Annotated in this window: 51 protein-coding genes and 3 tRNA genes (1 of these 54 cut by a window edge); 29 read left to right on the top strand and 25 right to left on the bottom strand. The window is 69.9% G+C overall.

Features of this window, described 5'->3' with window-relative positions:
- A protein-coding gene (serC, locus tag ACEXHE_RS11130; RefSeq protein ID WP_091697369.1) for a phosphoserine transaminase crosses the window boundary here: on the top strand, positions 1–101 show its final stretch. The gene continues 1027 nt to the left of window position 1, outside the view; 101 of the gene's 1128 nt are visible here — the last part of the coding sequence; its start codon lies beyond the left edge, outside the window; it ends in the stop codon at positions 99–101.
- Between the two features lie 88 nt (positions 102–189).
- Here the strand turns inward: serC and ACEXHE_RS11125 are convergent, their stop codons facing one another.
- Positions 190–825, bottom strand: a complete 636-nt coding sequence (locus ACEXHE_RS11125) for a DUF3027 domain-containing protein (RefSeq protein WP_374785845.1) — start codon at positions 823–825, stop codon at positions 190–192.
- Positions 815–1198 carry a cold-shock protein gene (locus ACEXHE_RS11120; RefSeq protein ID WP_091697371.1) on the bottom strand — a complete coding sequence of 128 codons (384 nt, stop codon included), beginning with the start codon at positions 1196–1198 and terminating at the stop codon, positions 815–817. Before ACEXHE_RS11120 ends, ACEXHE_RS11125 begins: the two co-directional genes overlap by 11 nt.
- Before the next feature lie 265 nt (positions 1199–1463).
- On the opposite strand from ACEXHE_RS11120, the gene ACEXHE_RS11115 reads away from it, so the two are divergent.
- The 7 genes from ACEXHE_RS11115 (at position 1464) to ACEXHE_RS11085 (ending at position 9859) form a co-directional block, all read left to right on the top strand.
- Positions 1464–1790: a hypothetical protein gene (locus tag ACEXHE_RS11115; protein WP_091697374.1), complete on the top strand. Its 327-nt coding sequence runs from the start codon at positions 1464–1466 to the stop codon at positions 1788–1790.
- 22 nt (positions 1791–1812) lie between these two features.
- A complete protein-coding gene (locus ACEXHE_RS11110) occupies positions 1813–4209 on the top strand; it encodes a helicase-associated domain-containing protein (RefSeq protein WP_374785844.1) in 2397 nt (798 codons plus the stop codon).
- Between the two features lie 43 nt (positions 4210–4252).
- On the top strand, positions 4253–5887 hold the full coding sequence (locus tag ACEXHE_RS11105) for a DNA repair helicase XPB (RefSeq protein ID WP_374785843.1): 1635 nt from the start codon (positions 4253–4255) through the stop codon (positions 5885–5887).
- Positions 5888–5950: 63 nt separating this feature from the next.
- Positions 5951–6658, top strand: a complete 708-nt coding sequence (locus ACEXHE_RS11100) for a response regulator transcription factor (RefSeq protein ID WP_091697382.1) — start codon at positions 5951–5953, stop codon at positions 6656–6658.
- A 140-nt stretch (positions 6659–6798) separates the two neighbouring features.
- Positions 6799–8478 (top strand): sensor histidine kinase, encoded by a 1680-nt coding sequence (locus ACEXHE_RS11095; RefSeq protein ID WP_374785909.1) that lies wholly within the window; start codon positions 6799–6801, stop codon positions 8476–8478.
- 81 nt (positions 8479–8559) lie between these two features.
- Complete coding sequence (locus tag ACEXHE_RS11090) at positions 8560–8850, top strand: WXG100 family type VII secretion target (protein ID WP_091697385.1); 291 nt, start codon at positions 8560–8562, stop codon at positions 8848–8850.
- A gap of 100 nt (positions 8851–8950) precedes the next feature.
- A complete protein-coding gene (locus tag ACEXHE_RS11085) occupies positions 8951–9859 on the top strand; it encodes a DUF4031 domain-containing protein (protein WP_285179734.1) in 909 nt (302 codons plus the stop codon).
- 139 nt (positions 9860–9998) lie between these two features.
- Here the strand turns inward: ACEXHE_RS11085 and groL are convergent, their stop codons facing one another.
- The 4 genes from groL to ACEXHE_RS11065 form a co-directional block, all read right to left on the bottom strand.
- On the bottom strand, positions 9999–11633 hold the full coding sequence (groL, locus tag ACEXHE_RS11080) for a chaperonin GroEL (protein ID WP_374785842.1): 1635 nt from the start codon (positions 11631–11633) through the stop codon (positions 9999–10001).
- A gap of 240 nt (positions 11634–11873) precedes the next feature.
- Entirely contained in the window at positions 11874–12803 is a 930-nt protein-coding gene (locus tag ACEXHE_RS11075) for an SDR family NAD(P)-dependent oxidoreductase (RefSeq protein WP_374785841.1), read from the bottom strand.
- Positions 12804–12807: 4 nt separating this feature from the next.
- Positions 12808–13368, bottom strand: coding sequence for a LytR C-terminal domain-containing protein (locus ACEXHE_RS11070; RefSeq protein ID WP_260061328.1), 561 nt, complete (start codon positions 13366–13368; stop codon positions 12808–12810).
- A gap of 80 nt (positions 13369–13448) precedes the next feature.
- A complete protein-coding gene (locus ACEXHE_RS11065; RefSeq protein WP_091697397.1) occupies positions 13449–13751 on the bottom strand; it encodes a DUF3263 domain-containing protein in 303 nt (100 codons plus the stop codon).
- A gap of 145 nt (positions 13752–13896) precedes the next feature.
- Here ACEXHE_RS11065 and ACEXHE_RS11060 point away from each other — a divergent pair, with 145 nt between their 5' ends.
- Together ACEXHE_RS11060 and ACEXHE_RS11055 are read left to right on the top strand one after the other, a co-directional pair.
- The gene (locus ACEXHE_RS11060; RefSeq protein ID WP_374785840.1) at positions 13897–14655 is read left to right on the top strand and encodes a class I SAM-dependent methyltransferase; all 759 of its coding nucleotides are present in this window, start codon (positions 13897–13899) and stop codon (positions 14653–14655) included.
- Positions 14656–14658: 3 nt separating this feature from the next.
- Positions 14659–15342 (top strand): uracil-DNA glycosylase, encoded by a 684-nt coding sequence (locus tag ACEXHE_RS11055; RefSeq protein WP_374785839.1) that lies wholly within the window; start codon positions 14659–14661, stop codon positions 15340–15342.
- Positions 15343–15373: 31 nt separating this feature from the next.
- Here the strand turns inward: ACEXHE_RS11055 and ACEXHE_RS11050 are convergent, their stop codons facing one another.
- Positions 15374–17137 (bottom strand): threonine/serine exporter family protein, encoded by a 1764-nt coding sequence (locus ACEXHE_RS11050; protein ID WP_374785838.1) that lies wholly within the window; start codon positions 17135–17137, stop codon positions 15374–15376.
- 106 nt (positions 17138–17243) lie between these two features.
- Positions 17244–17320: transfer RNA gene (locus ACEXHE_RS11045), tRNA-Val, on the bottom strand.
- A gap of 92 nt (positions 17321–17412) precedes the next feature.
- Here ACEXHE_RS11045 and ACEXHE_RS11040 point away from each other — a divergent pair.
- The gene (locus ACEXHE_RS11040; protein ID WP_091697409.1) at positions 17413–18120 is read left to right on the top strand and encodes an AzlC family ABC transporter permease; all 708 of its coding nucleotides are present in this window, start codon (positions 17413–17415) and stop codon (positions 18118–18120) included.
- Entirely contained in the window at positions 18117–18428 is a 312-nt protein-coding gene (locus ACEXHE_RS11035) for an AzlD domain-containing protein (RefSeq protein WP_091697412.1), read from the top strand. Before ACEXHE_RS11040 ends, ACEXHE_RS11035 begins: the two co-directional genes overlap by 4 nt.
- A gap of 103 nt (positions 18429–18531) precedes the next feature.
- On the opposite strand, the gene ACEXHE_RS11030 is transcribed toward ACEXHE_RS11035, so the two are convergent.
- Positions 18532–19479 carry a zinc-binding dehydrogenase gene (locus ACEXHE_RS11030; RefSeq protein WP_374785837.1) on the bottom strand — a complete coding sequence of 316 codons (948 nt, stop codon included), beginning with the start codon at positions 19477–19479 and terminating at the stop codon, positions 18532–18534.
- A gap of 235 nt (positions 19480–19714) precedes the next feature.
- On the bottom strand, positions 19715–21694 hold the full coding sequence (locus ACEXHE_RS11025; protein ID WP_374785836.1) for a S8 family serine peptidase: 1980 nt from the start codon (positions 21692–21694) through the stop codon (positions 19715–19717).
- A 227-nt stretch (positions 21695–21921) separates the two neighbouring features.
- On the opposite strand from ACEXHE_RS11025, the gene ACEXHE_RS11020 reads away from it, so the two are divergent.
- A complete protein-coding gene (locus tag ACEXHE_RS11020; RefSeq protein ID WP_374785835.1) occupies positions 21922–22626 on the top strand; it encodes a DsbA family protein in 705 nt (234 codons plus the stop codon).
- A 15-nt stretch (positions 22627–22641) separates the two neighbouring features.
- On the opposite strand, the gene ACEXHE_RS11015 is transcribed toward ACEXHE_RS11020, so the two are convergent.
- The 3 genes from ACEXHE_RS11015 to ACEXHE_RS11005 form a co-directional block, all read right to left on the bottom strand.
- The gene (locus ACEXHE_RS11015) at positions 22642–24000 is read right to left on the bottom strand and encodes an NtaA/DmoA family FMN-dependent monooxygenase (protein WP_374785834.1); all 1359 of its coding nucleotides are present in this window, start codon (positions 23998–24000) and stop codon (positions 22642–22644) included.
- Positions 24001–24041: 41 nt separating this feature from the next.
- A tRNA-Thr gene (locus ACEXHE_RS11010) sits at positions 24042–24118 on the bottom strand.
- Positions 24119–24251: 133 nt separating this feature from the next.
- The gene (locus ACEXHE_RS11005) at positions 24252–25148 is read right to left on the bottom strand and encodes a thioredoxin domain-containing protein (RefSeq protein WP_091697422.1); all 897 of its coding nucleotides are present in this window, start codon (positions 25146–25148) and stop codon (positions 24252–24254) included.
- A gap of 222 nt (positions 25149–25370) precedes the next feature.
- Here ACEXHE_RS11005 and ACEXHE_RS11000 point away from each other — a divergent pair, with 222 nt between their 5' ends.
- The 4 genes from ACEXHE_RS11000 to ACEXHE_RS10985 are packed head-to-tail and all read left to right on the top strand — an operon-like array spanning position 25371 to position 29663.
- Positions 25371–26900 carry a trehalose-6-phosphate synthase gene (locus ACEXHE_RS11000; protein WP_374785833.1) on the top strand — a complete coding sequence of 510 codons (1530 nt, stop codon included), beginning with the start codon at positions 25371–25373 and terminating at the stop codon, positions 26898–26900.
- A complete protein-coding gene (otsB, locus tag ACEXHE_RS10995; RefSeq protein ID WP_374785832.1) occupies positions 26897–27700 on the top strand; it encodes a trehalose-phosphatase in 804 nt (267 codons plus the stop codon). Before ACEXHE_RS11000 ends, otsB begins: the two co-directional genes overlap by 4 nt.
- Complete coding sequence (locus ACEXHE_RS10990) at positions 27688–28368, top strand: ATP-binding cassette domain-containing protein (protein WP_374785831.1); 681 nt, start codon at positions 27688–27690, stop codon at positions 28366–28368. Before otsB ends, ACEXHE_RS10990 begins: the two co-directional genes overlap by 13 nt.
- The gene (locus ACEXHE_RS10985; RefSeq protein ID WP_374785830.1) at positions 28365–29663 is read left to right on the top strand and encodes a DUF4032 domain-containing protein; all 1299 of its coding nucleotides are present in this window, start codon (positions 28365–28367) and stop codon (positions 29661–29663) included. The genes ACEXHE_RS10990 and ACEXHE_RS10985 overlap by 4 nt, the downstream gene beginning before the upstream one ends.
- A gap of 291 nt (positions 29664–29954) precedes the next feature.
- Here ACEXHE_RS10985 and ACEXHE_RS10980 read toward each other — a convergent pair whose 3' ends face one another.
- From ACEXHE_RS10980 to ACEXHE_RS10970, 3 genes are all read right to left on the bottom strand, one after another.
- A complete protein-coding gene (locus ACEXHE_RS10980) occupies positions 29955–31013 on the bottom strand; it encodes a sugar ABC transporter permease (RefSeq protein ID WP_374785829.1) in 1059 nt (352 codons plus the stop codon).
- A complete protein-coding gene (locus ACEXHE_RS10975; RefSeq protein WP_374785828.1) occupies positions 31010–32659 on the bottom strand; it encodes an ABC transporter permease subunit in 1650 nt (549 codons plus the stop codon). Before ACEXHE_RS10975 ends, ACEXHE_RS10980 begins: the two co-directional genes overlap by 4 nt.
- A 112-nt stretch (positions 32660–32771) precedes the next feature.
- Positions 32772–34094, bottom strand: a complete 1323-nt coding sequence (locus tag ACEXHE_RS10970) for a maltose ABC transporter substrate-binding protein (RefSeq protein WP_356968519.1) — start codon at positions 34092–34094, stop codon at positions 32772–32774.
- Between the two features lie 343 nt (positions 34095–34437).
- Between ACEXHE_RS10970 and ACEXHE_RS10965 the strand changes: the two genes are divergently transcribed.
- Positions 34438–35457 (top strand): LacI family DNA-binding transcriptional regulator, encoded by a 1020-nt coding sequence (locus ACEXHE_RS10965; RefSeq protein WP_374785827.1) that lies wholly within the window; start codon positions 34438–34440, stop codon positions 35455–35457.
- Positions 35458–35571: 114 nt separating this feature from the next.
- On the top strand, positions 35572–36648 hold the full coding sequence (locus tag ACEXHE_RS10960) for an ABC transporter ATP-binding protein (protein WP_091697444.1): 1077 nt from the start codon (positions 35572–35574) through the stop codon (positions 36646–36648).
- Positions 36649–36776: 128 nt separating this feature from the next.
- On the opposite strand, the gene treZ is transcribed toward ACEXHE_RS10960, so the two are convergent.
- From treZ to ACEXHE_RS10930, 6 genes are read right to left on the bottom strand one after another with little or no spacing between them, the layout of a single operon-like run.
- A complete protein-coding gene (gene treZ, locus ACEXHE_RS10955; protein ID WP_374785908.1) occupies positions 36777–38732 on the bottom strand; it encodes a malto-oligosyltrehalose trehalohydrolase in 1956 nt (651 codons plus the stop codon).
- A 5-nt stretch (positions 38733–38737) separates the two neighbouring features.
- Entirely contained in the window at positions 38738–41392 is a 2655-nt protein-coding gene (locus tag ACEXHE_RS10950; RefSeq protein ID WP_374785826.1) for a malto-oligosyltrehalose synthase, read from the bottom strand.
- Positions 41393–41440: 48 nt separating this feature from the next.
- Complete coding sequence (locus tag ACEXHE_RS10945) at positions 41441–41887, bottom strand: hypothetical protein (protein ID WP_260061284.1); 447 nt, start codon at positions 41885–41887, stop codon at positions 41441–41443.
- A 31-nt stretch (positions 41888–41918) separates the two neighbouring features.
- Positions 41919–42395 carry a hypothetical protein gene (locus ACEXHE_RS10940; RefSeq protein ID WP_374785825.1) on the bottom strand — a complete coding sequence of 159 codons (477 nt, stop codon included), beginning with the start codon at positions 42393–42395 and terminating at the stop codon, positions 41919–41921.
- A gap of 39 nt (positions 42396–42434) precedes the next feature.
- A complete protein-coding gene (locus ACEXHE_RS10935; protein ID WP_374785824.1) occupies positions 42435–43484 on the bottom strand; it encodes an aldo/keto reductase in 1050 nt (349 codons plus the stop codon).
- A 41-nt stretch (positions 43485–43525) separates the two neighbouring features.
- Complete coding sequence (locus ACEXHE_RS10930; RefSeq protein ID WP_374785823.1) at positions 43526–44848, bottom strand: endonuclease/exonuclease/phosphatase family protein; 1323 nt, start codon at positions 44846–44848, stop codon at positions 43526–43528.
- Positions 44849–44995: 147 nt separating this feature from the next.
- Here ACEXHE_RS10930 and ACEXHE_RS10925 point away from each other — a divergent pair, with 147 nt between their 5' ends.
- The 9 genes from ACEXHE_RS10925 (at position 44996) to ACEXHE_RS10885 (ending at position 53053) form a co-directional block, all read left to right on the top strand.
- Positions 44996–45889, top strand: a complete 894-nt coding sequence (locus tag ACEXHE_RS10925; protein ID WP_374785822.1) for a fumarylacetoacetate hydrolase family protein — start codon at positions 44996–44998, stop codon at positions 45887–45889.
- Positions 45890–45938: 49 nt separating this feature from the next.
- The gene (gene rraA / locus ACEXHE_RS10920) at positions 45939–46430 is read left to right on the top strand and encodes a ribonuclease E activity regulator RraA (RefSeq protein ID WP_277245161.1); all 492 of its coding nucleotides are present in this window, start codon (positions 45939–45941) and stop codon (positions 46428–46430) included.
- Entirely contained in the window at positions 46427–47251 is an 825-nt protein-coding gene (locus ACEXHE_RS10915) for an NADPH-dependent F420 reductase (RefSeq protein WP_374785821.1), read from the top strand. The genes rraA and ACEXHE_RS10915 overlap by 4 nt, the downstream gene beginning before the upstream one ends.
- A 45-nt stretch (positions 47252–47296) precedes the next feature.
- Complete coding sequence (locus tag ACEXHE_RS10910) at positions 47297–48823, top strand: DUF5129 domain-containing protein (protein WP_374785820.1); 1527 nt, start codon at positions 47297–47299, stop codon at positions 48821–48823.
- A gap of 73 nt (positions 48824–48896) precedes the next feature.
- Positions 48897–49409 (top strand): carboxymuconolactone decarboxylase family protein, encoded by a 513-nt coding sequence (locus ACEXHE_RS10905; protein ID WP_277245163.1) that lies wholly within the window; start codon positions 48897–48899, stop codon positions 49407–49409.
- Positions 49406–50623, top strand: coding sequence for a pirin family protein (locus ACEXHE_RS10900; protein ID WP_374785819.1), 1218 nt, complete (start codon positions 49406–49408; stop codon positions 50621–50623). The genes ACEXHE_RS10905 and ACEXHE_RS10900 overlap by 4 nt, the downstream gene beginning before the upstream one ends.
- Before the next feature lie 52 nt (positions 50624–50675).
- Positions 50676–51035 (top strand): GNAT family N-acetyltransferase, encoded by a 360-nt coding sequence (locus ACEXHE_RS10895; protein WP_356968546.1) that lies wholly within the window; start codon positions 50676–50678, stop codon positions 51033–51035.
- A gap of 47 nt (positions 51036–51082) precedes the next feature.
- Positions 51083–52099, top strand: coding sequence for a DUF2804 domain-containing protein (locus ACEXHE_RS10890; protein ID WP_374785818.1), 1017 nt, complete (start codon positions 51083–51085; stop codon positions 52097–52099).
- A 72-nt stretch (positions 52100–52171) separates the two neighbouring features.
- On the top strand, positions 52172–53053 hold the full coding sequence (locus ACEXHE_RS10885) for a crotonase/enoyl-CoA hydratase family protein (RefSeq protein WP_374785817.1): 882 nt from the start codon (positions 52172–52174) through the stop codon (positions 53051–53053).
- Positions 53054–53101: 48 nt separating this feature from the next.
- Here ACEXHE_RS10885 and ACEXHE_RS10880 read toward each other — a convergent pair.
- Positions 53102–53178, bottom strand: a tRNA-Pro gene (locus ACEXHE_RS10880).
- 112 nt (positions 53179–53290) lie between these two features.
- Positions 53291–54670, bottom strand: a complete 1380-nt coding sequence (locus ACEXHE_RS10875) for an FAD-binding oxidoreductase (protein ID WP_374785816.1) — start codon at positions 54668–54670, stop codon at positions 53291–53293.
- A gap of 120 nt (positions 54671–54790) precedes the next feature.
- Between ACEXHE_RS10875 and ACEXHE_RS10870 the strand changes: the two genes are divergently transcribed.
- Entirely contained in the window at positions 54791–55471 is a 681-nt protein-coding gene (locus tag ACEXHE_RS10870; RefSeq protein WP_277246443.1) for a hypothetical protein, read from the top strand.
- A gap of 23 nt (positions 55472–55494) precedes the next feature.
- Here ACEXHE_RS10870 and ACEXHE_RS10865 read toward each other — a convergent pair.
- A partial coding sequence (locus ACEXHE_RS10865; protein WP_374785815.1) for a hypothetical protein occupies positions 55495–56074 on the bottom strand: 580 nt, incomplete at its 5' end.

Genomic DNA, 56074 nt, shown 5'->3' with positions numbered 1-56074 from the left:
GCCGCAACCAGCTGCGCATCGCCACCTTCGCTGCGATCGATCCGAACGACGTCTCGGCTCTGCTGGCCTGCATCGACCATGTGGTGGAGCGCCTGGTCTGACCCAGCACCGCTGGATCACCACGGCATGGCACGACGACGGCCTGTCACCTCTGCGGGTGACAGGCCGTCATTCGTCGGTCAGGTCAGGTCAGTCCTGTGAGGCAGATGAGCTCTGGTCGCTGGGCTCCTGTGCCGTCGGCCCCTGAGAGTCATCATCCTCGGCTGCGGCCTCGTCCTCGGCGGGCGTACCCGGCTCCTCAGACTGGTCCTCCGGTTCCTCTGCGGCCTGCAGCTGCCGCAGCGCCTTCTCCGGATCCTCCCCGGCGGCGATCGCGTCCAGACGGGCCTTCTCCTCGGCGCTGACCCGGTCGGACCAGGGCACCCAGTCCGGGGCCACGATCGCTTCCGCACCGGGCAGCAGACCGATCTCACACACGGTGATCTGACGGCTGCGAGGAGCCCGGGCCAGGGTGGCGAACCATTCCCAGCCGCGGTATCCGGCCAGCTCGGCCGCGAAGCGATGGGTGACCAGACGGTCGTCGTCCGCCGTGGTCCCACGGTGCTCGCCGATCTGTCCGTCCTCGGCCAGCTCGGCCAGCGCCTCGCGCGCCGCCTCGGTGGCCTCAGCCAAGAGGGCATCGAGCTTGGGCGCTCGACGCCGAGGGGCCTTCACCTGCGTCACCTCGGACTGCGCGGCATCAACCGGGCTCGTCTCAGCCTCCGGAGCGGCCTCACTCTGCTCCGGATCGGTGTTCAGGGGGGTGTCGGTCGGCTCAGGCGTCAAGGTCGTCAGCAACCTTCCGCAGCGCCAAGGCGATCTTCTCCGCCTGGGCGCGCGGCGGGTACTTGCCCTTGCGCAGACCGTTGGAAGCCGAGTCGAGCCACTTGATCAGGTCCTCCATGACCACGGCCATGTCCTCAGGCTTGCGCCGGGTGGCGCGCACCACGGAGGGGCCGGAGTCGATGATCCGCGCGCTCAGCGCCTGCAGCCCTCGGCGCCCTTCAGCCACGCCGAACTCCATGCGCGTCCCGGCGCGCACCTCGGTGACACCGCTGGGCAGTGCGGAGGAGGGCAGGTGCACCTCCTGACCGTCATCGGTGTGCAGGAAACCGAACCCCTTCTTGGAGTCGTAGAACTTCACTTTGCCGGTGGGCATATTCTCTTCAGTCCTTCTGTCTGTCTCTTCGGTGGTCCCTGCCGCGGGGGTCCTGCTCCTGGCATGGCGTCTCGTCATGAGCGCCCATGCGGCGGACCGTCGGGATCTGCGGGGCGGTCCTGGTCCAGGACGGTCCGTCCTGGCCGGTCCTGCCCGCGCGGTGCCGGACGGCAGGGAAAGTCTCAGCCGTCTCAGGATAGCCGTTCGCCTCCGTCACAGTGCTGTTCCCGGCCGGCTTTCGCTACCGGCGCGTAGACTGCTGAGCATGTCCACGAGTCCCACCGTCTCCGCAGCCGACTCGAACGGACCCGGCTCGGCTGCTCTGAGCACGCCCGCATCCGATCGCTCTCCGCTCCAGCAGACGCAGCGTTCCGCCCAGGAGCAGTCGCCCGCCCTGCGCGCTCTGCTGTACTCCGGTGTGGCCATCACAGTGCTGTCCGGGCTGGGCCTGGCCCTGCTGCTGGTCTCCTACTTCATCTCCCTGGAGCCGTGGCCGGTGTTCTACTGGCTGGGCCTCTTCGGCCTGCCCCTGGGCTTCGCCCTGATGCTCGGCTACGTGGTGGCCGCGGCCATCGCCCGACGCCGCTCCTGAGGTCCGGTCCGGACGACCGCCCATGTCCGTCCCCTCACTGACCGGGCTGTTCACCTCCTGGCTGGAGGATGCCAGGCCGGGCCGCCCAGGTCGCCTCGCCGCCCTGCTGCGCAGTCGACCTGACCTGTGCGTTCCTCCCCCGTCCGATCTCGGGTCCTTGGCCGCTCGTGCCCTGGCCCGCACCTCCCTGGTGCGAGCACTGGACAGCGTGGACCTGCCCCACCTGCAGGTGCTGGAGTGCCTGGCCGCGGTGGGACCGTCCACCACCGAGGAGATCGCGGCCTTCCTGGGCGTTCCGGACCACCCGGAGATTCCCGACGACGTCCTGCAGCATCTGCAGGATCTCGCCTTGGTCGTTCCATCCGGCCCCCAGGGGGCCTGGAGTGCTCCCGTGCAGGTGACGGCCGCCGTCGGGAATCTGGGCCTGCATCTGGGCCGTCCGGCGGCCGGGCTGGGCGCGGACCCGGCCGGACTGCCCACCGCCCGGGACGAGCTGATCCAGCGGATCCAGGACCACGAGCTGGTCCAGCGGGATCCGGGCCTGCTGGCCGCTGTCCTGGACGCAGTGCAGACCCTCCAGACCCAGCCGGTGGCGCGCGTGTCCGATCCTCCCGGTCCGGTCCTGCAGGTGCTGTTGGACACCGGACTGGTGGTGCGCGCCGGAGCCGCCCCGGACGGCACGGAGCTGGCAGAGCACCCGCTGGAGGCGGCTCTGGCCTGGCGCCGGGGCACCGCCGGTGTGACGCTGAGCCTCTCCGCCCCGGATGCTCCCGGGCAGACCGTGCTGGGACCGATCGCCCGCAATGCGGCCCTGGCGGCGGTCACCGACCTGCTGCGGGAGTGCCTCGCCGTCCTCGCCGCGCTCGAGGACGGACTGCCGACCCTCCGGTCCGGCGGCGTGGGTGTGCGTGAGGTGCGCCGGCTGTCGGTGCGCACAGGGACGGAGCCGGTGCACACCGCCTGGCTGGTGGAGCTGCTGGTGGCGGCCGGACTGGTGGAGCTGGATCCGGACACCTCGGAGTGGCAGCACAGCTCGGCCGTACCCCACTGGCGGCGTGCATCGCGTGCTCGGCAGTGGGAGGTGCTGGTGTCCGGGTGGCTCTCCTGCGCGCGGGCCCCACTGTGGGGTCCACCGGTGAGCACGGCCCCCAGTACGGCTGCCGAGACGGGACGCCTGCTGGCACCGGACCGTACCCGCCCGGACGCGCCCCAGCTGCGGGCCACCGTCCTGGGCACTGCCACACTCGCCTCCGAACAGCAGCCGGGCATCGGGCTGGATGCCGCCGTGCCGCACCGGCTGCGCTGGCAGCACCCCCGTCAGCATCACCGGACAGCCGCCTTCGTCCCGGCCCTGCTGCGTGAGGCGGGGCTGCTGGGCCTGACCGGGGCCGGTGCGCTGACCGAGCTCGGCGCACTGGTGGCTCAGGGAGATCTGCCTGCCGCTCGGGAGCGGGTCGAGGAGCTGCTGCCGGCCCCCGTCACCCGGTTCCGACTCCAGGGCGATCTCACGGCAGTGGCGCCGGGCTACCTGGATCCCCGACTGGCCGAGCCGCTGACGTTGATGGCCGCGCCGGAAGGGGACGGCCCTGCCGAGCAGTTCCGCTTCTCCGATGAGTCGCTGCACCGGGCCCTGGATGCCGGGTGGACCGCCGAGCAGATCCTGCAGTTCCTCACCGAGCACTCCGAGGACCGTGTGCCGCAGTCGGTGGAGTACCTGGTCCGGGACGTCGCCCGTCGGCACGGGGCGCTGGTCACCGGTGCGGCCGCCGCCTGGCTGCGCGCGGAGGATCCGGACCTGCTCGATGCCGTGCTGGCCGATCCCTCCCTCGTCCAGGCACGGCTCGAACGACTCGCCCCCACCGTCCTGGTGGCCGGGGTGGGTCCACGCGAGCTGCAGCGCCTCCTGGCGACTGCTGGCCATCGTGCCGCCCTGGCCGCCGTGCGCCCGGCCGTCCCTGCGGCCTCCGCCGCGTCCCGTCCCGACGACGGCCAGGAGCCTTCCGCAGACCGCTCACCGGAGCGGGAGAGCCTGGCCTCGACCATGGCACACTCGCCCTTTCCGGCACCCCTCGCCTCAACTCGACGCGTGCCGTCTGACCAGGAGATCGACGAGGTGCTCGAACGGCTGCGTCGAGCACCGGTGCCCATGGATGCGGGGACCGGCCCTGAGCAGGCGGTGGCGGTCCTGCGCCAGGCGGCCCGCACCCGGCAGCCGGTGCGTCTGCACCTGGTCACCGCCCAGGGGGAACGCCGCGAACGACTCGTCGTGCCGTTGGCGGTGGCCGGCGGACGGCTGCGGTGTCAGGACCTGCCGGACGGCAGCTCGGCTCCGGTCGGCAGGGAGAGCGTGCTGCCGCTGCACCGCGTGGTCGGGGCGGAGCCGGTGACGAGCACCATCCCCACCGGGCTCGCTGACTAGACTCCAGCAGGTCCCCGCCCACCACCTGAAGGAGCAGCCAACCATGTCTGACGGGCCGCTGATCGTGCAGTCCGACCGCACCGTGCTGCTGGAGGTGGACCACCCGCAGTCCTCCGAGGCACGTCATGCCCTGGCCTCCTTCGCCGAGCTCGAGAGGGCTCCCGAGCACATCCACACCTATCGGATCACCGACCTGGGCCTCTGGAACGCCCGGGCCGCCGGGGTGGACGCCGAGCAGGTCCTGGATGTGCTGCTGACCCACTCGCGCTACCCGGTGCCGCACACCCTGCTGGTGGACATCGCCGACATCATGAGCCGGTACGGGCGCCTGCGCCTGGAGAACGACCCGGTGCACGGCCTGGTCATGCGCACCGACGACCACCCGGTGATGGAGGAGGTCCTGCATGCCCGGACGATCCGCGAGATCTTCGGTCCTCGTCTGGACGGAGAGACCGTGGTGGTCCCCGGTTCGGAGCGGGGCCGGCTCAAGCAGGCGCTGCTGAAGCTGGGCTGGCCCGCCGAGGACCTGGCCGGCTATGTGGACGGCACCCCGCATCCGATCGCGCTCACCGAGGACGACTGGCAGCTGCGCCCCTATCAGCAGATGGCGGTGGAGAACTTCTGGGCCGGCGGCTCCGGCGTCGTCGTGCTGCCCTGTGGTGCCGGCAAGACCCTGGTGGGCGCCGCCGCGATGGCCACCTCCAGCACCACCACACTGATCCTGGTGACCAACACCGTCTCGGCGCGGCAGTGGAAGGACGAGCTGCTGCGCCGCACCTCACTGACAGAGGCCGAGATCGGTGAGTACTCCGGCACGGTGAAGGAGGTCCGCCCCGTCACCATCGCCACCTACCAGGTCCTCACCTCGCGGCGGGGCGGCATCTACCCGCACCTGGAGCTGGTCAACGAGCATGACTGGGGCCTGATCGTCTATGACGAGGTGCATCTGCTGCCGGCCCCGATCTTCCGAATGACCGCTGATCTGCAGGCCCGGAGGAGGCTGGGCTTGACCGCGACCCTGGTCCGGGAGGATGGCCGGGAGTCCGAGGTGTTCTCCCTGATCGGACCCAAACGCTATGACGCCCCGTGGCGGGAGATCGAGGCCCAGGGGTACATCGCTCCGGCGGAGTGCGTGGAGGTCCGCGTGGAGCTGCCGCGCGACGACCGGGTCGCCTATGCCATGGCCGAGGACTCGGACCGCTACCGGTACAGCGCCGGCTCGGATGTGAAGCTTCCGGTGATCCGGCGGATCGTGGACCGCCACCCGGGTGAACAGGTCCTGGTGATCGGTCAGTACCTGGACCAGCTCGAGGAGATCGGCGAGCTGCTGGGGGCGCCGGTCCTGACCGGGAAGACCCCCGTGCGCCAGCGGCAGCGGCTGTTCGACGAGTTCCGCGCCGGGGACCTGCCGGTGCTGGTGGTGTCCAAGGTGGCCAACTTCTCCATCGACCTGCCCGAGGCCTCGGTGGCCATCCAGGTCTCCGGGTCCTTCGGCTCCCGCCAGGAGGAGGCCCAGCGGCTGGGCCGGCTGCTGCGGCCCAAGCAGGACGGTCGGACCGCGCACTTCTACACGGTGGTGGCTCGGGAGACGGTGGATCAGGAGTACGCGCAGAAGCGGCAGCGATTCCTGGCCGAGCAGGGCTACGCCTACTCCATCCTGGACGCCGAGGACCTCTGATCCTCCTCTTCTCATACAGCGGACGTTCAGCAAACATCCAGTGATCTGCGGGATGATGGCGCCATGAAGTCCAACAACCCTGAAGCCAAGCTGCTGGTGGTGGACGACGAGCCGAACATCCGCGAGCTGCTCTCGACCTCGCTGAGGTTCGCCGGATTCGACGTGGTCGCCGCCGCCAACGGCAGAGATGCCCTGGCCGCCGTGGAGGCAGACCAGCCCGACCTCGCCGTGATGGACGTGATGCTGCCGGACATGGACGGCTTCACCGTCACTCGGCGCCTGCGTGCCGCCGGACGGCACTTCCCGGTGCTGTTCCTCACCGCCCGTGATGACACCGAGGACAAGGTCACCGGACTGACCGTGGGCGGGGACGACTACGTGACCAAGCCCTTCTCGCTGGACGAGGTGGTCGCCCGCATCCGTGCGGTGCTGCGCCGGACCGCCCCCGCCGAGGACGACGGCGCCGTGCTGCGCGTGGACGATCTGGAGCTGGACGACGACGCCCATGAGGTGCGCCGCGCCGGCGAAGTGATCGACCTCTCCCCCACCGAGTTCAAGCTGTTGCGCTACCTGATGATGAATCCCAACCGGGTGCTCTCCAAGTCCCAGATCCTGGACCACGTCTGGGAGTACGACTTCAACGGCGACGCCTCGATCGTGGAGTCCTACATCTCCTATCTGCGCCGGAAGATCGACAAGCCTGAGCTGCCCAACATGATCCAGACCAAGCGCGGCGTGGGCTATCTGCTGCGGTCGGCCGACAAGCGCTGAGGGTGCCGCCTGGCTCGACCCGCCGACCGGGTGCGGTGGCACGGCATACTGGACGGGTGAGACAGGGTCGCGGCTTCCATCCCTTCGCCGAATTGGCGCGCCTGTGGAAGACCTCCTCCCTGCGGACCCAGCTCGTGGTGATGACCTCCGGGCTGATGCTGCTCACCGTCATCGTCACGGCCGCCCTGACGGCCTCCCTGTTCCGTCAGGAGCTGGTCCGGCAGATCGACGAGGACCTCTTCGCCAACCGCAACGACGTCTCGTACTACCTGCTGGACTCTCTGGACAACAGCACGCCCTACTTCTCCCCTCCCTCCATCCTGCGCTTCTACGGTGAGCTGCAGGACAACGAGGGCCAGACCGTGGCCAACACCTCCGGACCCAGCGGCGACGCCCCTGACCTGCCTGGCCTGGCCGCCGATCAGGTGGCCGCGCGCGGCAACGTGGCGTTCGAGGTGCCCGGCACGGCGGAGGACTCCCGCGGGTGGCGCGTGCAGATGTACCGGCTCGAGTCCGGGGACGGTTCCCTGGCCATCGCCCTGCCTCTGGAACCGGTCCATTCCTCCGTCGATCGGGTGACATCGCTGGTGGCCACCATCGGCCTGCTGGCCACACTGGGCGCCTCGGTGATCTCCTACGCGGTGGCCACACGCGCCTTCCGCCCACTGCTGCGGGTGGAGCGAACGGCCGCGCAGATCGCCGCCGGAGACCTCTCTCGGCGCGTGGAGAACGGACCGCCGGACACCGAGGTCGGCAGGCTCTCCCGGTCCCTGAACGCCATGCTGGCCCACATCGAGTCCGCGTTCAGGTCCAAGGAGCAGTCCGAGGAGCGGATGCGCCGGTTCATCCAGGACGCCTCGCACGAGCTGCGCACACCGCTGGTGACGATTCGGGGGTTCTCCGAGCTCTACCGCCACGGCGGCATCACCGAGCCCGAGGACGTCGGCACCGCCATGGGGCGGATCGAGTCCGAGGCCAAGCGCATGGGCCAGCTGGTGGAGGACCTGCTGACCCTGGCCCGGCTGGACGAGCAGCGGCCGCTGGAGCATGAGCGTGTGGACCTGCTCATGCTGGCCCATGACACGGTGATGGACGCCCGGGTCAACGCCCAGGACCGCGTCGTCACCCTGGTGGGCCTCGACGGCGGCAAGCCCACCTCGGCGCCCACACTGGGCGATGAGGGACGGCTGCGTCAGGTCCTGGCCAATCTGGTCACCAACGCCCTGCGGTACACCCCAGACGGCACCCCGCTGGAGATCGCGGTCGGCACGGTGGATGTGCTGGAGGGATCCGTGGACCACAGCGGTGAGCATCGAGGCCGGGCCCGCGACTCGGTGATCGAGGTGCGCGACCACGGGCCGGGCATCTCCGAGGAGGACGCGGTCCGGGTCTTCGAACGGTTCTACCGCGCAGACTCCTCCCGGCAGCGCGAGACCGGCGGCACCGGTCTGGGGCTGGCGATCGTGGCGGCCATCGTGGCCCAGCATGACGGCACGGTCCGGCTCCGGGAGACACCCGGCGGCGGTGCCACCCTCTCCGTCCGACTCCCCTGGGACGCCACAGCGGTCTCCCCGTCCGACGAGGACGCAGACGACGATGCTCCCGAGCAGTCCAGCGCCACGGACGTGGCCGAGTCCTCCCCGGTCCAGGCTTCGGAACCAGGGGGATCCACACGATCGGACAGCGTGAGCGGCGCCGCCTCCACGGCCTCTGCCCCGCGCCGGCGGAAGACTCCGCCCCGTCCTGCACAGGCACCCCGAGTCCGCTCTGCATCCACACTGAGGCGGTTCCGCGGACCCCAGCGCCGTCCACGCTCCTAGCGTCAGGGGTGCCGGATCCACCGGCGGCAGCGGACATCAGACATCGTCTCGCTGGTCTCACCCACAGCACAGGAGCATCAGATGGCACTCGTCCAGATCGACACCGAAGACCTGATGGTCAAGAGCCAGGCCGTGGAGGCCTCCATCGGCCGCCTGCAGTCCGAGGTCAACGCCATGGAGGGCAACCTTCGCCAGCTGCAGGACACCTGGCGCGGCCAGGCCGCATCCAACTTCCAGGCCGTGCTGACCGAGTGGCGAGGAACTCAGGCCCGAGTGGAGGAGTCCCTGGTGTCCATCCGCGGCGCCATGACCCACGCCGCCCAGCAGTACCTGGACGCGGAGACCGCCAACGCCGCCATGTTCCGCGGCTGAACTCTCTCCGCAGGGGTGTGCGGCCCCGGCTCCAGGACGGCCTGGGCCGGGCCGCGCACCCTGCACCGTGACGGTCGCGGGCTCGCCCTAGGCTGAGTCCATGACCATCCTGATCGACCCCGCCCGGTGGCCGGCCCATGGGACGGTGTTCTCCCACCTCGTCTCGGATGCCTCCCTGGAGGAGCTGCATGTCTTCGCCCAGGAGGCCGGGATCTCACCGCGGGCGTTCGACCGGGATCACTACGACGTGCCGCTGCACCGCTACGCGGACCTGGTGGCCCGGGGCGCCGTGGAGGTGTCCGGCGCTGAACTGGTGCGTCGGTTGGTCGCCTCCGGACTGCGCATCCCGGCCGCTCGACGCCCGGGCAAGCTCGACAAGGTGCTCAGGCGGCGCTTCGACCGCCTGCTGCCCGGGCACCATGACCTGAACCGTGGCCCGGTGTTCCAGGACCTGATGGACCGCTGGTCCGAACCGCACCGTCACTACCATGATCCCCACCACCTGTTGGCCGTGCTGAACGCGATCGACCTGCTCGAGCGTCAGGGGGAGGATCCCGGCCGCTGGCCACGGGCCCAGCGTCTGGCGGCCTGGTTCCATGACGCCGTGTACCTCGGCGACCCAGACCGCCCGGCGGGTCAGGACGAGGAGGACTCGGCCGTGCTGGCCGAGACCGTGCTGGACCGGATGGGTCTGCCCACGGCAGAGATCGAGGAGACCGCACGCCTGGTCCGGCTCACTGTCTCCCACGATCCCGAGGACGGTGACGCTGCCGGTCGGCTCTTCAGCGACGCCGATCTGGAGGTGCTCGGCCGCGCCCCCGCCGAGTACGAGCGGTACCTGACCGCGGTCCGGCAGGACTACGCCCACGTCCCGGATGACCGGTTCGCCACGGGACGCCGAGCGGTGGTGGAGCAGCTGCTGGCCCTGGACCCCATCTACCGCACGGGCACCGCACGGGCACGCTGGGAGGACCAGGCCCGGGCGAACCTGACGGCCGAACTGGCCTGAACCTGACTCACCCTGGCATCCGGTGCCGCAGACGCCGGAAGGCCCGGCCTGTCCGTCTCGAGACGGACAGGTCGGGCCTTCCTGGTGATGGTGAGGGGCCGTCGTCGGGGATCTCTCTCCCTGAGGCGACCCGAGCGGATCAGAAGCCGCCCATGCCTCCCATGCCACCCATGTCATCGCCACCGGGCATCGGGGCGGCCTTCTCCGGCTTGTCCGCCACCACAGCCTCGGTGGTCAGGAACAGGCCGGCGATCGAGGCGGCGTTCTGCAGAGCAGAGCGGGTCACCTTGACCGGGTCGTTGACGCCCGCGGCCAGCAGGTCCTCGTACTCGCCGGTGGCGGCGTTCAGGCCGTGGCCCTCCGGCAGGCCCTTGACCTTGTCCGCCACGACGCCGGCCTCCAGGCCTGCGTTGATGGCGATCTGCTTCAGCGGAGCCTCGATGGCGACCTTGACGATGTTGGCGCCGGTGGCCTCGTCGCCCTCCAGGGAGAGCTTCTCGAAGGCCTTGGCACCGGCCTGGATCAGGGCCACGCCGCCGCCGGCGACGATGCCCTCCTCCACGGCTGCCTTGGCGTTGCGCACGGCGTCCTCGATGCGGTGCTTGCGCTCCTTGAGCTCCACTTCGGTGGCGGCACCGGCCTTGATGACGGCCACACCGCCGGCCAGCTTGGCCAGGCGCTCCTGCAGCTTCTCGCGGTCGTAGTCGGAGTCGGTGTTCTCCATCTCGGCGCGGATCTGGGAGACACGGCCGGCGATCTCCTCGGCGTCTCCGGCACCCTCGACGATGGTGGTCTCATCCTTGGTCACCACGACCTTGCGGGCGGTGCCCAGCAGGTCGACGGTGGCGTTCTCCAGCTTCAGGCCGACCTCCTCGGAGATGACCTGGCCACCGGTGAGGATGGCGATGTCGGCCAGCATGGCCTTGCGGCGGTCGCCGAAGCCCGGTGCCTTCACGGCCACGGACTTGAAGGTGCCACGGATCTTGTTCACCACGAGGGTGGCCAGGGCCTCGCCCTCGACGTCCTCGGCGATGATCAGCAGCGGCTTGCCGGACTGCATGACCTTCTCCAGCAGGGAGACCATGTCCTTGACGTTGGAGATCTTGGAGTTGGCGATCAGGATGTACGGATCCTCCAGGACGGTCTCCTGGCGATCGGCGTCGGTGACGAAGTAGCCCGAGATGTAGCCCTTGTCGAAGCGCATGCCCTCGGTGAGCTCCAGCTCCAGGCCGAAGGTGTTGGACTCCTCGACCGTGATCACGCCCTCCTTGCCGACCTTGTCCAGGGCCTCGGCGATGAGCGAGCCGATCTGGGTGTCAGCGGCGGAGATCGATGCGGTAGCGGCGATCTGCTCCTTGGTCTCGATCTCCTTGGCCGAGGCCAGCAGCTCGACGGTGACAGCCTCGACGGCCTTCTCGATGCCGCGCTTCAGCGAGAGCGGATCGGCACCGGCGGCCACGTTGCGCAGGCCCTCCTTGACCAGGGCCTGGGCCAGCACGGTGGCGGTGGTGGTGCCGTCGCCGGCGACGTCATCGGTCTTCTTGGCGACCTCCTTGACGAGCTCAGCGCCGATCTTCTCGTAGGGATCCTCGAGCTCGATCTCCTTGGCGATGGAGACGCCGTCGTTGGTGATGGTGGGGGCGCCCCACTTCTTCTCCAGCACGACGTTGCGGCCGCGCGGGCCCAAGGTCACCTTGACAGCGTCGGCCAGGGTGTTCAGACCCTTCTCCAGGCCGCGGCGTGCCTCTTCGTCGAATGCAATGGTCTTTGCCATCGGTGCACGGTCCTTTCGTGGACGTGAGCAGTGTTCAGTCGGTTCTGACCCGCGCAGTGCCCGCGACGGACGGCCCGGATGGGGGCCTCACCGCAGTCAGGTCCCTCCTCCGCCCGTCCAGCCGTGCACGCGAGGGCATGCCTGGCAGTCAGGGCGGTGGAGTGCTAACCCCAGTTTTAGCACTCGCCCCCACTGAGTGCAAACACTTCGTGCGAGTTCCCCGCTTCTCCTGCGGCAGGTTCAGCGCTGGGTGGAATCAGGGCCCCGGCCGGTCCGCCCGGTGAAGTCCTGCATGGACCGGTAGACGCCCATCCCCCGGCCCACCACGGAGTCGAACACCCGCTGGGGCAGCACGCCCTTGAGCAGGGCCGAGGAGCGGACGCTCGAGGGCAGCATCAGGATCGGCCGAGGGTCGGCCAGCTCGTCCCAGATCCGCTCCACCACGTAGTCCGGCTCCATGATCGGGGTCAGCATCGGCCCACGCGCGCCCTCGAACATCCCGGTGCTGATGTAGGACGGGCAGACGGTCAGGACCCGCACCTGGTGGTGGCCGGCCTGCTCCAGTTCCAGCCGCAGCGAGTCCGACCACCCCACGGCAGCCCATTTGGACGCCGCATACACGCTCATCCGCGGCACCGGCAGCAGTCCGGACGCTGAGGCGACGTTCACGATCCGCGCCGGGGTTCGGCGCTTGATCATCGACGGCAGGAACGCCAGGGTCAGCAGCATCGGCGCCTGTGTGTTCACCGCCAGTGTGGAGGTGACCGCCGCCTCGGTGTGGTCCCAGAAGTACTCACCGGTCACGATCCCGGCGTTGTTGATCAGCAGATCCGGCACCCCGGTCTGAGCACTGACCTCACCGGCGGCCGCGGCCAGGGCGCGGGCGTCGGACAGATCCACGACGTCCGCCCGGAAAGTCACGGAGGGGTGGGCGGCCTCCAGCTCGGCTCGGACCCGACCCAGCCCGTCTTCGGAACGATCCCAGAGGATGACCGTCCCGGCCCCGTCCTGGGCTGCGCGGCGAGCGTGGAGCAGACCCATGCCGGAGGCGGCGCCGGTGACCAGGACCGTGGTCCCCTGCACCTGGAAGTCCGGCCACGGGGACCGGTCCCGCGAGAACTGGGCTCTGGTCCGCGCGGCCAGATCGCGGAGGGGGCGGCGTGAGCTCATCGGATCAGGGGGTCCCGGTCAGGACGACCACGACACCGGGGACCCGGCCGTCATAGACGGTCGGCAGCTCCAGCTGGGCGGCCACCGCTTCGGCGGTGTCCTCACCGGCCGAGTAGTACACAGCGGACTGGGGCACCGCGAAGCCCTGCCAGGCGCCGACTCCACCCACGGTGAACCCGGCCGAGCGCAGCTGCTCGCCCGTGGCCTCGGCGGTCCCGCCGGTGTCCGCCACGGCATAGACCTCCACGGTCGAGGCACCGGCCGGAGCGGTGGGCGTGGCCGACGTCGAAGCGGTGGAGCTCGCCTCGGCAGGGGGCGTGGCGGACTGCTGCGAGGCGGACGGAGCGCTCTCCGCGGTGGCGCCGGAGGTGGCCGGTGCGGAACTGAGCAGCCCGGGGAGGATGAAGAAGCAGAACGCGCCCACGGCCAGGGCGAAGGCCGCAGTCACCGCGATCCATCGCAGACCGGTGGTCTCCACGGGCGGATCGAAATGCGCCCGGTGCCCGCCCTTGCGGTCGGTGTACTCCGGGACGTCGTCGAACCGGTCGCGGGGATACTCAGTCATGGACAGCCCTCACCACATCACGAGGCGGCACCCTCCCAGGGTGGCCGCCGGTCACTGTGCGCCTGAGAGCGGGATCGGCCTCAGGCCTGCTGCCGACGCGCGCTGCGTGCGCGGTGGCGTGTGGTCCGTAGTCTACGCAACCGCTTGACCAGCATGGGCCGGTAGGCCAGCGCCTCCTGGCGGTCCAGCAGTCCACTGAGCACCTGGTAGTACGTGGTGGCCGAGAGCGAGAACTGATCGCGGATGGCCTGGTCCTTGGCCCCGCCGTACTTCCACCACTGATCCTCGAAGTCCAGGATCTTCCGCTCGCGCTCGGTCAGCTCGGGCAGGATGTGCTCCACCGAGACAGCGGCCTGCTCGTCGGCTGAGGATGCAGCGGACATCGGGACTCCTTCGGCGGGGCGGGGTGAACGGACACGGTGCGGACTGCGCTCCAGCCTGCAGTCTACCGACCGAATGACAACCGTGTCATTCGTCGCTCGCCCCTCCAGGGCAGGGAGTGACGGCACTGCCCCTAGGATCGAGCCCATGGCAGTCAATGAGTTCGATCACCCGTTCATCGCCGCGACCTATGACCAGGTGGAGGGGTCCCGGGAGGACCTGGACCAGTACGTCGGGATCGCCCGGGCGCTCGGCGCCCGCTCGGTCCTGGACATCGGGGCCGGCACCGGGACGTTCGCGGTGCGGATGGCCGCTCAGGGCCTGTCCGTGACGGCCGTGGAACCGGCAGGAGAGATGCTCGAGGTCGCTCAGGACAAGCCCCACGCCGAGAAGGTGCACTGGGTGCACGGCACGGCAGCGGATCTGTCAGAGCACGCCGCCCAGACTCATCTGCCCGCCGACCTGGCCGTGATGACCGCCAACGTGGCCCAGGTGTTCCTGACCGACGAGGACTGGCTGGGCACCCTGCGCGCTGTCCACGAGAACCTGACCCCGGGTGGGCACCTGGTGTTCGAGACCCGCATCCCGGAGCGCCGCGCATGGGAGGACTGGGCCCGCCAGCCCGAGTCCACGTGGGAGGCGCCCGGGGTGGGCACCGTGCGGGAGGTCTTCGAGGTCACCGAGGTGGACCTGCCGCGGGTCACCTTCAGATCGGACAGCCACCTGCCGGACGGCACCGTGGTCCCCTCCACCTCCACCCTGATCTTCCGTCCGTTGGAGCAGATCCAGCAGACCCTGGCTGAAGCCGGGTTCGAGTTCCTCGAGGCGCGGGACGCCCCAGACCGTCCGGGGCGGGAATGGGTCGTGATCGCCCGGCGCCTGGCCTCCCCCGGAACGGAGGGCTGAGCCATGGAGCTGATCAGCCCGCTGGATCCCGGATGGGACGCGGCCCTGGCCGCGCAGACCGAGGACCTGGACGTCGTCGGGAAGGACCTGGTGCGCCGCCGCGCGGCCGGGGAGCACATCCTGCCGGCTCCCGAGCATGTCCTGCGCTCCTTCCGCCAGCCCTTCGACCAGGTCAAGGTCCTGGTGCTGGGACAGGACCCTTACCCCACCCCGGGGCATCCGATCGGCCTGAGCTTCGCCGTGGACCGTGATGTGCGGCCGCTGCCGCGGTCGCTGGTGAACATCTACCAGGAGCTCTCCACTGACCTGGGCATCCCGCCGGCCTCGCACGGAGACCTCACCGCGTGGACGGAACAGGGCGTGCTGATGCTGAACCGCGTGCTCACCGTGCGGGCGGGGGCCGCAGCCAGCCACCGCGGGATCGGGTGGGAGCAGATCACCCAGACGGCGGTGGAGGCGTTGGCCGCGCGGGGCACCCCGCTGGTGGCGATCCTGTGGGGCAACGACGCCCGGAAGATGGCTCCGGTGCTGCGGCAGGGCGGTGCCACCGCGATCATCGAGTCGCCCCACCCCTCCCCGCTCTCGGCGCATCGGGGGTTCTTCGGGTCCCGTCCGTTCAGCCGCACCAATGAGCTGCTGGAGCAGCTGGGCGCCGACCCCGTGGACTGGCGGGTGGAACGGGACTGAAGTCCGGTTCGGCCCCCACCGGAGGGACCGGTCAGCGCCGGCCGATCTGCCGACGTTCGTTGGCCCGGTAGGAGCGGGTGAAGGGCCGAGCCAGGGTGTCTCCCAAGACCACGCCCGCGGCGATCGCCATGATCACCATGGAGGCGTTGAACATGCCGACCGCACCCTCCACCACAGCCCCGGAGTCCATGGCGATCTCGTACATGGAGCGGAAGATCATCAGTCCCGGCAGCAGGAACAGGATGCCCGGCACGGCCAGCACCAGCTGGGGTGCGCCCATGCGCAGCGCCACGTACCGCCCCAGGGCGCCGATCACCACGGCGGCGATCGCCGGGGTCACCCGCGGGCTGACACCCAGTGCGCCCACACCCACGTAGACCATGTACCCGCACACGGACACCAGCGCCGTGGGCAGCAGCAGGCGCCATTCGGACTGCTCCACCACGGCGTCGAACAGAGCGGCCAGGAAGACCAGGATCGCCATCATCAGCAGCGGGTAGTTGGCGCTGGACTCCTCGGCCAGGTCGATGCTGCGCACACCGAGCAGTTCGGCCACCGCCACGGCCGCCACGATCCCGGAGATGATCGCCACATAGCTCAGGAACGCCGAGACGAAGCGGCCGGCCGCCGTGACCGGGAAGCCGTTGATGGCGTCCTGCACCGCGGAGACGAACCGGGCGGAGGGCAGCAGCATCATCAGGCCACCGGCCACCACCATGGAGGGGGCCAGCGGCACGTGCAGGGCGTACAGGACGAGGGCCACCACGGTGGCCATGAACCCACCGGCCATGGTGGAGAAGAACTCCGGCACGCGGGCTCGGCCCATCAGATCCACCACGGCCATCACCAGCAGGGTGGACAGCAGCGCGACGCTGGCTCCCACGGGTCCGCCGCCGATGTACAGCACGAAGGTGCCGGCGAACAGGCCGGCGGCCAAGGTGGCCATCCAGCGTGGGAAGGGCTTGGGCCGGTGGCGGATCTCGGCCAGGCGGTCCATCGCCTCGCCCCGGCCCACCTTGCCGGTGGCGATGTCCGAGACCAGACGGTGCAGCAGAGCCAGCCCGGCATAGTTCTGGGTCCAGGAGCGCACCACGCGCTGGACCGAGTAGGGCACCTGCCCCTCGGGCGCATAGTTCAGGTTCATCGACTGGTTGGTGATGTCGATCTCGGTCTCGCGGATGCCGAAGGCCTGGGCCACCACGATGATCGAGGTCTCCACCTCCAAGGCACCGGCCCCGAACCGAAACATGGTCTCCCCCAGCCGCAGCGCGAAGTCCAGGGTGCGCCGAGCGTCCTCATCGGCCTCGCGGTGCGCCTGCAGGTACGGGTTGTTGTACGGGCTGCCGGCGATCCGGTTCACCCAGGGCATCGACTGCGTGGGCAGCGGCTCGGAGTGCATGATCTTCCGGATCGCGGTGCGGCCCGGGAAGCGCATCCGATCCCGGCGTCGAGCCGCCGGCACTGCAGGCTGGGCCTGGGTGTCCGTCTCCGAGGGCGCCAGCACGGACAGCGGCACCGGCTCGGAGGCCGGAGGCTCGGTCAGCGGGGTGTCCTGCATGGGCTCAGGGGCGTCGAGATCGGCGGCAGAGCGGATGACGGCGCTCTCCTCGGAGGTCCCGACGACGGCGGGAGACGGGTGCTCCTCGCTCACCGGGCCGGCGGCCGGGGCGGATTCACCGGCCTCCTCGGCCTCCACTTGGGCAGCGGGCCGGATGATCGGGATCATCGACAGGTCTGTGGAGGGCTCAGTGGGGTGCCGCATCCCGGGGACCTCGCCGAACTCCTCGTCCGCCATGCCCGCCTCCCGAATCGAACCGCACCAGGGGCGGTGCCGTGGTGATGTGTGCCGCTGGTGAATGTCCCGTAGACGACTGAAGGACCCCGGTGGGGGCCCTTCAGGATGGTGGATCTTACTGGACTCGAACCAGCGACCTCTCGCGTGTGAAGCGAACGCTCTAACCAACTGAGCTAAAGATCCGTGACGGTCAACGGCGGCGCACACCAGGTGCGTCTCGACCCTGACGACTAGAAGAGCGTAGCAGATCAGCGGCGCTTCCGAGAAACCCTAGGATGACCGCCATGACCACCCCTGCCTCCCGCCACCCGGCCGTCCGGATGGGACTGTCCGTGGCGGTCGCCACCGGCCTCTACGGGATCTCCTTCGGTGCCCTGTCCGTGGCGGCAGGCTTCGACGTGCTCCAGACCATGGCTTTGAGCGTGCTGATGTTCACGGGCGGCTCACAGTTCGCCTTCATCGGAGTCGTCGCCGGAGGCGGTGGCGGCGGGGCGGCCACCGGGGCGGCCTCGCTGCTGGGGGTGCGCAACGCGGTGTACGGCATGCAGATGAACGCCATGCTCCGCCCCGGACCGCTGCTCAGGCCCTGGGCTGCGCAGGTGACGATCGATGAGTCTGCGGCCACCGCCGCCAGCCAGGCTGAGCCGTACGGGCGTCGCCTGGGGTTCTGGACCGCCGGGCTGGGTGTCTGGGTGCTGTGGTCGGCCTTGACGCTGGTGGGCGCACTGGCCGGCAATGCCTTGGGCGATCCGACCGCGTGGGGCCTGGACGGCGCTGCCACCGCCGCCATGCTCGGGCTGCTGTGGCCACGCCTGCGCAGCGGGGACGCCTGGGCGCTGGCGGTGACGGCCGCCCTGGTCACGCTGGTGGCCCTGCCGCTGCTGCCCTCGGGCATCCCGATCCTGGTGGCCGCCCTGGTGGCCGGGCTCTGGGGCTGGTTCCGTCCGGCGGCGGCCACCGATGCTGAGGCAGGTGCCGCATGAGCTGGTGGTCCTGGATCCTGCTGGCCAGCGCCATCGCCTTCATGACCAAGCTGGTGGGCTATCTGCTGCCGATCCGGTGGCTCGAGGACGAGCGGCTGCTTCGCACGGCCAATGCCGTCACCATCGGACTGCTGGCCGCCCTGGTGGTGATGAATGCGGCAGGATCCGGAGCAGGGTTGGCCCTGGACTCCCGCCTGGGTGCACTGGTGGCTGCCGCTGTCGCCCTGCTGCTGCGGGCACCGTTCCTGGTGGTGGTGCTTGTGGGGGCCGCTGCCGCGGCAGGCCTGCGGCTGCTGGGGTTCCCCTGACCTGCGGCCTGTCCGGGTCCGGGCACGCCACGGGCGGGCACCCTGGAAGGTGCCCGCCCGTGGTGACGACTCAGCAGGGAGCCGCCGTCAGGTCAGCAGACGCTCACTCGTAGGAGGCGACCAGTCGGCCGACGACTTCACCGTTCTTGAGCTTCTCGATCCCGTCGGCGATCTCGTCGAAGCCGATCGTGGTGATGGTCGGGTTCAGCTTGCCCGTGCCCATGTACTCGTAGATCCCGGCCACATCCTCCTTGGACCCGCCGTTGGAGCCCTTGAGGTTGCACTGGATCAGGATCATCGCCTGAGTGTCGATGGTGGCCTCCAGTTTGCCCATGCCCACCAGGACCACGGTGCCGCGCTCCTTGACGGTGGTGATGGCCTCGGCGGTGGTGGTGCCGAAGCCGGCGAAGTCCACGATCACGTCGAAGGTCACGCCCTCGAAGTCCTTGACGGAGGCCTTGACGTCCGTGGCGCCGATCTCCTTCGCCAGCGGCCAGAACTTCTCGTTGACCTCGGCGACGTAGACGTTGGCGCCGGCCAGCACGTCGATGCGGGCGCCGATCTGGCCCAGACCGCCCAGGCCGATGATGCCGACGTTGTCTCCGGCCTTGACCCCGCCCTGGGTGATGACGGCGGAGTGGGAGGTCATGCCGGCGTCCGTTCCGGCGGCGCCGTGCACGAAGTCCAGCCCGTCCGGCATGGGCACCAGGGTGTCCGCGCGCACCAGCAGCTGGGGTGCGAAGCCGCCGTCGTAGTGGTGGCCCGGAGCGCCGACCTCGGTGGTGGGGCACACGCCCACCCGGTCGCCGACCTTGACCTCGGTGACTCCCTCGCCGACGGCTGCGACCACACCGGCGTTCTCATGGCCCATGGTGATGGGGGTCTTGGCCAGGACCGAGAGCCAGGCCTCGTCCTCCATCTGTCCCACATCCGAATGGCAGATGCCGGCGGCCTTGACGTCCAGGACGACCTCGCCGGGACCGGGGGTGGGGTCCGGGACCTCGGTCAGGGACAGGGGCTCGTGGGTGTTCGTGAACTGCCAGGCCTTCATGGGGATGATTCGCCTCTCTTCGGATGAGGGCGGGTCTCTCCCACCATCAGGTGGTTCTCCAGGTGGCCCTGGGGGCCACTGTCCAGCCTAGTCATGGTCAGTGCATCGGTGCACGGGGCGCCCAGCAGTGAGACGTCTCACGGCGACGGACCGCCCTGCCTGCGCGTGGGGCACAGACGGGACGGTCCGTCGTCGGGAACCTGAGGTGAGCTCAGTCCCGGGGACACGGTGCGGGTCAGCGCACGGTGAGGGAGGTGTCGTCGATCCGGAAGATGGTGGGCAGCGAGCTGTCCTCCACGCCGCGGAAGCGCACGGTGACGGTCTTCCCGGCGAACCGGGAGACATCCACACTGTGGGCGGAGTAGCTGGTGGACTTCTCGCGGTTGGAGTGGGTCTTCAGCGTGTAGGCGTAGGACCCGTCGACCACCTGGACGGAGAGCTTGTCATAGGCGTAGCTGGTGCCCTCATCGGTGCCCACGTGCAGGTGGTAGCCGAGGGTGGCGGTGCTGCCGGCCGGGATGGTCACGCGCTGGTCCACGGTGTAGGTGTTGGAACGGCCCAGACCGTTCAGGGTGGCGTGCCAGGAGCCGGAGCGGGCATTGGTGGTGCTCTCGATGGCGTCCGCGTGGCTGGTGGTCCACCCGGTGGCGCCGGACTCGAAGCCGTTGTTCTTCAGCAGCTGCCCCGTGGGGGCCGGCTCCGTGGGATCCTCGGGGTCCGGGGTGGGGGTGGTGCCCCCGCCCAGGGCGTTCATCACCTTGGTGGCGTCCACCAGACCGGTGCCGCAGCCCGCGGTGCAGCCGCCCGGCATGGCACGGGTGCCGGCCTTCAGAGCGGACTCGACCTGGGCCGGGGTGAGCGAGCTCTCAGCCGAGGTCATCAGGGCGGCCAGGCCGGCCACATGCGGCGTGGCCATGGAGGTGCCCTGGTACTCGGCGTAACCGCCACCGCGCGGGGTGGTCGTGCCGGTGTCGATGGTGGACAGGATGCCGCCGCCTGCGGTGCGGGTGTCACCGCCGGGGGCGGTCACGTCGATCTTGGTGCCGTAGTTGGAGTAGTAGGACAGTCCGCCGCTCTTGTTGGAGGCGGCCACGGTCACCACGTTGTTGCAGCTGGCCGGGGAGACGCGAGAGGCGTCCTGCCCCTCGTTGCCTGCGGCCACGACCACGGTGGTGCCACGGTTCACGGCGGTGTTGATGGCGTTCTGGTACGTGGAGCTGCAGGTGCCGCCTCCGCCCAGGGACATGTTGATCACGTCGGCCGGTGTGGAGTTGACCGGAGTGCCGGGGACGGAGCCGCCGGAGGCCCAGACGATGGCGTCGGCGATGTCCGAGAGGCGGCCGCCGCACTTGGCCAGCACGCGGACGGGCTGGATCTTGGTGTTCGGAGCCACGCCGACCACGCCGGTGGTGTTGGCCACGGCGCCGATGGTGCCGGCCACGTGGGTGCCGTGCCAGGAGGAGTTGGAGCCGCGGGACTGACCGCACTCTCCGGCGACGAACCAGTCACCCTCATCCTGAGGATTGGAGTCGCGACCGTTGCCGTCACGTGCGGCCGCGGCATCGGAGACGAAGTCATAGCCGGCCACGACATTGCTGTTCAGGTCAGGGTGGGAGACGATGCCGGTGTCCAGGACAGCCACCACGGAGCCGGAGCCCGTGCTGATGTTCCAGGCACCGGGAACGCGCATGCCGTTCGTCCCGTGCATGCCCCAGAGCTCGGAGTAGCGGGCATCGTTCGGCGTCAGGGCGATGGTCTGCAGGGTGTCCGGCTCCACAGTGTCCACAGTGCCGGAGGCCCGCAGATCGGCCATGAAGGCCTCAGACTCGGCCGCGGAGAGCTTCTTGTTCGCCTTCACCACGTAGGAGCCGGTGGCGGTGGCACGCAGCTCCTGGACGGAGACACCGGCCTCCTTCGCCGCCTTGCCCCAGGCTTTGGCACGATCGCTCTTGCCGGCACTGGCGGCGCCCTGCTTGTAGGTGACGATGAACTGGTCCTGCGCGCCCTGATCGGGCGAGGCGGCCGGGGCGACCTGCTGACCGCGGTCCAGGGTCACGCCCTGGCTCGACGCGGCGTCCTGGTCGGCCGGGGCGGCGGCGGTGGGCAGGGCGGCCAGGGGGCCCAGGCACAGCGAGGCGGCGGCGGCCAGCACGGCTCCGCGGCGCAACGACAGCCCGGACCGGCGGGGCCGGTGCGAGTGATCCGATGGTGTCATGTTCGATCTCCTTGAGGGTCTGCAACCCACCGGGCGGGTGGGTGGTTCACGGTCGGGACCCGAGAGGGACCCGAGTCCCGACCGCGATGTGAGATCACGCTAAGGTCACGGCGTGTGATGTGAAACACTTCTCTCAAAAGTCTGTCCAAAGGTCCCTATGGAGCGAGACCATCCGCCAGAACCGCGTGTCCAATGGTGCCGACCACCGGCTGACTAGGATGTCGACCATGACTGCCTCCGCCGCGCACCGCCTGCTGTCTCTGTCCGCCGTGGGTGCCCTCACCCTGGGCCTGACCGCCTGTGGTGGTGACGCGGACCAGACGGAGTCTCCCGCCGCCGTCGGGACGGCCTCGACGTCTCCGGCCGGCGACGGCACCGCCTCCGCAGCCCCCACGCCCAGCCTTTCGCCGTCGGCCAGCGCCGATCAGGAGCCGAGCACCGTGGCGGTCTATGAGGACTTCGCCTGCCCGCACTGCAAGGACTTCCACTACGGGGTCGGCGGGTTCCTGGCCTCGGTGGCCCAGGGCGGCAAGGCCGAGATCGACTACCGGATCGTGGACTTCATGGGCCAGGGCGACGACGAGTCCTGGTCCACGCGGGCGGCGAACGCGTTCTACTGCTTCCGCGACACCACGGAGGACACCCAGCTCCAGCACGACTACCAGACCCAGCTCTTCGCCACCGCACCGGCCGGCCTGTCCGACCAGCAGCTCGTGGACCGTGCCGGACTGCTGGAGGTGGACATCGCCGGCTGCGTGGCCGCGGACGGCGGGAGCGATCAGATCGAGGCTGCCCTGAGCGGCATGTCCGAGGACGGCGTCCGGGGCGTGCCCGCCGTGGTGGTGGACGGCACGGTGTACGACCCGGAGTCCGATGGGGACGTGATCGACTGGGTGCTGGACCAGGCGAACCTGTCCGACGGATCCGCCTGATCCGGCCCCGCGGGTCTACCGCCGGCGGCGTGCTCCCGGGTGGGTGTCCGCCAGACGGTCCTGCCCCAGGATCCGGGCACGCAGGGTGGTGCCCTGACTGCCCACGCGGGGCAGCTGCGGGACCAGTCCCCGCTCGCGCAGCACCGGGCTGACGTGCTGGGCGAACGCCGGCAGGTCCAGGCCACGGATGCCGTAGTCCACGTTGAACCCGTCCACCCCGGCTTCAACCTGCCACCGTTCCAGCTCATCGACCACGGTCTGGCCGGACCCCACGATCACCGGTCCGCGCGCGCCGATCGCCAGGTACGCCGCCAGGTCCCGTACCGTCCAGTCCCGGTCCGGGTCCAGCGTGGTGAAGGACTGCAGTGCGGAGCGATTGCCCTGGATCTCCACGTCCTGCAGCACGTCGTCCGGAGAGAGCTGGGCCAGGTCAAGACCAGTCCATCCGGCGAACAGGGCCAGCGCCGCACTCTCATCCACATACCGGGCGTAGTCCTCGTACCGGGCCCGGGCGGCGGCGTCGTCCTCTGCCGCGATCACGGTGACCGAGGTGATCATCCGCACCGAGTCCTGCGGCCGGCCGTTCTCCTGCAGTCGCGCTCGGACCCCGTCCGTCAGCTGGCGGACGTTCTGCGGTGAGGTGCCGGAGAAGAACAGCGCCTCGGCGTGGGTGGCGGAGAAGTCCAGCCCGCGCGGAGAGGATCCGGCCTGGAACAGGAACGGGGTGCCCTGTGGCCCCGGGAGGGTCAGCGCTGGCCCCGGGACGGTGAAGTGGGTGCCGCTGTGCTCGGCCCCGTGGACCTTCTCCGGGTCCAGGTACAGGTTCTTCCCGACGTCGGCCACCAGGGCGTCGGCTTCGATCGAGCCCTCCCAGAGCCGGTACACGACCTCCATGAACTCATCGGCACGGTCGTAGCGCTGATCGTGGGGCAGCACGTCGGCGGCGCCCAGGTTCTGCATGGCCGAGCGCTGGTAGCTGGTCACGATGTTCCAGGCGATGCGCCCGCGGGTCAGGTGGTCCAGCGTGGCGAACTTGCGGGCCAGCAGGTAGGGCTGTTCATAGCTGACCGAGGCGGTGACCCCGAACCCGAGGGTGGAGGTGGCGGCCGCGAGCGCACTGACGGCCAGGAGCGGATCGAGCATGGGGTACTGCATGCCGGCGCGGATCGCGGTGCGGCCCGAGCCGTCGAACACGTCGTAGACCCCGGCCACATCGGCGAAGAAGAGCGCGTCGAACCCGGCGTCCTCGAGCAGCCGGGCGTGCCGGATCCAGAAGTCGATGTCCCGGTACTGCTCCGGGTCGGCCTGAGGGTGGCGCCAGATCCCGGTGGTCTGGTGCGTGGGCGTCATCATGTCCAGGGCACAGAGCAGCATGGCCCTCATTGTCCCTCAGGTACAGCGCGCATCCGCGCAGGTGGAGCCCCCTGCCGGATTCGAACCGGCGACCTACTGTTTACAAGACAGTTGCTCTGGCCAGCTGAGCTAAGGAGGCGCAGCCGGTCACCTCGACGGCGGACCGGCCCGTCCAGGGTACCGGAAACAGGACGGCTCGGCCCGCACCGTCTCCGCAGGGGAGATCGGTGCGGGCCGAGCCGCTGTCCTGCTGAGGTGTCAGCCGGGGCCGATCAGCCCTCGGCACCCTCGGTGGAGTCCTCCGTGCCGCCGTCGATCAGGCCCTGGGCCCAGACCTGGAAGTCCGGATCGGCGTTGCCGTCCCAGCGCTGTCCCTGCACCCACACGCTCGGGGTACCCGGGATCTGGGCCTCCTGGGCCTTGGCGGTGGTGTACTTCACGAACGGACGGTAGGTGTTGCCGTCCACGCAGGAGTTGATGTCCGCGCCCAGGCCGGAGGCCATGGTCGTGAGCTCGTCGTCGCTGACGCCCTGGCCGGTGTAGGCGGCGAACATCTGGGCCACGAACGGGATGTACTGCTCCGGGGACTCCTCGGCCACGCAGAGGGCGGCGTTGGCGGCACGAGAGGAGTAGTTCGAAGTGGCCGAGCTGTCCAGGTAGCCCACCAGTCGGTACTCCACGGTGGCCTGGCCGGCGTCCAGCCACTCCTGCAGTTTGGCGCCGTTGGTCTCCTCGAACCCGGCGCAGTGCACGCAGTTGGCGTCGGCGTAGATGATGATCTGCGCGGGCTCACCGGCAGGCTTCTGCTCGGCACCAGGCACCGTGGTGATCTGCTCGGCGGCGCCGGAGGGCTCGGCCACGGCAGCGGCGTCGACCTGCCCGTCCGGGACGTCGCCCGGGGCCAGCTCGGTGGCCGAGACCGCGGTGACTCCGCCGTGGACGTTGCCCACACTGGGTGCCGGGCCGGCGTCCGGAATGGACCGGGAGGAGTTGACGGTGATCAGGGCCACCACCACGGCGATCACGGCGACCACACCGATCACCACGCCCCAGCGGATCATCATGGAGCGGCGCTTCTCCTGCCGGCGCTGCTGCTCCTGCATCTGCCGCGCCTTCTCCCGCGCGCTTGCCTGGCGTTCCGCCTTGGTCTGCTTGCTGCTTGAAGCCATAGTCCTGCCTGTCACGATCCGGTGGTCGGGGGATTCCGAAGCTACGTGAGCGGTCGACCGGGATCGATCAAGGACGATCACACATGCTTCAGACTGCGTGCCAGAATACCGGCCCAGCCTGGAGGTTCACTGAGCCGGTCCTCACGGGGTCACACGTGTGCGCCGAGCCACACGGCCGCCCGGTCCCGGCGACTAGGCTCGAGGGAACAGAGGAGGTCCCGCGTGAACACCCCCGGACACGAATCAGACCAGACACATCAGACCGCCCAGACCAGCCCCTCCGCCCCGGCCACCGGCACCCTGCCGCGGCTCGGCCGGCTCCACCGCCAGGATCCGCCCGACCAGGGCTACGACCTGGTGGTGGTGGCCAATCGCCTGGCGGTGGACCGCGTCACCCACGACGACGGCACGGCCAGTTGGCGCCGATCCCCCGGTGGCCTCGTCACGGCGCTGGCACCGATCATGGCGCGGATGGACGGCGCCTGGGTGGGCTGGAACGGCGCCCCCGATGAGGAGCTCGAGCCCTTCGACCACGATCAGATGCACCTGGTCCCGGTCGCCTTGAGCGCGGACGAGGTCCAGGACTACTACGAGGGCTTCTCCAATGCCACTCTGTGGCCGCTCTACCACGATGTCATCGCCCCGCCGGAGTTCCACCGCCAGTGGTGGGACGCCTACCGCCGGGTGAACGTGCGCTTCGCCGAGGCTGCTGCGACTACCGCCGCCGAGGGCGCCACCGTCTGGGTGCAGGACTACCAGCTCCAGCTCGTGCCGGCCCTGCTGCGCACGCTGCGGCCGGATCTGCGGATCGGGTTTTTCAACCACATCCCGTTCCCACCCCTGGAGATCTTCGCCCAGCTGCCGTGGCGGCGGGAGGTCGTGGAGGGGCTGATGGGGGCGGACCTGCTGGGCTTCCAGCGGACATCGGACGCGGCGAACTTCCACCGCGTGGCCAAACGGTACGGCGGATACGCCTTCCGCAGCGGCCAGGTCGAGGTGGAGCAGGACCAGACCTCACGCACTGTGCGGGCCGAGGCCTTCCCCATCTCGATCGACACCACCACCCTGCGCCAGCTGGCCGCCGACCCCCAGGTCCAGGAACGGGCCCGGCAGATCCGTCAGGACCTGGGCAACCCGCAGACCATCCTGCTCGGGGTGGACCGGCTGGACTACACCAAGGGCATCCGGCACCGGATCATGGCCTTCGGCGAGCTGTTGGACGACGGGCGGCTCACCGTGGACCGTGCCTGCCTGGTGCAGGTGGCCAGCCCCTCCCGCGAGCGCGTGGACTCCTACCGCCAGCTGCGCGAGGACATCGAGCTGGCCGTGGGCCGGCTCAACGGCACCTACGACACCATGGGCCACACCGCCATCCGCTATCTGCACCACGCCTATCCGATCGAGGAGATGGTGGCCCTGTACCTGGCCGCGGACGTCATGCTCGTCACCGCACTGAGGGACGGGATGAACCTGGTCGCCAAGGAGTACGTGGCGGTCCGCGGCGCCGGTGCCGCTCACAGCGGCGTGCTGGTCCTCTCCGAGTTCGCCGGTGCGGCGGACCAGCTCAAGCAGGCCCTGCTGGTCAATCCCCATGACATCGACGGTCTGAAGGACACCATCATGCAGGCCGTGGAGATGGACACCAAGGAGGCCACCCGGCGGATGCGCACCATGAGTCGTCAGATCGCCACGCATGATGTGAACCGGTGGTCCAAGGAGTTCCTGGAGCGCCTGGGCGCGGGGACCGCATGACCGGCAACGGCGTGCAGCCTGTCCTGGATCCTGAGTTGGGATCGGCCCTGCAGTCCTTCGCCGCGTTGCCCACGGTTCTGGTGGCTTTGGACTTCGACGGCGTGATGGCCCCGCTGGTGGACCGTGCCGAGGACGCCCGCCCGCTGCCGGAGAACGCCCACGCCCTGGCGTCCCTGACCGGTCTGGCCGGGGTGCACACCGCACTGGTCTCCGGCCGCGCCCTGGAGTCCCTCACCGCCGTGGCCGCTCCCCCGGCCGCCACGCTGCTGATCGGCTCGCACGGCGCTGAGCGTCGCCTCGGCCCGGATGCCCCGCCGCTGATCCTCACGGACACCCAGCAGGCAGCCCTCGCAGCCGCCGAGCGTACCCTCGAGTCCCTCTCCGCCACCGTCCCGGGCAGCTGGGTGGAGCACAAGCCGGCGGGCCGCGTCCTGCATGTGCGCCAGGTGAGCGATCCTGCCCAGGCGCGTGACGTCGTCGGGACGGCCGAGACGGCCCTGACCACGCTGGCGGGCGAGCATCCAGAGATCACGGTGGGCCACGGCAAGGCCGTGCTGGAGACCTCCGTGGTCCGCGCCGACAAGGGGCAGGGGCTGGAGCTGCTGCGGCAGACCACCGGCGCGGACGCGGTGCTCTTCGCCGGGGACGATGTCACCGATGAGGCCGGCTTCGCACGGTTGCGTCCCGGTGTGGACGTGGGCATCAAGGTGGGGCAGGGCGCGACGGCGGCTCCGTTCCGGATCGCTGGGCCGCAGGCTCTGGCGGGGGTGCTTCAGGCGGTGGCCCAGTGGCGAGCCTGAGCCTGCGCCAGGTGACCGTCCGGTTCCCCACCGCGTCCGAACCCGCGCTGGACGAGGTGGACCTGGAGGTGCCGCACGGTCACTTCACCGTGGTCTGCGGGCCCGAACGCAGCGGCAAGTCCACGCTGCTGCGCGTGGCCGGCGGCCAGGAGGAGGCCAGCTCCGGGAGCGTCTGGATCGGCGGGGAGGATGTCACCGCCCGTTCGGCCCAGGACCGCGGCGCCGTGCTGGTGATGCAGCACTACGCCCTGTATCCGCACCTGAGCGTGCAGGAGAACATGGCCTTCGCCCTGCGCGTGGCCGGTGTGGCCGAGACCGAGCTGCAGGAGCGGGTCCGCTATGCCGCCGAGGTGCTGGAGCTGACCGAGGCGCTGGACCTGCACCCGGACCAGATCACTGGACCCCAGCGTCAGCAGGTGGCCCTGGCCCGGGCCATGGTCCGCCGTCCCACCGTGCTGCTGATGGACGATCCGCTCGTGGCCCTCTCCCCCGAGCTGGTGGACGCCACCGCCGAGCTGATCGGCACCCTGGCCCGCCACCTGGATGTGACCACGCTGATGGCCTGCACGGACCCCGCCCCGGTGCGGGCGGCGGCCGACACGCTCTGGACCCTGGACCACGGACGGCTGCACCCTGGGACGAACGACTACAGAGAGGACCGTCCATGAGCACCCTGCGCGGACTGGACATCACCTCGGCCGCGGACCTGGGCACCGCCGCGGCCTCGGCCGAGCTGCTCGCCCTGCCCTGGGACGTGGCCCTGGAGGACTGGCCCGAGCAGTACCTGGCCGCCCTGCCCCGAGGCATCTCCCGGCACGTGGTGAGGTTCGCGCATCTGGCGGGAGCCGTCGTCGCGGTCAAGGAGACCACCGAGGCCAACGCGCGCCGGGAGTACAACCTGCTGCGCCGCCTGGAACGCCTGGACGTGCCGTGCGTGGAGCCGCTGGCCGTGGTCAGCGGCCGCGTGGACGCCGCCGGGGAACCGCTGCCGACCATGCTGGTCACCCGCCACCTGCGGTTCTCCCTGCCCTACCGTGCCGTGTTCTCCCAGAAGCTGCGCCAGGACACCCTCACCCGCCTGGTGGACGCCCTGGCCCTGCTGCTGGTCCAGCTGCACCTGGAGGGGTTCTACTGGGGGGACGTCTCCCTCTCCAACACCCTGTTCCGCCGCGACGCCGGGGACTTCGCCGCCTACCTGGTGGACGCCGAGACCGGCGAGCTGCACCCCTCCCTCTCTCGTGGACAGCGCGAGCACGACCTGGAGATCGCCCGGGTGAACATCGCCGGGGAGCTGATGGACCTGATGAACGGCGGATTCATCGAACCGGAGGTGGACCCGCTGGCCACCTCCGAACGGATCCTGGACGCCTACCGGCGGCTGTGGGATGAGCTCACCGGGGACCTCTCCTTCTCCGCGGACGAACGGTGGCGCGTGGAGGAGCGGATCCGGCGCCTGAACGACCTCGGATTCGATGTGGAGGAGTTCGCCATCCGCTCCACCGCAGACGGCAGCGAGCTGGTCCTGCAGCCCAAGGTGGTGGACCCCGGGCACCATCACCGGCGGCTGATGGGGCTGACCGGGCTGGACGTGCAGGAGAACCAGGCGCGGCGGCTGCTGCGGGACATCGACGAGTTCCGGATGGTCCACCACCCGGAGATGGACGAGCACGAGTCCGCCCACCTGTGGACCTCCGAGGTGTTCGAACCGGTGGTCCGGGCGATCCCCCGGGAGCTCTCCCTCAAGCTCGAGCCCGCCGAGGTGATGCACCAGCTGCTGGAGCACCGCTGGTACCTCTCCGAAGAGCAGTCCCGCGAGGTGCCCCTGCAGGAGGCGCTGAGCACCTATGTGGACCAGGTGCTGCGCAACCGCCGGGACGAGGACGCCGTGATCCTGCACCCCACCACCACGATGCTCCGGGCCGTTTCCTCAGACCAGGAGCCGAATCCGAGCCGGGACGACTGAGCGCCCGAGCTGCGTGCTGTCCGCCGTCCAGTGGCTGCTGGCCCCTGCCCCGGGGAACTCTGATGCAGTCCTCGTCGAGCGGCAGTTCCGTGCTGCACTTCTCGTCCAGAAAGACGCCGCACAGCACCACATCGTGCAACCCATCTGGCCGGTGCGACGACACGTGCATCAGGGATTCGTCGCCACGGCCGGTGCACTGAGAATCACCCGGTCACCGCGGCCAGAACGCGGATCAGGCGCCCCATGCCGTCCATGGAGCGCCTGAGTCCGTCCTCGTGGAGCTGGCCTGGGTCAGCCCTTCACGCCGCCAGCGGTCAGCCCGGAGACGATGTACTTCTGCAGGAACAGGAACAGGGCCATCACCGGCAGGGCGGCCAGCACCGCGCCGGCGGCGAACACGCCCCAGTTCTCCGAGCGGGTCTCCGAGACGTAGCCGTACAGGCCCACGGCCAGGGTCTGGGTGTTCGGGTCCGTCAGCACCACGGAGGCGATCACGAACTCCGAGACCGTGAAGATGAAGGACAGCAGTCCCACCACGGCCAGGATGGGGGTGACCAGGCGCAGGATGATCGAGAAGAAGATCTGCACGTGCGAGGCCCCGTCCAGCTTCGCGGCCTCATCCAGGGACTGCGGCACGGTGTTGAAGAAGCCGTACATCAGGTACGTGTTCACGCCCAGTGCCCCGCCCAGGTAGACCAGGATCAGGCCCAGCTGCGAGCCGATGCCCAGTGCCGGGACGATGTCCCCGATGTAGGACAGCAGCAGGAAGATCGCGACGACGGCCAGCAGCTGCGGGAACATCTGCACCAGCAGCAGGGTCAGCAGTCCCACGCGGCGGCCTTTGAACCGCATGCGGGAGAACGCATAGGCCGCCAGCGCGCCCAGGAACACGGTCAGGAACGCGGTGACCAGCCCGATGATCAGGGTGTTCATGAACCAGCGCGCATAGGGGCGGGAGGGGTCATTGAACAGGTCCACGTAGTTCTGGGTGCTGAAGGAGCTGAACAGGTCGTTGGACCCGGCCATGGTGCCGGTGGGGTCCAGGGAGGCTGAGAGCACGTAGAGCAGCGGGAACAGCGAGAACGCGCTGGCCAGGATGCCCACGATGTGCCGCCAGCCGTCCTGCCGGAACCACTTGCCGAAGGTCCGCTGCGAGCCCGAGGGCCCGTCCGTGTCCCAGCGGATGGGATCCTTCTCCTGCTGGGCCAGGGCCGCGGCGAGCCCGCCGCCCGTGGGAGTCGGGGCCACGGCAGGCTCGGTGCCCCCTGCCGCCACCGGGGAGGGGACCTTGCCGCCGGCGGTGACGGAGCCGTCGTCGGGACGCTCTGAGGGGTTCATGGGGGTGCTCACGAGTCGATCTCCTCCAGCGCCTTGGTGCGGTTGAAGCTGATGGCCGAGATGGTCGCCACGATCAGGAAGATCACGATCGACAGCGCCGAGGCCAGGCCGTAGTCACGGCCCACTCCGGAGAACGCGGTCTTGTAGACCACGGTGATCAGGATGTCGGTGGCGCCGATGTTCAAGGTGGTGTCGTCGAACCGGGGGCCACCGCCGGTCAGCATGTAGATGATGTTGAAGTTGTTGAAGTTGAACGCGAACGAGGAGATCAGCAGCGGTGCCACCGAGACCAGCAGCAGCGGCAGCTTGATCGAGCGGAAGATCCGCCAGGCCCCGGCGCCGTCCATCTTGGCGGCCTCGTCCACGTCCTCCGGCAGGGACTGCAGGGCGCCGGTGGTCACCAGGAACATGTAGGGGAAGCCCAGCCACAGGTTCACGATCAGCACCGAGACCTTGGCCAGCCACGGGTCGGTCAGCCACGGGATCTCCGCCCCGCCGAAGAAGGTGTTGTTGATGTAGCCGAACTCGGGGTTGAGCAGTCCGGACCAGACCAGGCCGGAGAGGAACGCCGGGAACGCGTAGGGCAGGATCATCAGCACCCGGTAGACCGCCTTGCCCTTCAGGGTGGCCCGGTTGAAGGTGATCGCCAGCAGCAGGCCCAGCACGAAGGTGGTGGCCACACTGAGGATGGCGAAGGCGAAGGTCCAGAAGAACACCCGGATCAGCGGGTCGCGCAGCTCGGGGTCGGTGATGGCCCGTTCGAAGTTCTCGGTGCCCACGAACACCTGCCAGCCGGTCTGCAGGGTGCGTCCGTCCTCGGCGGCGAACTGGCCCTCCCCGTTGTCCCGGTAGACGGTGCCGTCCTCGGAGTCGGTGAAGGTGTCGGCGGCCTCGTCGTAGGACAGCCGCGGGGAGTAGACGTAGGCCCGGGATCCGTCCTGGGTGCGCAGGGTGCCGTCCGCGGGATCATCGCTCAGCGGCACCTGCAGCTCCCCCACCTGCTGCTGCCGGGAGAGCAGGTCGGAGAAGTTCAGGGTGGTGTAGCCCTCCACACCGGTGGGGGTGTCCCCCTCCATCTGGGCCTCGACCGGCTCCAGCGGCATGTCCGCGCCGCCGATCATGGCCTGGCCGTCCTGGGTGGTGAGCAGGAACAGGTCCCCGCCCTGCTCCAGCAGGGTGGCGTCATAGGTGGGCGAGTCCGGCACGCGCACGGTGGCCGAGCGTTGGATGGCCTCGATCGCCGCGGACTTGTCCGAGTTGTGCCCGTCGCCGTAGTTGGTGAAGGCGATGTACGAGGAGTAGATCACCACGAACACCTGGAACAGCGCCAGGAAGAAGACGCCCGGAGCCAGGTACTTGGCGGGCAGCCCTCCCTTGCGCAGGTAGATCCAGTTGATCACCAGGGTCACGGCCAGCCAGATCCCGAAGACCACCCAGTCCTCGTTGGCCACCAGCTGGAACATGACGAACACCGCGAAGGCGTCCACCAGTCCCAGCAGGATGATCTTGGACAGCGTGCCGCCCATGCCGTCCGGTCCGCGCTTTGAGGCGCCTCCCAGACCACGACGACGGCCCCCGGGCTGGGTGCCCGACTCGCCGGTGGCGGTGTCAGGGGTGTGCGCGCCGGCGGTGCTCGGCGTCGATGACAGCGAACTCATGGTCCCTCATCCGGCCCGGTGGGCCTGCGCTCGGTGTGGTGCGTTCCGTGGTGAGCCGCTCGGCCCGGCGCCCTGCCGTGGACAGGACACCGGGCCGTGCTGACTCAGAGTGTCACTTCTCGAGGTTGCCCTCGATGTCGGAGACCATCTTCTCCCAGGTCTGGGCCGGATCGCCCTCGCCCTTGATGATCTTCATCTGGGCGCCGCCCCAGAACTCCCAGACGGCTCCCATCTCCGGTGCGGTCGGCATGGGCACGCCGTTCTCGCCGATCTCGCCGAAGGCCTTGATGACCTCGTCAGAGGAGGCCTTGTCGAAGGAGGCGGTCAGCGCCGGCGGGCGCTTGCCCTCCTCGTACAGCGCGTCCTGGGCCTGTTCGCTGGAGAGGTAGTTGACCACGAACTCGTTGGCGGCCAGCTTGTTCTTGGACTCAGCGGAGACGAAGAAGGCGTTCACGCCCACGAAGGACTGTGCGTCCTCCTCGCCCATGCTCGGGATCGGATCGACGGCGAAGTCGATGCCGGCCTCCTCAGCGCCGTCCACGTTCCACGGACCGGAGATGAAGTAGGCGGCATCGCCCTTGTTGAACTGCTCCTTGGCGATGTCCGCGGTCATGTTCGGGTTCAGCACACCCTCACCCTCGGTGCCGTACTCAGCGAGCTTCTCGGCGAAGGCCGTGCCGGCCTCCCCACCCATGGCCAGCTGGGAGACGTCGTAGGAGCCGTCCTCAGCCTGCTCGAACACGGGGGCACCCATCGAGGTCTGGAACGGGTACAGGTGGTACGGGTCGCCGTTGACCGGGTCCAGGCCCACCACGAACGGGTACTTGGCCTCGCCGGCGTCCACGGCCTTCTGGCCCTCGGCGAGCATCTCGTCGAAGGTCTCCGGGGTGGAGTCGACCAGCTCGGTGTTGCGCAGGATCGCCAGGTTCTCCACCGAGTAGGGCACGCCCCAGGTCTGACCCTCGTAGGTCACGGCCTGCACAGAGGTCTCGGAGAACTCCGAGGCCTTGTCACCCAGCTCGACGGGCTCGATGGCACCGTTCTGCACCAGCGCGCCGATCCAGTCGTGGGCGCCGACGATCACGTCCGGGCCCTTGCCGGTGGGAGCCTGGGTGATGAAGTCATCACGCATCTTGGAGTTGTCCTTGACCGTCAGGTTGACGGTGATGCCGGTGTCCTCCTGGAACTTCTTGACGATGGGCTCCAGCGGCTTCTGACGGTTCTGGTCCACCCACATGGTGATGGTGGAGGAGCCGCCCTCGGTCAGGTCCTGGGACGCCGAGGGAGAGGAGCTCGGGGAGCCCGCCGGGGCCGAGGAGGAGGCTCCGCCGCCGGTGCCGCCGCCGCAGGCGGTCAGGGCCAGCGCGGAGAAGGCCGCCGTGGCGGCCAGGGTCAGGGTGCGGCGGGGGGCTCCGCCGAGTGTCTTCGCCTTCATGGTCTACCTTTCACGGTGCTGTTGCACGGGGTGTGTCACAGGCTGTGGCACACCGTGCAGCCGCTCGGCGGGCGGTGCCAGAGGCAGTCGCCGCACCGTTGCGGCCTGGAACAGTCAGTTCGACTCCTGTGAGTGTAAACGCTTCCACAGTGTCCGTCCAGACCTCACCAACCCTGCTTCTCATCGCCGCTCCAGCGTGCAACTGGGCGGTCCGGCGTCTGATGGAAACGCTTCCATTCTGACGCGGGTTGGGCCTACACTGTGCGGAGTCCCCTGCCTGCGCAGGGGCGCGCCCCCACCCACGGGCGCACCAGCTGCATGAGGAAGGGCCCACCGCACCGAGATGGCCGGGATCAAAGACGTCGCACGCATGGCAGGGGTCTCCACTGCCACGGCGTCGCGCGCCCTGACCGGCAGTGGATCTGTGGCTCCGGCCACCCGCCAGCGCGTCCTCGAGGCCGCCCAGGCCCTGGGCTATGTGGCCGACTCCGACGCCGCCTCCCTGGCCTCCGGGCGCACCCGGAACGTCGGCCTGGTGACCCCCACCGTGCACCGCTGGTTCTTCGCCGCCGTGCTCGAGGGGGCGGCGCACGAACTGGTGGACCGCGGCTATGACCTCACCCTCTACGGCGCCGGCCAGTCACCGGACCACCGCACCACGATCTTCTCTGACCTGCTGCACCGCCGGCGCCTGGACGGACTGATCACGGTCTCCTTCAAGCTCAGCGCCTCCGAACTGGCCGGGATGGAACGCCTGGGCCGCCCGCTGGTGGCCGTGGGCGGGCGGATCAGCACTCAGGAGTCGCTCCCGGAGTGGTTCACCGCCCTGCAGGTGGACCACGCGGGCCTGGCCCGGATGGCCACGCAGCATCTGCTGGACCTGGGACACCGGGAGATCGCCTACCTGGGGCGGGTGGACGAGGACATCGAGTTCCAGGTCAGCACCGAGCGCACGCGCGGGTTCCTGCAGTCCATGGCCCGGGCAGGCCTGCAGGTCCCCGCACCTTGGATGATCAACGCCGACTTCACCACCGGAGGCGCCTACCACCAGGTCCGTGAGCTGCTCTCCGACCCGCAGCACCGCCCCACCGCTGTGCTGTGCATCTCCGATGAGATGGCGATCGGCGCGTACATGGCCGCCCTCTCCCTGGGCCTGAGCGTCCCGGGCGATCTCTCCATCATGGGTGTGGACGGCCACCCGGACACCGCCCGGCTGGGGCTGTCCACGGTGGACCAGTCCCCCGTGGACCAGGGCCGCCGCGCGGCCCGGCTGGTGCTGGAGGCCCTCGACGGCGGCCGGGCACCTCAACGGATCTCTCACCATCTGGCCCTCCGCCAGCGAGAGAGCACCGGACCGCCCTAGGCCGGGCGCATCTGTACCAGCTGTCCCACCCGTTTCATCTGTTCCATCTGTTCCATCTGTCAGCTTTCACTACGGATCGTCGGGCACGTACCTGCCCGTGAAAGGACCGCCATCATGGCCACCGTCACCTTCAACAACGCCACCCGCCAGTACCCCAACGCGCCCAAGCCCGCCGTGGACGGGCTGAACCTGGAGATCGCCGACGGCGAGTTCCTGGTGCTCGTGGGCCCCTCCGGCTGCGGCAAGTCCACCTCGCTGCGCATGCTCGCCGGACTCGAGGAGCTCTCCGCCGGGCGGATCTTCATCGGGGACCGCGACGTCACCGACGTGGACCCCAAGGACCGGGACATCGCCATGGTGTTCCAGAACTACGCGCTCTACCCGCACATGACCGTGGCGGACAACATGGGCTTCGCCCTGAAGATCGCCGGCATCCCTGCCGATGAGCGCCGCCGTCGGGTCGAGGAGGCCGCCAAGCTGCTGGACCTGGAGGCCTACCTGGACCGCAAGCCCAAGGCGCTCTCCGGCGGTCAGCGTCAGCGTGTGGCCATGGGCCGGGCGATCGTGCGTGACCCGCAGGTGTTCCTGATGGACGAGCCGCTGTCCAACCTGGACGCGAAGCTGCGCGTGCAGACCCGCGCGCAGATCGCCCAGCTGACCCGCCGCCTGGGCACCACCACCGTCTACGTCACCCACGATCAGACCGAGGCGATGACCATGGGCGACCGCGTGGCCGTGCTCAAGGACGGCTACCTGCAGCAAGTGGACACCCCGCGCAACCTGTACGAGAAGCCCAAGAACTCCTTCGTGGCCGGGTTCATCGGCTCCCCCGCCATGAACATCTTCCGGATGCCGGTCACCGAGTCCGGCGTGCAGTGGGGCTCCGCAGTGATCCCGGTGGAGCGGGAGGTGCTCTCCGGCGCCGGCTCCGAGCTGGACCTGGGCGTGCGCCCGGAGAACCTGGTGATCTCCCAGGACGGCGGGCTCCCCGTGGAGGTGGACACCGTGGAGGAGCTCGGCGCGGACGCCTACGTGTACGGCCACGCGGAGATCGGCGGCGAGGAGAAGCTGATCACCCTGCGCACCGCGGGCTACACCGCCCCGGAGAAGGGCTCCCTGGTGCACGTGACCCCCGAGCAGTCGCGCGTGCACCTCTTCCACGCCGAGACCGGTGAGCGCCTGAACGTCTGATGTGGGTGGAGCGTGGGGGCCTCATCCCCACGCCCGCCTGCCCTGACGTTGATCCAGAAGCCGTGGTGGGCATGGGAGACCATGCCCACCACTGCTTCTGGCTCAACGGGGATAGGGGCGAGGGGCCTCTACCGGGCCAGGAGCACGAAGCCCGGGGCTGGGACCTGACGGGGCGCTGAACCGCCCTCGCCGTGCGAGGTGACGGGGCCGTCGTCGTGGTGGCCGGCCAGGAGGCGGTATCCGCTCAGCTCCTCAGGGATCTGCAGGGGCTGATCCCCGAGTGCCACCAACAGCACCACGGTTCCGGACTGTCCCGGTGCCGCCTCGGCGTCCAGGCCGCTGCGCGCGGGCAGTCCGCGGTCCAGGCGCACGTGCCGGGCGGACTCGTCCACGGTGGCGAAGGTGGTGCGCAGGTCGGGGTCGGTCAGCTCGGGGAACTCGGCGCGGAGACGAGCCAGGTCCCGGTGCAGCTGGAGGATCCGGGCGTGCCTGCCCTCTCCCACCTCGTTCCAGTCCAGCGTGGCGGCCTCGAATGTGGCGTGGTCCTGGGGGTCCGGGACGGCCTCGAGGTCCCAGCCCATGCGGGAGAACTCGCGGCGGCGCCCCTCGGTGACGGCCACGCCCAGCTCCGGCTCACGGTGCGCGGTGAAGAACGCCCAGGGGGTGCTCGCCGCCCACTCCTCCCCCATGAACAGCATGGGGGTGAACGGGCCGGCGAACAGCAGTGCGGCGGCCGCGGCCAGACGCCCCTCGGACAGGGACTGGCTCAGCCGGTCGCCGGCGGCGCGGTTGCCGATCTGGTCGTGGTTCTGGGCGAAGACCACCAGTGCATGCGCCGGGGTGTCATCGGCCAGCGGGCGCCCGTGATGGCGGTTGCGGAACGAGGAGTACGTGCCGTCGTGGAAGAAGCCCTGGTTCAGGACCTTGGCCAGGGCGGACAGTGGCTCGAAGTCCGCGTAGTAGCCGTCTGTCTCACCCGTCAGCGCCACGTGCAGGGCATGGTGGAGGTCATCCGACCACTGCCCGCTCAGCCCATAGCCGCCCGCGGCACCACGGCCACCCTCCGGGCGCGGCGTGAACATGATCGGGTCGTTCAGGTCCGACTCGGCCACCACGGTCAGCGGGCGGCCCTGCTCGGCGGAGAGCTGATCGGCCAACGCGGCGATCTCCTCGAGGAGGTGCACGGCCCGGGTGTCCGCGAGCGCATGGACCGCGTCCAGCCGCAGCCCGTCCACGCCGTAGTCCTCCAGCCACATGCGCACGTTGTCCAGGATGTACCGGCGCACCTCGTCCGAGCCGGGCCCGTCCAGGTTCAGGGCATCACCCCAGTCCGTGCCGCCGGCGTACTGGTAGGGGCCGAACTGCGGCAGGTAGTTCCCGCTCGGCCCCAGGTGGTTGTAGACCACGTCCTGCAGCACGGCCAACCCGGCGGCATGGCAGGCGTCCACGAACCGCAGGTAGGCCTCCGGCCCTCCGTAGGAGGCGTCCACCGCGAACCAGCCCACGCCGTCATAGCCCCAGTTGTGGTCCCCGCCGAAGGTGTTGACCGGCAGCAGCTCCACGTGGGTGATCCCCAGCTCCACCAGATGCGGGAGCCGTTCAACAGCCGCGTCCAGGGTCCCGGCCTCGGTGAAGGTCCCCAGGTGCAGCTCGTAGACCACGGCGCCCTGCAGCGGCCGTCCGCCCCACGGCTGACGAGCCCGTTCGGAGCGTTCGATGGCGTCCAGGTCCACCCGGCGCGAGGGCCCGTGCACGGTGTCCGGCTGCCACCGCGAGCGCGGATCCGGGTACGGCCCCTCTCCGTCCAGGCAGTAGCCGTAGCCCGGGTTCTGCCCCTCCTGCGGCCCGCCCGGCGCGTACAGGTCCAGCAGTGCCTGCGAGGGCACCCACCAGCCGCCGCCGGCCGGTTCCATGGCATGCGGGGTGGCTCCCGCCCAGCGGTCCTGCTCGCCGTGACGGGCACCGGGGGTCTCGTTGAGCAGCAGCAGGTCCACGTCCTGCGCGTTCGGCGCCCACACCGCGTACGGCACGGTGGGAGCCGGGTTGGTGCGGTGGTCGGCGGTGTTGACATCCGGTCGGTCCACAGAGTTCACAGGCGGGTCGGTCCTTCCTCCGGCACCAGCAGTGCCACGGGGTGTCTCTCGAACAGGTCAGCGATCCGGGTGGTGCCGTCGGTGAAGGCCCCGCCGAAGCGGCGCCCGGTGATCAGGTCCACCATGGGCTGGCGGGGCAGCACGACGACGGTCTCTCCCCATCCGCCACGGGCGTCCAGTCCCAGCGGGTGCCGGGTGGCCAGGGTGATGCTCCCGCCCCGGGAGAAGGCGACCAGGTGGTCGGCGGCTTCTCCGAAGACGTCCAGCTCCTGGTAGCGGGTGTAGCGCTCAGGGTGGTCCCGGCGGCTGCGCAGGGCGCGGGAGGTGACGAGCATCTTCAGGCCGGCCGCGTATTCGGTCAGCTCGGCCGGGTCCACGGTCCCGGCGGAGTCGTCCTGGGCATCAACTGTTGTCCGGGTGGGGAACACCGGTTCGGCGCCGGCGTCCAGACGCTCGAGCAGCATCTGGCGTTCGCGGAAGTCCACGGGGCGCCGGTTGTCCGGGTCCACCAGGGTGGGGAACGGGACCTCGGTGCCCTGGTAGACGTCCGGGACACCGGGCATGGTCAGCTGGATCAGCTTCATGGAGACCTGGTTGACCACACCGGCCACGGCGATCCGGTCGGCCGTGGCCTGCACCAGATCGCGCAGCTCCCCGGTCCCGGTGGCCTGTTCGGCCAGAGCGGTGATGCGTCCTTCGAACTCCTCGTCCGGCTCGGTCCAGGTGGTGCGGGTGGAGGCCTCGCGGGCGGCCTTGAGGGCGTAGTGGGCCAGCCGTTCGGTCTCCAGGGCGGTGCCGTCCGTGGGCCAGGCGCCGATCACGGTCTCCCACAGCAGCTTCTCGAACGGACCGTCGCCCAGGGGGGCCAGCTCGCGCAGCCGGTCCAGGGTGGCGGTCCAGTCCTCGGCCATCTCCGAGAGGACGTCGATCCGGGCCCGCACGTCCTCGCTGCGCTTGGTGTCGTGGGTGGACAGGGTGGTCATGGAGCGGGGCTGCTGGGCCAGTCGCGCGGCCTGGGCGGCGTGGAAGTCCTCCAGGGTCCAGACCGCATCGGACGGATCGCCGCCCACCTCGTTGAGGGAGGAGAGGCGGGTGTACCGGTAGAAGGCGGTGTCCTCCACGCCCTTGGCCATCACCATGCCGGAGGTCTGCTGGAACCGCTCAGCCACGGGGTGGTCCGGGTCGGAGAGCAGCGGCATCAGGGCGTCGAGCGCATCGGCCAGGTCCGGACGGCGGCGCCGCGCCTCCTGCTCGGCCTCCGCCAGGTGGCCCTGACCGGTGGGCAGGTAGGAGCGGTACACCGGGAAGCAGGCCAACAGTTCGGCGATCGCGTCCTGCACGCGGTCATCCCCACCGGGGCGGCGCTCGGCGGGTTCCTCGTGCTCACCGGACTCATGGTCAGCGGGGCGGTCTGTCTGGGTGCTCAGTCCGGAGGCGTCGGTGAGCTGGGCACCCACGCCGTGGTGGCCGTCGTCGGGAATCTCCGGCAGGATGCCGGGGACCAGCCGGGCCAGGCGCTCCACCTCCGAGCGCAGCATGCCGTCCGCCACGGCGCGTTTGGTGTCATGGATCAGGTCCGTCCAGACCTGCTCCGCGGGCTGGCCGCCCCAGCCGCCCAGCCGCCCGGCGGCCTCGTCCAGCGCAGGGATGCCGGTGGGGTCCACCAGAACGCGGTCCACCTCGCCCAGGGCGTCGTAGCCGGTGGTGCCGTCGATCGGCCAGGTGGCCGGCAGGCGTTCACCGGGCTCGAGGATCTTCTCCCCCAGCAGGTAGATCCCCCCGGTGGCCTGACGCAGGTTCTCGAAGTAGCCGCCCGGGTCCGCCAGCCCGTCCGGGTGGTCCACGCGCAGCCCGTCCACCAGTCCGTCCCGCACCCAGGCCAGGATCTCGCGGTGGGTCTCGGCGAAGACGCGGGGGATCTCCACCCGCACACCGGCCAGGGTGTTGACCGCGAAGAAGCGGCGGTAGTTCAGGTTCTCGTCGGCCTCGCGCCAGGGCATCAGCTGGTAGTGCTGGAGGTCGTGCGCGGCCCGGGCGGTCAGCTCGGCGATCCGCTCCTCGTCCGCGCCTGCGTCCTCCGGGTGCTCCTGCAGGTGCTGCTCCACGCTGGCCCGGGCCGCGTCCTCGGTGCCGGGCGCCAGGGGGTAGACGTTCTCGTAGTAGTGCAGCTCGCCGTCCACGATCCGCAGGTGCGCCAGCTCGGCCTCGGGATCCTCCTCGGTGCCGTCGCCGAGCACGGGCAGGGAGATCCGGCCGTTGCCGGCGGCCCAGTCGATGTCGAACGCGGTGGCGTACTTGGAGGTGCGCCCGTGCTGGAGCATGTCCCACCACCAGGCGTTGTCCTTGGGGGTGGCCACGCCCACATGGTTGGGCACGATGTCCGCCAGGATCCCGCCGCCGGCCTCCTGCACGGCCTCGGCCAGGTCCTTCAGCCCGGAGGAGCCGCCGCGGGACTCGTCCACCAGGGTGGGGTCCACCACGTCATAGCCGTGGGAGGAGCCCTCCTCCGCACCGAGCATGGGCGAGAGGTAGAGCCAGTCCACGCCCAGATCGCGCAGATAGGGCAGGATCTGCCGGGCATCGTCCAGGGTGAACGCGGAGGTCAGCTGCAGACGGTAGGTGGAGGCGGGGACACGCGATGGGGTGGTCACCCTCAGAACGGTAGCAAGATCCGGCCCGGCTGGGCGGGCTGTCCGTCATCAGCGGATCGGCTCGAGCACCCCGCCGCGCACATCCGGCTCGCCGGACTCACCGAAGAGCACGGTCACGTCCTGGTGCACGGTGCCGTCCGGCATGGTCAGGTCCGCCAACAGGGCATTGCCGCGCCACCCCTTGCCCTCCACCGACTCCACGCCGTACTTCGTGTTCAGGTTCTGGGTCATCACGTCCTGGCCGTGGTTCATCCCCCAGATGGCGTAGCCCAGCGAGACCGCACCGAGCACCACCATCACGATCCCGGCGATCCGCTCGCGCCCGGCGTCCACGTCCCGGTCAGGCCCGGCGTACCGTGAGTCCTGGTCCACCCCGGAGCGGTAGCGCTTCCGGCGCCACACGGCATGCCCGACGACGGCCGCACCGATCAGCAGGAAGAGGAGACCGATCCAGAGGGCGGCATTGGGCGTCTGCAGGTCCAGGGATTCATACATCCCTCCAGTCTGGCCCATTCCGGACGGCGGGTCAGGACCCCCCGGCCACCTCCGGCAGGATGTCCTCGCCGATCAGCGGTTCGCCGTCCGGTTCGAAGTACACCTGGTGTCCGGGCTCCACTCGCCCGTCCTCGAAGGTCAGGTCGGCCACCAGGAAGGAGCCGGTCCAGCCGTCCTGCTCCACTGCCGTCACCCCGTACTTCTCAGCCAGGTTGGAGCGGACGTTCTGATGGGTCTGCCAGGCCCCGAGTGCGGCGAACCCGGCCAGGACCAGGGCCAGGGCGGCCACGACCAGGCTGACGATCCGCTCCATCCGGGCATCCCGCAGCAGGTTCGGATCCGGGTTGCGCCCGGTCCGCTCCGCGAAGCGCAGGTGATGCCGGCGGCGCCAGGCGGCGTGGGCGAACACCAGCAGCGCCACCACCAGCAGGACGGCGACGGCCCACAGCGTGGTGACGGGAGACTGGAAGTCGACGGGCTGATACGCGCCGACCGGGAAGGTGATCACCTTCACAGTCTGCCACTCCCCCGAAGGGTCCGTTTCAGGTCAGGGCAGGGGCGCGCCGCGTGCCGCCGTCCAGAGTCGGTACCAATCCAGGGAGTCCATCCGGTCGGCGGCCACCGGCGCCTGGGCTGCCGCGCGCAGCCGGTCCGGGTTCACCGTCCCGACCACCGGCTGGATCCGCCACGGCAGCTTCAGCAGCCAGGCCAGCACCACGGCCTCTCCGGAGACCTCGAGCCGCCCCGCGATCTCAGCGACCACCGCAGCCGCCTCACGGTCCTGGTCGGCGGCCTGCTCGGCGCCGCGCGTGTACCGCCCCTGGCCCAGCGACCCCCAGGCCTGCAGGGCGATGCCTCTCTCGGCGCACAGCTCGGCCAGACCTCCGGCCTCGCCGACCACCGCCCGGTCGGCGCTGTCCGGGTGGTTGACCAGCACGGCGGACTCCACGAGCCCGCGGTGATGCAGGCCCAGTTCGATCTGCAGGCAGGCGATCCCCTCCTCCCCGCCGGTGGCCGCACGCAGGGCGTCGTCGAAGCGGCGCACCCAGGCCACGCCCATGTTGGACAGCCCCAGCGATCCCACGGAGCCGGTTGAGGCCAGCTCCAGGTAGGCCTCCACGGTCTCCTCGGGACGGGTCAGGGGGTCCGGGCGGTGGATGATCAGGGTGTCCACGTGGTCGGTGTGCAGCCGCTCCAGAGAGTCGGTCACCGCACGCCGCACGTGATCGGCGCCGCCGTGGTACCGGGTGGACTCCACGGCCGCCGCACCGTCCACGCCGTACAGCGGGGAGCCGCCGATCATGATCCCGCACTTGGTCTGCAGCCGGATGCGTTCGCGCAGCCCGGGGTCGGCGGCCAGCAGCCGCCCGAGCGTCTGCTCCGAACGTCCGTGCGCGTAGATGTCCGCGGTGTCCACCGTGGTGATCCCCGCCTCCAGTGCGGCGGCCAGCGCATCCCCCGCCACGCGTTCGGCCTCCGCCCAGGCGCCCTCGTCCAGCGGCTCCACGCCCCAACCGCCACCCCAGCCGGCAGTGCCCAGCGCCACGGCGGACGGTTCCAGTGCGTTGTTCATCGATGCGGTTCCCTGCGTCGTCATGCCCCCAGGATGGCAGAACCCACCCCTCGAACGCTGTCGGCTCAGCGCGCGCCGGGGACCTTCACCTCCACCCACACCAGGCGGTGGTCCGAGGTGGGGAACGGGTACTCTCCCGTCAGGTCGGCCCCGGGCTGGCCCGGCTCCGGCCAGAACACGCCGCCGTCCCGCAGGGGCAGGTTCCGGGAGGGCAGGGCGTAGTCCACGCGCAGGTTCCCGGGCGAGGGCACGTCGTTGAAGTCGGCGGTGTCATAGCGCGGGTCGGTGCGGTGGGTCAGGTTCGCCCCACCCTGGCGCACGGCCGCCTCGGCGCCACCGGCCGAGGACTGCTGCGGGTCCCGCACCCGGGTGTGCTGCAGCAGCTGGTCGATCGCCCCCGGGTAGGAGTCCCCGTCCAGCGGATCGGAGTTGTAGTCGCCCAGGATCACGAAGCGCTCCCCGCGGTCCAGACCACCGTGCCGGCCGTCGTCGTCATAGATGTAGGAGGCCTCCTGGCCGCCGGTGACGTAGTCGGCCCAGAACCGGATCTCGTCGTTGTTGCGGCGCCCGTTCCGGTCCTCGGGGCCATCGAAGCTGGGCGGGGTGGGGTGGGCGGCCAGCACGTGCACGGTGGTCCCGCCCACCTGGACCGGGACGTCCCAGTGTGACTTGGAGGAGAGCCGCAGCCGTTCCTGCTGCTCCGGGGTGTAGTAGTCCGTGGGCATCTGGTTCTGCGGCATGTCCTTCCACCGGAACTGCTGGAAGGTGCGCACGTCCTCCTTCAGGATCGGGAACTTGGAGTACACCACCATCCCGTACTGACCCGGGAACAGTCCGAAGCCCCAGGCGTCGTCCCCGCCGCCCACGGTCCCGTCCTGATTCAGGTCCATGCCGGAGGGCACTCCGGTGTTCACCGGGGCCACGTAGTGATACGGGTAGTCCACCGGGTCCTGCCCGTTCTGTCCCACCGCCAGGTAGTTGTCCCGGAACAGCTCGGCGGCCCGTCCGCCCTCCACGTAGTCGAACTCGTTGATCAGCAGGATGTCCGGGTCGTTGATCTGGATGACCTCGGCGATGCTCTGGGCCTGCTCATGGTCCGGCATGGACAGGTCCTGCACCAGCTGCCCCTCGGACCCGCGGTTCAGCGAGGCGTTGTAGGTGGCCACCCGCACCGTGTGCTTCTGCCGTGCCTGCTCGCTCATCGAGGCTCCCTTCCCGGCGGTCCCGGCTGCACCGGGCCTGACGGCATTCTTCCCGACGGCGGCCGGTGCCGGCGCATGCGGCTCGCCTGCCGCGGTGGCCGGCAGGGTGAACGGAAGGGTCAGGGCGCCGGTCAGCACGGCGGCCGAGGCCAGTCGGGAGACACGGGTGGCTCGAGGTGTGCGCATGGGGTCCTCCGGGGGGATGCAGGGGTCCGCGGGCGTCGCGGATCGGCCCGAGCCTAGACCTCTCTGGGGCCGCCCATGTGACGGGAGGGTGAACTCTGCAGGTGCGTGGCCGTCGTCGGGACGTGGCTGATGTGGTGGGATGGTGCCATGAAGCTCGCCACTTACCGTCAGCCCGGTGCCGATCCGCAGGATCCCGGGGCCACCTTCGCCGCCGTGGTGACCGCCGTGGAGGGCCAGCGCGCCACCCAGGTGGTTCCCCTGGAGGGGTTCTCGGATGTGGGCGAGGTGCTGGCCACCCCGCCGGCCGATCGGGACGAGCTGATCCGCCAGGCGCTCGAGGCCGCCGAGGAGGCCCCCGCTCGCGTGCTGGACGCCGCCGATCTGGTGCCGGCCACGCTGATCCCGTATCCCACCAAGGTCTTCTGCATCGGCCTGAACTACCGCAACCACATCCTGGAGACCGGGCTGGAGCTGCCGGAGCACCCCACCGTGTTCACCAAGTTCGCCCAGTCCCTGACCGGGGCCCAGGACCCTGTGGAGGTGCCGCAGGAGGACCACCGTCTGGACTGGGAGGGCGAGCTGTGCGTGGTGATCGGAGAGCCCGGACGGCGCATCCCGGAGGACCGGGCCGCCGCGCACTTCGCCGGCTACGCCGTGTCCAATGACGTCTCCATGCGCGGCTGGCAGGGCCGGACCACCGAGTGGACCCAGGGCAAGGCCTGGGAGGACTCCACCCCGGTGGGACCCTGGCTGGTCACCCCGGACGAGTTCGTGCGCGGGGCCAGGATCATCACGCGGGTCAACGGCGAGGTCATGCAGGAGGACTCCACGGACGATCTGGTGTTCGGTCCGGAGAAGCTGGTCTCCTACCTCTCCTCCATGGTCACCCTGCTGCCCGGGGACCTGATCCTCACCGGCACGCCCGCCGGGGTGGCTCTGGCCCGCAAGAACGCTGAAGGACGCCGGCCCTGGCTGGTGCCCGGAGACGTCCTGGAGACCGAGATCGAAGGCCTGGGGCTGCAGCGCAATGAGATCGTCTGAGTCCCGGCCACCGGAGCCTGGCCCTGCCCCACCACGTCAAGGAGTCCCCGTGACCGCTGAGTTCACCACCTGCGACCTGTTCGACGCCGACGCCTCCCTGCAGTCCTGCTCCCTGCAGTTCCAGGACTTGGGCGCACGTGCGCGCTTCACCGGACCGGTGCGCACGGTGCGCTGTCACCGGGACAACGGCCTGGTCAAGCAGATCCTGAACTCCCCCGGTGACGGGGCAGTGCTGGTGGTGGACGGCGGGGGCTCCCTGGAGTCGGCACTGATGGGTGACCTGATCGCGGCGGCGGCCGTGGAGAACGGGTGGGCCGGTGTGGTGATCCACGGGGTGATCCGGGACCGCGCCGTGGTGCGCACCCTGGACCTGGGGGTGAAGGCCCTGGGCTCGAACCCGCGGAAGTCCGCCAAGGACGGTGCCGGTGAGGTGGACGTCCCGGTGGAGTTCGGCGGCGTGGCGTTCACCCCGGGCGCCACCCTGTGGGCGGACGAGGACGGCATCCTGGTCACGCCGGCACCCGGCACGAGCACTCCGTGAGCGCGAGCGCAGGCCCGCAGCCCGGCGTCGGGATCCTGGGCGCCGGGCGGGCCGGGACCGCACTGGCCCGGGCGCTGCAGCGGGCCGGCATCCCGGCGTGGATCGCCTCCACCCGCTCCCCCACCTCCATGCGGTTCCATCTGGCCCAGTACGCGCCCCGGGCCACGGCCGTTGCCGCTGAGCAGATCGGCCAGCAGACCGGCGGCAGCGGACCCGGCCGACCCGACGGCCTCAGCATCGTGGTGCTGATGGTTCCGCAGGAGGACCTGGACGGCGTGGATCCGGGGTGGCTGGACGGGGTCCTCCTGGTGGACGCCACCAACCGCTGGGAGGACGAGCCGTTGCCGGACTGGTTCGAAGACTCCCTGCAGGCCGGACTCAGCAGCAGCGAGGCGATCGCCGCCCGCTTCCCGGGCAGCACCGTGGTCAAGACCCTGAACCACCTCAGCCACTGGGATCTGGACGGCGGCGGGCAACGCGTCCAGCCCCGGCTCCAGCCCGTCTCCGGTGACCCCGCGAACATGGGGCTGCAACTCGGGGGTGCAGCTGACTCCGCACCCCCGACTTCCAGCCACACGGTGCCCCACCAGCGGCGTGCGCTGGGCATCGCCTCCGACGACGGCCCCGCGGCCTCCCGTGTGGCGCACCTGATCGATGCGCTCGGCTTCGACCCCGTGGTGCTGCCCTCCCTGCGCGCCGGGGTCGTCCTGGAGCCCGGAGGCCCGGTCTTCAACCGTTCTTGGACCGCCGGTGAGCTCGCAGACCTCGCTGAACGCTCCGCCGCCGGACCGAGTGCTGACGGGACCCCCCAGGATCGGTAGCGTGGCATCAAGCCCCACCTCACCGACACCCAGGAGATCCCGGACGTGACCGTCACCGCCCCCGCGCCGACCCTGCCCCAGCGGACGGGAACGGACATCGCCCGCTGGAGGGCCGCCGTCGGGCTGTTCGCCCTGGTGCTGACCCTGCTGGGAGGCACCCTGGCCTCCCTGGCGGCCACTGCCGCGCCGGCGCATGCCGTCCCGCCCACCGAGATCACCCTGGAGGACACGGCGGGCGTCATCTACGAGCCCCAGCTGCGCGAGCAGGTCCAGCAGATCGACTTCTACGAGCCCACGCACGTGGTGGTGTTCACCGAGCGGGGCACCGGGACCTCCAACTTCAACGCCCGGGTGCTGGCCTACGCCCGGGAGCACCGTCCGGAGTGGATCAGCCCGGATGGACAGAAGTGGGCGGACGGGCTGTACATCTTCGCCCTGGATCCGGATGGGCGGCATGTGGGCACCTACTTCGGGGAGGACCGGAAGGTGTCCACCGAGCAGCAGGGCCAGATCCAGGACGCCACCAAGGACCTGCTGCGAGACGCCCAGTGGACCGACGCCGCCGTGAAGGGCGTGGAGGAGGGCGCTGCGCTGATCAAGCGCCCCTGGTACCGCCACCCGCTGCTGTATGGAGGGCTGGGTCTCGCGGCGGTCGTGGGAGGCGGCACCGCCATGAGTGTGGTGGCGAACCGCCGGGAGAAGCGCCGCCGGGGCCAGGCCGATCTGCAGCGCGGACGGGATGCGTTCTCCTCGGTGACCATGGACCTGGAGGCCACCGAGCTCAACGCCCGCACGGTCCCGGAGGGCTCCCGCTACGGCGCCCTGGTGCTGGAGCGCTACCGCACCTTCCATGACCGCTATGTGGAGCTGGCCCGTCAGGCTGACACTCTCTCCACTGTGGATCCGCAGACTCTGCACCGGAAGGAGCCACGAGAGACGGCTCGTCGTTTCGCGGACGAGGCTCAGGCCCTGGACCGGCTCGATGACGTGGTGGCGCATGCCAGCACCTTCCTGAACCGTCAGACCGGATGGCAGGCGGGGTGGGACGCCCAGACCGCGCCCCTGCGGGATGACCTGCAGCGGATCGCCGACGGTGAGGCCGCCGCCCCGACGGGGAGCACGGACGAGGCCCGAGCGCCGCTGGAGTCCTTCCGGAGGGAGGCCGAGACCGAACTGGACCGGCTCGGCGCGCAGCTGGAGGCCGAGTCGATCACCCCGGATGAGGCGTTGGACCGGCTGAGCGGGCTGCGCACCCGTCTGACCGGGCTGCTCGAGCAGTACGCGGCGGCCTCCACCGCTGGCTTCGCCACGTCCGAGGAGGAGCGCTCGACCCTGCAGACCGCCTTCGACCGCTCGCGCCGGTCCTCCTCACGCGCGCACCCGGGCTCGATCCTGGACAGCGTGTACGAACCGGGCCACTTCTGGACCATGGTGGCGTTCTCCCGGGGCTACTCCTCCGGGCGGGAGCGGGTGGAGACCGCTCGCGCGGCAGCCAGCTCGTCCTCCTCCTCCACCGGCTACGGATCCTCCGGGGGCAGCTTCTCCGGCTCCGGCTCCTCCTCCCGGTTCTGACCGGACGGGCCCTTCCCGACGACGGCCGGTCATCTTCCGGAATATCTCCACCCACAGATTGGTTCAAATTTGTATGAGCACCTCGAAGACCGCTGATGTGACCGACCCGTTGTCCTTCTACCTGGACAAGTCCGACCCCGGGGCCTGGAAGGCCGTCGGCGGGCTGGCCACCGCCGCGAAGCGCTCGGCTGAGGCGGCTGGACTGGACGCCCAGCTGGTGGAGCTGGTGAACCTGCGTGTCTCCCAGATCAACGGCTGCGCCTACTGCCTGCATGTGCACACCCAGAAGGGGATCGAGGCCGGGCTGGACGATCAGCGCCGCGGCCTGGTCTCGGTCTGGCGTGAGGCCGAGCAGGTCTACTCCGAGCAGGAGCGGGCGGCCCTGGAGCTGGCCGAGGCCGTGACGCAGCTGCCCGAGCTGGAGGAGCTGCAGGTCGCCCAGCTCTCCTCCAGTGCGGTGCTCAGCCCGGAGCAGTACTCTGCGGTCCAGTGGCTGGCCATCACCATGAACGTGACCAACCGGATCTCCATCCTCTCCCACCACCCCGTCCGTCCTGCCGCGCAGCAGTCAGGGAGCACCTCATGAGCAACACCGAGAAGGACCCGCAGGAGACCGTCTGCAAGAACGGCCCCGGTGCTGCACCCACTGCAGAGCCGGAGGGCGAGCAGCTCCGACCGGCGCGGTTCACGGACGGGCTGAGCTCGGGCGTCCAGGAGCACTCTGCCGCCAGCCCGGACGAGGACGCCGCGCACACCGTGGAGGTGCTCGAACCGCGCGCCGTCCCTCTGGGCGGACCCCGCGCCATGACTGTTCAACGCAGCCTGCCTCAGCGCGCCCGTTCGCTGATCGGGGCCTGGTGCTTCCTGGACTTCTACGGCCCGGACGATGTCTCGGCCACCGGGGGCATGGCGGTCCCGCGCCATCCTCACACCGGCCTGGCCACCGTCTCCTGGCTGTTCGAGGGCCGGATCGACCACATCGACTCCGCCGGGAACTGGGCCACTGTCCGCCCCGGCGAGGTGAACCTGATGAACGCCGGCACCGGAATCACCCACTCGGAGTACTCCTCACAGGACACCACCGTGCTGCACGGGGCCCAGCTCTGGTACGCCTTCCCGAACAATGCACGCTTCAGCGCCCCCTCCTTGGACGCCCACCGCCCGGACCCGATCACCGGCGAGGGGTACACGGCCAAGGTGTTCCTGGGCTCGCTGCTGGGCCAGACCTCCCCGGTGCACACCCACCTGCCGCTGACCGGGGCTGAGTTCCGGCTTCGCCCCGGGAGCACCGTGCAGATCGATGTCCCCGCCGACCACGAGCACGGGGTGCTCGCGGTGAACGGACCTGTCCATCTGGATGGTGTGGAGGTCGGACAGGCCCATCTGGGCTATGTCGGCACCGGCGCACGGACCCTGACCCTCACCGCGGACCCCAGCGAGGATCCGGACGCCGAGGACGTGATCGTGCTGCTGATCGGCGGCGAGCCGCTGGGCGAGCAGATCATCATGTGGTGGAACTTCGTGGGCCGCTCCCATGAGGAGATCGCCACCTGGCGGGCCGCCTACCAGCAGGAGATGGGCTTCGAGCCTGCCGATGACGCCACTCCCCTGCGCTCCGCGCTTCCCGACGACGGCACCTCAGCGGGTGCCCCGGTCACCGGAGAACGCCTGGAGGGACTGGTCGGCACCGAGTACGCCGATGGCCGCTCCTTCCCGCAGTTCGGCGACTTCCCGCCGGACCAGCCGGCGCCCATCCCGGCGCCCACCCTGCCCAACACCCGCATGCGCCCGCGCGGCTGATCACCGTCTGCGCCTCCCCCTCCCTCAGACACCCCAGACCTCAGGAGTCACCATGACCGAGAACAGTGCCCCCACCGTCGAAGAGCCCCAGGTGCGCCGGACCGAGCGCCGTTTCGAGATCCACGCCGATGACTCTGGCCAGCCCGCCGGATTCACCCTCTACCGCGACTACACCACTGAGGCCGGGGCCGTGCAGCGGATCTTCCCGCACACCGAGGTCAAGGACGAGTTCGGGGGTCACGGGCTGGCCTCCACTCTGGTCCGGGAGGCCCTGGACCTCACCGTGGCGGACGGCGTGGCGATCGTCCCCGTCTGCCCCTATGTGAAGTCCTGGATCGAGAAGCACGAGGGCTACACCGAACACGTGGTCAAGCCCACCCCAGACCATCTGCAGTTCCTCTCGCGTCGGTGACCCTCCGGTGAGCGCCGTCGTGAACCTGCCATGGCAGGCTGACTGACGTGCCACTGAGCGAACGTGAGATCACCGAGCCCGTCGATCTGGCCGGACCCACCGGGCTGCTGCGCCCGCAGGCTGTGGGCTGGACCCGCACGCCCCTGCACCGCACAGACTCGGTCACCCAGGGGCTGAACGGACGCACCCGGATCAAGCGGTGGGAGTACTGGGCGATCACCACACCCACGCATGCGGTCGGGCTGGTGGTCTCGGACATCTCCTATGCCTCCACGCACGGGATCTTCGTGCTGGACCGCCGCACCGGCGAACAGATCAGCCACGACACCGTCGGCCTGCCCGGCGCCGCCAGTCTCACGAGCACCCTCGGCGAGGGCGTCTCCCGGTCCCGCACCCGGACGGTCCAGCTGGAGTTCACCCACCACGACGACGCCACGCACCTGAGTGCCTCCGGCCCGCGGGTGCGCCTCGAGGTGACGGCCCACCGTCCACCAGGTCACCAGAGCCTGGGCGTGGTGGTGCCCTGGAGTCAGCAGTTCTACCAGTACACGGTCAAGGATCTGGCCCGTCCGGCCACCGGAACGCTCTGGGTGGACGGTGTGCCCCATGAGCTGCCTGCCGCAGGCTCCTGGGCCACGTGGGACCACGGCCGGGGCCGGTGGCACCGTGACGTGCGTTGGAACTGGGGCGCCGGGACCGGGACCGTGGCAGGCCGCACCGTCGGCATCCTGGTCGGCGGACAGTGGACGGCAGGCACCGGCAGCACCGAGAACTCAGTGCTGGTGGGCGGGCAGCTGTCCAAGGTCAGCGCCGAGCTGGACTGGAGCTATGACCGCAAGGACTGGCTGGCTCCCTGGCAGGTGCGGGGTGCGGGCGTGGCCTTGACGTTCACCCCGGAGCACCTGCGTCGGGCGGTCACGGACCTCGGCATCATCTCCAGCAGGACGCATCAGTGCTTCGGGGTGTGGTCGGGCCGGGTACAGCTGCCCCACGGCGAAACGCTGACGCTGACCGCGGAGAACGAGGTCTACGGCTGGGCCGAGGACGTCCACCAGCGGCGGTGAGGACGCCGCCTGACACGGGCTGCGCCTCCTGGTCGGCGTGAGCATCGGTGGCAGATCTGCCATGCTCAGGGGATGACGTCGTCCTTAGTCTCGCCCAGCCCGTCCTCCGCATCCGCCTCGGACGGCTCCCTGCCTTCGGCCGCCCCTGCTGACACGGCCGCTCGCCCGCCCTCCCCCGCTGCCCCGTTGCACCCCTCAGCACAGCCGCTGGTGACCTGCCAGACCGTGGGTTCGATCGCCCACGTGCGGCTCTCCCGTCCGGAGAAGCTCAACGCGCTGACGCTGCCGATGCTGGACGCGCTGATCCACGTCGCCCGGCAGATCCGCCGTGACCCTGGCATCCGCGCCGTGGTGCTCTCCGGCCACGGCGACGCGTTCTGTGCAGGCATGGACCTGAAGTCCGCCCTGCGCACGCCCGGCGGTGTGGCCACTCGCTTCCTCCCTCGCCCGTGGACTGGGACGAACGTGTTCCAGGAGGCCTGCTGGGTCTGGCGCAGACTGTCTGTCCCGGTCATCGCGGCCGTGCACGGTCACTGCCTGGGCGGTGGACTGCAGCTGGCCCTGGGTGCAGATCTGCGGGTGACCGCCCCGGATGCCACATGGTCGGTGCGGGAGACCCATTGGGGTCTGGTGCCGGACATGTCCGGGATGCGCACCCTGACCGAGCTGCTGCCGCTGGACGTGGCCAAGGAGTTGACGCTGACCGCCCGGATGGTGAGCGGGACCGAAGCCGAGCGGATCGGACTGGCCACCCGGGTGAGCGATGACCCCGTGGCCACCGCCGTCGAGCTGGCGCAGGAGATCATCCAGCATGACCGTCAGGCCGTCTCCCACGCCAAGCGCCTGCTGGACCGCGCCGCCACCGCCTCCGCACGAGCGACCTTCGCCCGGGAGCGACTGGCACAGCTGAGACTCCTGGCACGGCTGAACCGGACCGGGCTCCCGGGTCGCTGATGGAACGGAAAAGGCCCTGGTCCGCGATGCGGATCAGGGCCTTTCACGTGGTCGGGGTGACAGGATTTGAACCTGCGACCTCGTCGTCCCGAACGACGCGCGCTACCAAACTGCGCCACACCCCGAGGTCCTCGCGACCGGCCGGAATCCCGCCAGTCACAGTGGTCCAGCATACTCCCGGGCGAGCGGATTCACCAAAACGGCCGCAGGCAGGTCGCCCACCGTCAAGCGCATCGCCTACAGGATGGCCCGGCCCGGGTTGAGGATCCCCTGCGGGTCCACGAGCTGTTTGATCTGCCGCTGGATCTCCACGACCGGTCCCGACTGCTCCCAGTGCATCCACCGCAGCTTGTACGAGCCGATCCCATGTTCACCGCTGATCGTGCCACCCATGTCCAGGGCGACGCGGATCGATTCGTCCAATGCCGCCTCCAGCCGGGGCATCGCCTCACTCGACTCGGCCGTGTCGATCCAGAACGTGGGATGCAGGTTGCCGTCAGCAGCATGGGCGACGACCTTGAGCTGGACGCCGTGGCTGACGGCCATGCGCTCCAGTTCAGCCACGTAGTCCACCAGCCGTGACTTGGGCACCGCCACGTCCTCACCAGTGCGGATCTGGGTCTCGACCGCGTCCCCTCGAGCATGCCGGCGCAGTTCGACCAGCGTCTCAGCCTCGGCGTCGTCGGGTGCCGAGAGAATCCCGCCGAGGCCGGTGAGGACCTCTCGGATGATCTCCATCTCCGCTGCCGCACCGAACCCATCGGTCTGCACCAGCAGCATCGCCTCCCCTCGGGAGGAGAGCGTGGAGCCGTGCGCCTCGTCCAGCGCGGCCATGGTGCCGCGGTCCATGATCTCCAGGATGGCCGGTGTCACGCGTGCCGCACCGATCTGCAGGACGCCTGCGGCCGCCGTCGGGAAGTCCGGGAGCCAGGCCGCCAGGGTGAGCACCTGGACGGGAGCCGGACGCAGCCGGACGGTGGCGCCGACGATCACCCCCAGCGTTCCCTCCGAACCGGTGAACAGGCCCGTCAGGTCATAGCCCACTACGCCCTTGATGGTCTGGTGTCCGGTGCGGATCAGGCTCCCGTCGGCCAGGACCACGTCCACGGCCAGGACGGAGTCGCGGGTCACCCCATACTTGGCGCACCGGAGTCCGCCGGCGTTCGTGGCGATGTTCCCGCCGATCGTCGAAGTGCGGTAGCTGGCAGGGTCGGGGGCATACATCAGCCCATGGGCGGCTGCTGCCGTGTTCAAGTCCGCATTGATCACCCCGGGCTCCACCACCGCGGTGCCGTCCTCCGGGTTCAGCTGAAGGATCCTGTCCATCCGCGTGGTGGAGAGAACCACACCACCAGGCAGGGCGTTGGCACCTCCGGACACTCCGGTTCCTGCGCCACGGGTCACCACGGGAACCCTGTGCTCGCTGGCCAGCCGCATCAGCTGCTGAACGTCCTCGACGCTCTCCGCGTGCACCACCGCCACAGGCAGAGCCACCACGAGGCCTTCCAGGGGGCCTTTGTCCACGGAGTACTCGGCCAGTCGCTCTTCGTCCTGTGTCAGCTGATGCTCGGGGAACACGGCAACGAGGGCATGCAGGAAGGAGTCTGGGGCGGGCATGTCCCCATGGTACGGCGACTGTCCCGGCCACCGGCTGGCACCGGACTCTAGACTGGGCGGACCAGACACGACGACGGGGTGCGGCCCGTCTATCCGATCTCTGCGAAGGCGAGGTGCAGTGTGGACCACCGAGAACGACGCGGCTCCGACCGCTCCGCGGGTGAGGGACAGCGTTCCGGAGGCTTCCTGGGTTCACCCGGCAACCTGGTGGGCCTGGGGGCACTGACCGTCGTCCTTCTGCTGGTCCTGCTGCTCAGCCAGTCGGTGCCGGCCGCCGTGATCGCTGGCCTGCTCGGCTACGGCGCTGGGTACTTCCTCGCCCCGGACCAGGCGCGACGTCCAGCCCTGGAGACCTATGCCTCGGGCGTCCCCGTGACGGGGGCAAGCCAGAAGGACGTCCAGGAACGGCTACGCGCCTTGAGCTCCACGATCCAGTCTGAGCACCGGAGACTTCCTCCACACGCGCACGATGAGCTCCGCCAGGCGATGACCCAGTTGGAGGAGATGGCTCAGAGATGGGACACCGTCGCCACCGCCCCGGACCATCGCCATGTGGTCGAATCCATCATCTACGACTATCTGCCGACCACGTTGGACCTGTTCCTGACGCTGCCGGACTCAGAGAAGCCTCATCACGCTGCTGAATGGACGCACCAGCTCGGCACCCTGACGACCGCGATCGAACACAGCCGGGAAGCTGTGCTCCGCCGGGACCTGGAGGCCATGCGGACACAGGGCCGGCTGCTCGAACAGCGGTTCGAAGACGGGGATCTGGCTCTGTTCAAGGAGCATGGCCTGTAGAGACCACATCGACCATCCCCGACTCAGATGGGTGCCCCACCGGTGAACCGCGCGAAGCCTTCCAGCAGTCCAGACCAACTCTGAACCAGTTCGCCGTCGTCAGACTCGATGCTCACTGCCGTGCGATCCTGTCCGTCGTTGGAGTCGAACCGCACGGTCAGCGCCCTGTCCACCGGCTCTGAGACGACCCGGCCACGCCAGTTGAGGCGAAGCACTCCGGGAGATACGGACACGATCGAAGCCCAGACGTGCTCAGAACCGTCGGCGCCCTCTTCGAGCAGCTCCCCTCCGACGAACCCCAGGTGCCCCTCTGGACCAGTGACACGACGCTCCAGAGGCCACCATAGATGTGGGTACTCCGTAAAGGCTTCGATCGTCCGGTCACGGGCCAACGGGATGTCCACGTGCCGCGTTGTGTGCTCAGATATGGGCGGGACCGGGTGGGATGGCTCGGCAGGTGCCGGTGGATCGGCCGGCGCCGGCTCCGTTGCGAACGGATCGAGGAAGAGATGCTCATCCATGTGCTCAGTGTCGCATAGCACCAGGTCAGAAAGTACCCGCGGCGGCCCCTCCGCATCCAAGGACATCAGGACCGAGAAGACT

Source organism: Micrococcus sp. IITD107, assembly GCF_041927415.1.
Taxonomy (GTDB): Bacteria; Actinomycetota; Actinomycetes; order Actinomycetales; family Micrococcaceae; genus Citricoccus; species Citricoccus terreus.
This window is presented reverse-complemented; position numbering and strand designations above follow the sequence as displayed.

Excerpts from the sequence above, each read along its gene's own strand:
- ACEXHE_RS11075 (WP_374785841.1), bottom strand. The coding sequence starts at position 12,803 with ATGAGCTCACGCCGCCCCCTCCGCGATCTGGCCGCGCGGACCAGAGCC.
- ACEXHE_RS10945 (WP_260061284.1), bottom strand. The coding sequence starts at position 41,887 with ATGTATGAATCCCTGGACCTGCAGACGCCCAATGCCGCCCTCTGGATC.
- ACEXHE_RS11120 (WP_091697371.1), bottom strand. The coding sequence starts at position 1,198 with ATGCCCACCGGCAAAGTGAAGTTCTACGACTCCAAGAAGGGGTTCGGT.
- ACEXHE_RS11025 (WP_374785836.1), bottom strand. The coding sequence starts at position 21,694 with ATGACACCATCGGATCACTCGCACCGGCCCCGCCGGTCCGGGCTGTCG.
- ACEXHE_RS10970 (WP_356968519.1), bottom strand. The coding sequence starts at position 34,094 with ATGAAGGCGAAGACACTCGGCGGAGCCCCCCGCCGCACCCTGACCCTG.
- ACEXHE_RS11085 (WP_285179734.1), top strand. The coding sequence starts at position 8,951 with ATGACCATCCTGATCGACCCCGCCCGGTGGCCGGCCCATGGGACGGTG.
- ACEXHE_RS11090 (WP_091697385.1), top strand. The coding sequence starts at position 8,560 with ATGGCACTCGTCCAGATCGACACCGAAGACCTGATGGTCAAGAGCCAG.
- ACEXHE_RS11115 (WP_091697374.1), top strand. The coding sequence starts at position 1,464 with ATGTCCACGAGTCCCACCGTCTCCGCAGCCGACTCGAACGGACCCGGC.
- ACEXHE_RS10885 (WP_374785817.1), top strand. The coding sequence starts at position 52,172 with ATGACGTCGTCCTTAGTCTCGCCCAGCCCGTCCTCCGCATCCGCCTCG.
- ACEXHE_RS10960 (WP_091697444.1), top strand. The coding sequence starts at position 35,572 with ATGGCCACCGTCACCTTCAACAACGCCACCCGCCAGTACCCCAACGCG.
- ACEXHE_RS11110 (WP_374785844.1), top strand. The coding sequence starts at position 1,813 with ATGTCCGTCCCCTCACTGACCGGGCTGTTCACCTCCTGGCTGGAGGAT.
- groL (WP_374785842.1), bottom strand. The coding sequence starts at position 11,633 with ATGGCAAAGACCATTGCATTCGACGAAGAGGCACGCCGCGGCCTGGAG.
- ACEXHE_RS11055 (WP_374785839.1), top strand. The coding sequence starts at position 14,659 with ATGGAGCTGATCAGCCCGCTGGATCCCGGATGGGACGCGGCCCTGGCC.
- ACEXHE_RS11100 (WP_091697382.1), top strand. The coding sequence starts at position 5,951 with ATGAAGTCCAACAACCCTGAAGCCAAGCTGCTGGTGGTGGACGACGAG.
- ACEXHE_RS11070 (WP_260061328.1), bottom strand. The coding sequence starts at position 13,368 with ATGACTGAGTATCCCCGCGACCGGTTCGACGACGTCCCGGAGTACACC.
- ACEXHE_RS10905 (WP_277245163.1), top strand. The coding sequence starts at position 48,897 with ATGAGCACCTCGAAGACCGCTGATGTGACCGACCCGTTGTCCTTCTAC.
- ACEXHE_RS11105 (WP_374785843.1), top strand. The coding sequence starts at position 4,253 with ATGTCTGACGGGCCGCTGATCGTGCAGTCCGACCGCACCGTGCTGCTG.
- ACEXHE_RS10935 (WP_374785824.1), bottom strand. The coding sequence starts at position 43,484 with ATGACGACGCAGGGAACCGCATCGATGAACAACGCACTGGAACCGTCC.
- otsB (WP_374785832.1), top strand. The coding sequence starts at position 26,897 with ATGACCGGCAACGGCGTGCAGCCTGTCCTGGATCCTGAGTTGGGATCG.
- ACEXHE_RS10895 (WP_356968546.1), top strand. The coding sequence starts at position 50,676 with ATGACCGAGAACAGTGCCCCCACCGTCGAAGAGCCCCAGGTGCGCCGG.
- ACEXHE_RS11015 (WP_374785834.1), bottom strand. The coding sequence starts at position 24,000 with ATGCTGCTCTGTGCCCTGGACATGATGACGCCCACGCACCAGACCACC.
- ACEXHE_RS11050 (WP_374785838.1), bottom strand. The coding sequence starts at position 17,137 with ATGGCGGACGAGGAGTTCGGCGAGGTCCCCGGGATGCGGCACCCCACT.
- ACEXHE_RS11095 (WP_374785909.1), top strand. The coding sequence starts at position 6,799 with ATGACCTCCGGGCTGATGCTGCTCACCGTCATCGTCACGGCCGCCCTG.
- ACEXHE_RS10975 (WP_374785828.1), bottom strand. The coding sequence starts at position 32,659 with ATGAGTTCGCTGTCATCGACGCCGAGCACCGCCGGCGCGCACACCCCT.
- ACEXHE_RS10900 (WP_374785819.1), top strand. The coding sequence starts at position 49,406 with ATGAGCAACACCGAGAAGGACCCGCAGGAGACCGTCTGCAAGAACGGC.
- ACEXHE_RS11035 (WP_091697412.1), top strand. The coding sequence starts at position 18,117 with ATGAGCTGGTGGTCCTGGATCCTGCTGGCCAGCGCCATCGCCTTCATG.
- ACEXHE_RS11065 (WP_091697397.1), bottom strand. The coding sequence starts at position 13,751 with ATGTCCGCTGCATCCTCAGCCGACGAGCAGGCCGCTGTCTCGGTGGAG.
- ACEXHE_RS10985 (WP_374785830.1), top strand. The coding sequence starts at position 28,365 with ATGAGCACCCTGCGCGGACTGGACATCACCTCGGCCGCGGACCTGGGC.
- ACEXHE_RS10925 (WP_374785822.1), top strand. The coding sequence starts at position 44,996 with ATGAAGCTCGCCACTTACCGTCAGCCCGGTGCCGATCCGCAGGATCCC.
- ACEXHE_RS11060 (WP_374785840.1), top strand. The coding sequence starts at position 13,897 with ATGGCAGTCAATGAGTTCGATCACCCGTTCATCGCCGCGACCTATGAC.
- ACEXHE_RS11040 (WP_091697409.1), top strand. The coding sequence starts at position 17,413 with ATGACCGCCATGACCACCCCTGCCTCCCGCCACCCGGCCGTCCGGATG.
- ACEXHE_RS10965 (WP_374785827.1), top strand. The coding sequence starts at position 34,438 with ATGGCCGGGATCAAAGACGTCGCACGCATGGCAGGGGTCTCCACTGCC.
- ACEXHE_RS11005 (WP_091697422.1), bottom strand. The coding sequence starts at position 25,148 with ATGGCTTCAAGCAGCAAGCAGACCAAGGCGGAACGCCAGGCAAGCGCG.
- ACEXHE_RS10930 (WP_374785823.1), bottom strand. The coding sequence starts at position 44,848 with ATGCGCACACCTCGAGCCACCCGTGTCTCCCGACTGGCCTCGGCCGCC.
- ACEXHE_RS10875 (WP_374785816.1), bottom strand. The coding sequence starts at position 54,670 with ATGCCCGCCCCAGACTCCTTCCTGCATGCCCTCGTTGCCGTGTTCCCC.
- ACEXHE_RS11030 (WP_374785837.1), bottom strand. The coding sequence starts at position 19,479 with ATGAAGGCCTGGCAGTTCACGAACACCCACGAGCCCCTGTCCCTGACC.
- ACEXHE_RS11020 (WP_374785835.1), top strand. The coding sequence starts at position 21,922 with ATGACTGCCTCCGCCGCGCACCGCCTGCTGTCTCTGTCCGCCGTGGGT.